Raw genomic sequence first — 47748 nt, 5'->3', positions numbered from 1 at the left:
CGCGCAAAAGTGCGCGGCGGTTTTCCGATAACGACATGGGTAAAACAAAGACCTAAAGCGCGCGAAGCAATCCGAAAGATCGCGACGCGCTTTAAGTCGCATCACTTTTTGGCGAATTACCGTGAAAAGCCAGTATTACTGGCCGCTCGCCCTCGCCTTCGCCACAAAGAGTGTTATCCTTTCGTTCATGAGCGTATTGCCCTGCAATCGCCGGAAGCGCCCTCTGTTCCAGAACGCCAGATCGCGGAGACCGGACCGATGACAAGCCCCTCGAGGCAGAAGAAAGGTGCATTTGCGTTCCGGCCCTCGCTTGCCCGGCTGGTGACGACGAAACGCCTGCTGGCGCGCATCGTGCTCTTTTTCGAGCAGCTGCTGCCGCCTCTGATGCCGGTACTATCCGTCATCGCCTTTTATCTCTCCGCCTCGTGGTTCGGTCTCTTCCGCAGCGTGCCGGACTGGCTGCGCATCCTGCTGCTCATCGCCTTTGCTGGCGCTTTTCTCGTCTCGCTCCTCCCCTTCCGCACCCTGCGCTGGCCGAGGATCGCGGAAGCCGACCGCATGCTGGAGGAGCGCAACGGCCTGCCTCACCAGCCGGTCACCGTCCAGGAAGACGAGCCGGCCTTTGATACGCCCTTTGGCCGAGCGCTCTGGCGCGAGCACCAGACGCGCATGGCCGAAAAGATCGCAGCACTCGATGCCGGACTGCCGCGGCCTGACATCGCCGCGCATGACCGTTTTGCGCTGCGCGCCGTCCCGGCGCTGCTGCTCGTCACGGCCTTCGGTTATTCGCTGTCGATCAACGGCGGCTCGATCCGCGACGCGTTGCAGGCAGCACCCGAGCAGGTGGTCAGCGATCCGGCGGTGCGCATCGACGCCTGGGTGACGCCGCCTTCCTATACCGGCCGCGCCCCGATCTATCTGACGGCTGACGGCAGCGAGCAGGCGCCGATCGGCATTCCGCAGTTTTCGGGCCTTACCGTACGGGTCAGCGGCGGAAAGACGGCTGAAAAAGTCGTGTTCCGCAAGGCGAACGGCGAGGCGCAGGATATATCCGTACAGGCGGATACCAAACCGCAGCAGACGGCGGCATCCGGAAGCGAGCAGCCGACGGCGGCACCTGCCAGCCAGGCTCTCGTCGCGCAGACGCATATGATGAAGCTCCAGGAAAACGGTGCACTCGAGGTCAACGGCCGGSGCTGGAGCTTCGAAGTGCTCCCCGACAAGGCGCCGGAGATTGCCTTCGACGGCCTGCCGAAGCGCAGCGTCAACGGCGCGCTTGAAATCGCCTTCACGGTCAAGGACGATTACGGGGTCCAGGAGGCGCATGCGGAGATCGTTCCCGTCGAAACCGACCCGACGGCAACGCCGCTCTATCCGCTGCCGGAATACCGGCTGGATATTCCCCGCCGCAACGCCCGCGACGCCAAGGGTGTGACCAGCCGGAACCTGACCGAACATCCGCTTGCCGGCAAGCGCGTGCGCATCACGCTCGTTGCCAAGGATGCCGCCGGCCAGACCGGCCGCAGCCCGCCGTATGAGATGGCGCTGCCGTCGCGGCCCTTCAACGAGCCGCTTGCCGCGGCTGTCGCCGAAGAACGGCAGGTTTTCGCGCTCGATACGCGCAAGATGCCGCAGGCGATCGCACTGAACGAGGCACTGACCATTCGTCCCGAGGAGACGATCCCCAAGCTCACCAACTATCTGCTCTTGGAATCCGCCCTGGCGCGCATGAAGCTCGCAAGGGGCGAAGATGCGCTGAAGGATACGGCCCAGTATCTGTGGGAGATCGCCCTCGGCATGGAAGACGGCGATCTTTCGCTGGCTGAGCGCAAGCTGCGTGAGGCCCAGCAGAACCTTGCCGACGCGTTGGATCGCAACGCTCCGGACGCGGAGATCAAGAAGCTGATGGACGAACTGCGCAAGGCGATGCAGGACTATATGACCGAGCTCGCCCAACGCATGCAGAACGCGCCGATGCAGCCGAACCAGAACGCGCAGAATATCCTGCGTCAGCAGGATCTGGAACGGATGATGGACCAGATCGAGAATCTCGCCCGCTCCGGCAATCGTGACGCCGCCCAGCAGATGCTGTCGGAATTGCAGCGGATGATGAACAACCTGCAGGCGGGCCGTCCGCAGCGCGGCCAGCAGAGTCAGGAAAATAGCGAGGCCCGCAAGCAGATCGACAAGCTCGGCGAGATCCTGCGCGACCAACAGAAGCTGATGGAACAGACCTTCCGGCTCGACCAGCAGCTCAGGGACCGCATGCAGCGCGGTGAGTCTGATATGGGGGAGAACGATCCGCTGCTCGACGAGATGAACCCCGGAGAGAACGGCGAGCCTCAGGATCAGCAGCAGGGCCAGCAAGGCAAGGAAGGCCAGCAGCCCTCCGACCAGATGACGGCCGAGCAGCTGCGTGAGGCGCTAAAACAGCTGCGCGCCCAGCAGGATGCGCTCGGCAAGCAGCTCGGCGAATTGCAGAAGAGTCTCGGCGAGATGGGCATGAAGCCTGGCCCGGGCTTTGGCCAGGCGCAGCGTGAAATGGAGGGCGCCGGCCGTGAACTCGGCCAGGGCCGCGGCCAACCGGCCGTCGAGGGCCAGGGCCGCGCGCTGGAAGCACTTCGCCAGGGCGCCCGCGACATGATGAACCAAATGATGCAGGCGCAGCAGGGCCAACAGGGTCAAGGTCCGAACGGCCAGGTTGGCCAGGGCGACCAGAACGGCCGCGACCCACTCGGCCGGCCACGCCGGCCCCAAGGGCCGGATTTCGGCGACAACAGCGTGAAGGTGCCCGACGAAATCGACGTTCAGCGGGCGCGAGAAATCCTTGACGCGATCCGGGAAAAGCTCGGCAACAATCCGCCGCAGGAAATGGAACGGCGCTATCTCGAGCGGCTGCTGGACATCCAGTAGCACCGCAACGCGATGGACAGCAGGCGCGTTAGAACAAGATCATTCCAGGCCGAATCGGCCTAAAGCATGTCGCGCAAAAGTGTGCAGCGGTTTTGCGATAACGACTTGCGTAAAAACAAAGACCTAAAGCGCAAGGCGCGAATCTGAAAGATGGCGACGCGCTTTAGAATCTGAATCGTGATCTCAATCAAAGAAATGGAGCATGATTTCGCCCGAAATCACGCTTTCAGCATCCTGTCTCTAAGCGACAAGCGCTCGGGCGACTGCCTTGCGGATATCGGGAAGCGCGAATGGCTTGGCGACGACGTCGATGATCTTTTCGGCAAGATCGTCGGCCCGTTCGCGCTGTTCGGCATAGCCGGTCATCAGCAGGATTTTCAAGCCTGGAAAAGCGTCTTTTGCCTGATGGGCGAGTTCAATGCCGTCCATCACGGGCATGCGGATATCTGAAAGCAGTAGATCGTAGACCCCGTCTTTGAGCTTCTCCAAGCCCTCGGCCCCATCGGCCGCCTCATCGGTCTCGTGGCCGTCAAGCCTARGGGCCCGGGCTACGAAGGACCGCAGGGAGTCCTCGTCTTCCGTAATCAGAATTCTTGCCATATGTGCATCGCTCCGTATCAGCCCCGCGACGGAAATCACCAGACTTTCCTTTTCGATCGGTAAAGATGACGAAGCGATGGACGAGATGGTTAACAACCCGTCTTGAAGGCAACAGTTCAGGCGTCCCCGGTAACCACGCCGACGAAGGGCAGTTCGCGAAAGGCATAGGCGACATCCATGCCGTAGCCCACGACAAAATAGTCGGGGCATTCGAAGCCGACATAGTCAGCCTCCAGCTTTTCCTTGCGCTTGACGCGCTTGTCGAGCAGCACGGCGATCGTGACGTTGCGCGCGCCACGCTCGAAGAGCAGTTCCTTGGCAAAGAGCAGCGTTCGGCCGGATTCGAGGATATCGTCGATCAGCAGAACGTCGCGGCCATGGACGTCGCTGTCGATATCCTTGACGATGCGCACGCCCTGCGAAACCGTGCCGATGCCGTAACTCGACAAGGTGATGAACTCGACCTCCGGGGCAAGCCCGCTATCATGCAGGGCGCGGATCAGGTCGGCGGCGAAGATGAAGGAGCCCTTCAGCACGGCGATGACGAGCAGGTCCTTGGTCGGGCCATTGGCGATCTCCCGCGCCATCGAATGATTGCGCTCGGCGATCTGCTCGGCGGTGAAGAGCGGCTCGATGTTTTTTCCGCGCACGACAGGCATAAGGGCTTGCTCCATGAAAAGAAGGGTAAGCCGTTAGCACATATGCGAGCCTGAAACAGCCTCGTCGGCTATGAAATTAACGCGATTGGCGCGACCTGTGGCGGGAAAGTCGGCCATTCCATGTCCTGTTACATCTATGGCAGGAAGGAAAGCCGGACCTCCGGCATTTTTCCGCCGGCATGCTGGACGCGAGCCGAGAAGCCCCGGCTCTGGCCGCTATAGATCACATCCGCCGGCGGGTTGATGACGATGCTTGCGGTCAGCCGCTCGTCGGTCACGAGATCGGCACGGATCGGATGCACCGTCTGCGTCGTGCCACTCTCATTTTCGATGATGCCGTTGATGACGAGAACGCGCATGCCGTTCGCATCACGCGGCGTCACCGTGACATGGGTGAAATGCAGCGGCGCTCCGGAAGTGGCTCGCTCGCCGGAAAAGCCGGAAAAACCACCTGCAAGCCCGAAGACGAGCACGACGAGCGCGAACACCAGCGCTGCGAAGCTCCGCATCGACGCGCGCTGCAGCCAGGATTCCACTGTCCTCAGAACGGAAGCAGCCATCGCCGGCATCAGCGCCGGCTGTGCGGCCTGTGCGGCAGCCATGCGCTTGCGGTTGTCGTTATAACTCCTTGCATTGAATTCCCTGGGCCGCACATTGCCGAGGGTAACGAATTCGGCGTCGGAGATATCGGCAGGTCGCGCCGAGCGGTACTGGCGGTTGGCGGGTTCCGGCGGCAGGAAATCATAGGCCTGGCCCGGCGTCCGGCGACTGAAGGAGGATGCTTCCATGGTGGCTGCCTCGCAGATGTCCACATGGTTTCGTTGCCAGGAGAAATCTGGCATTGAAACGAATCCTGCTCAGTCGTAAATTTTAATGGTTAATGCTTCGCAAAGATCGCCATCAAACGGGCGTCTTTCCAGCAAAATTTACCGGCTGTTAACGGTGTTGGTTAACAAGTCGTGCGGTGAAACCCACAACAGACTGAGCTGCCCGTTGATCCACTTCGAGAATGTCGGTTTGCGTTATGGCATGGGCCCGGAAATCCTCCGGGACCTGACCTTCGACATTCCGAAGAAATCCTTTCAGTTCCTGACCGGCCCATCGGGCGCCGGCAAAACGTCGCTGCTGCGGATGCTTTTCATGTCGCTGCAGCCGACACGCGGCCTGATCCGCATGTTCGGGCGCGATATTTCCGAAATCCCCCGCCCCGAACTGCCGCTTCTGCGCCGCCGCGTCGGCATCGTCTTCCAGGATTTCCGCCTCCTCGACCATCTCACAACCTATGAGAATGTCGCTTTGCCCTTACGGGTACGTGGCAAGGATGAGAGCTCCTACAAGACCGATGTCCTGGAACTGTTGAAATGGGTCGGCCTTGGCGAACGCATCAATGTGTTGCCGCCCGTGCTCTCCGGCGGCGAGAAGCAGCGCGCCGCAATCGCCCGGGCGCTGATGGACCGGCCGGAAGTGCTGCTGGCCGACGAACCCACAGGCAATGTCGATCCACCGATGGCCAAGCGCCTGCTCAATCTTTTCCTCGAGCTGAACCGCCTCGGCACGGCGGTCGTGATCGCCACCCATGACCTGGCGCTGATGGAACAGGTGGAAGCCCGCCGCATGATCCTCTCAGAGGGGCATCTCGATATCTATGACTGAGCCCCCGTCCAGAAACCCCGAGAAGGCGTCGGCCAAGATCCAGCAGAAGCGGCCGGAACTGCGCGTGCGTCCGACGGCGCCGATCCTGCCGCCTTCCAACATCCAGGGCAGTGCGTTGATGGTGGTGATATCAATCATGGCCTTTCTCGCCTGCCTGACGCTCGGCGGCGTCAGCATGGTGCGCTCGACGGCGGCAAGTTGGGAGAGCCAGATCTCCCGCGAGATCACCATTCAGATCAAGCCGGACGACAATCTCGACATGGAGAAGGCGCTGACCCAGGCGCGCGACCTGGCGCTGACCTTCGTCGGCACCAAGAGCGGCCAGATCGTCGACGAGGCGGCGACCGCTCGCCTGCTCGAACCCTGGCTCGGCCCCGGTCTCGATCTCAAGGATCTGCCCGTTCCCCGTCTCGTCATCATTACCATCGACGAGAGCAATCCGCCGGATTTCGATTCGATGCGAGCGCTGCTCAAGGACAGTATCCCGCAGGCCAGCCTCGACGATCACCGCACCTGGGTCGACCGGCTGGTGTCCATGGCGCACACGACTGTGATGATCGGCACCGGCATCCTGCTCCTGGTTTTCACGGCGATGGTGCTTACCGTCGTCTTCGCTACGCGCGGCGCGTTGTCGGGCAATCGTCACGTCGTTGAAGTGCTGCATTTCGTCGGCGCCGAAAGCTCCTTCGTCGCCACCGAATTCCAGAAGCATTTTCTGAAGATCAGCCTGAAGGGCTCGGCGATCGGCAGCGCGCTTGCCGCTCTCTTCTTCGCCACCGCCGGTTTCTGGCAGAGCCGCACCCTCGCCACCCCGGAAACGGACCAGGCGACCGCGCTTTTCGGCACCTTCTCCGTCGGCGTGCTCGGTTATGCCGGCATCTTCGCGACGATGATTGTCATCGCGCTCCTCACAACCTTCACCGCGCGGCTGACCGTCATGCGGACGATCTACGAAATCGATACACTCCGCTCGGACCCGACACGCACCGACGGCATCGGAAGTTGATCGTGACCGGGCCGCTTTGCCATGAAAGCGTCTGTTCTGCGCCGCAATCAGCGTATAATCACGATTCATGACCATGGGACATACGACACCCAACCCGATTCATCAGGGCCCGGAGCTTGATCGCCCGGTGGGTCTGCCGCCGCGGCGCGGGCCGATCCGCCGCCTGCTGCGCTGGGGTGGCTTTGCCTGCCTGCTGGCAATCGCCCTGGTGTTCGGCGGTTTTCTGCGTTTTGCTGATTCGGTGACGACGCTCCGGCCGCCGGCCGAGCCGAAGGCGGATGCGATTGTGGTACTGACGGGTGGCTACCAGCGCATCGACCAGGCCGTGGAGCTGTTGCAGAAGGGTGCCGGCAAACGCTTGCTCATTTCCGGCGTCCACCCGACGACGACGCCGGCACAGATCCGCAAGATGACGCAAGGTTCAGCCGATCTCTTCTCCTGCTGTGTCGATATCGGCTACGATGCGATCGACACGATCGGCAACGCCGAGGAAGCTTCGAACTGGATCCACGCCAAGGGGTACCGGAGCGTTCTGATCGTCACCAACAACTATCACATGCCACGAAGCCTCGCCGAACTCTCCTATGTCGATCCCGACATCGAATTCATCGCTTATCCCGTGGTCAATTCGGATTTGAAGAGCAGCAACTGGTTCACCGACCCGAATGCGATGCGCGTCATGCTTGCCGAATATGCGAAAGTGCTGCTGGCGGGCGCCCGCAACATCACCGGCTTCGGCCGTCACACCGGGCTGCGCTCGGCAAATGCGTCCGGTCAGCAATAGAGCCGCGCGTCCGATAGGACGCTCCATCGATTTAAAAGTTGCGCATAATCCTTTCGGAAAATCGATTCCGATATTTGGAAGGGATTATGCGCGAGGCTTTTACATCAAGGCGTCATCAAATGCTTTTTATGACCGGCAATATCGTGTAGGCCGGTCGCGTGAGCATGCCTCGGGAAAGTTTCATGATCGCCCTGCGTTCCGTTCTCTTCAACACGATCTTCTATGCCAACCTGATCATCCGGATGATCGTGCTCTCACCCTACTATTTCGTGGTGCCGCGCAAGATCGCGTATGCGATCCCGAAGAACTGGGCGCGCTCCAACCACTGGCTGATGCGAGTGATCGTCGGCACCACCTTCGAGATCGAGGGCCTGGAGAACCTGCCGGATGGCAGTTACATCCTGGCGCCGAAGCACCAGTCTTTCTGGGATACCTACGCGCTGCTGCCCTGGTTGAAGGATCCGGTCTATATCCTGAAGCGCGAACTGATGTGGATTCCCCTCTTCGGCTGGTATGCGAAGAAGCAGCGCATGATCCCGGTCGATCGCGGCGCTCGCGGCAAGGTGATGGTGGAAGTGCTGAAACGCACGAAGCAGGAGCTTTCGACCGGCCGCCAGCTCATCATCTATCCCGAGGGGACCCGCCGCGCGCCGGGCGCGGAGCCGGTCTATAAATACGGCATCGCCCGCATGTACCGCGACCTTAACCTCCCCGTCGTGCCGGTCGCCATGCATCCCGGTCTCTTCTGGCCGAGGCGGAGCATTCGTCGTTATCCCGGTCATTTCAAAGTGAGAATCCTGCCGCCGATCATGCCGGGAATGGATCCGGACGCCTTCTTCGCCCATTTGATCGAGGTATCGGAGCGGGCAAGCGACGAGCTTCTGCTCGAAACCGTCGAGCGAAATCCGCATCTGCCGCTCCCGCCGACGGCGATAGAAAGGCTGGCGGAGCTGCGGAAATTGAACGCTGCGACGGCCTGAGATTGCAGCGCCACGCGTCTCTTCGAGAGCCGCAAAGGATCCTGCAGCATTTTGAATGGCTGCATAACTCCTCAAATCGATACCGATTTAAGGAGTTATGCAGACGGCGCGCAGCCGCTCCACTTCGTTGACGACCTGCTCCAGCCAATGGTCGCGAATGCCCATCTCTTTCAGATGCGTCAGCGTATTGAAGACATAGGCATCATTCGGACCTGACTGGCCTTCTGCTTCGTTCACCACCCGTGCCGCCGCAACCGCATCCAGCGCGCCGGCATATTGCTCATGATCACGATCGATGATGTAGGCGACCGCTTCCACTCGGCGCCGGCCGGCAAGCTGCAGCCGCACCCGGCGTTCCAGGTAGACATTGGTGACCAGCTCGCGGGCGCGAAGATAATCGATCACCTCATCCCATTTTTCCGCAGAAATGCGGAAAGCCATGCCGCGGCAGGCGCCCCCCCTGTCGAGGCCGAGAACCAGGCCCGGATTGTCGCGGGTGCCGCGATGGACAAAGGAGCGGACACAGAGCGAACGCCTGTAGCCGTAGACCAGGGCCTCTGCCCGCTCCATGAACTCGAAGCCCGGATTCCACATCAGCGAACCGTAGCCAAACACCCAAAATTCGTCCATATCGCACGCCAGACCGGGAATCACATTTGCGATTCACCATTGGAGAACATCATGGCAGCGTCAAGCCAATCCGGCAGCAGCCAATCCGGCAGCGGTAAGAAATTCTGGTTGCTGGGTGGAGGCGTCCTCCTGGTGATCGCGCTTTATACCGGCGGCTGGTTCTATGCGGCGTCAGCATTGAAGACCACGGTGCTGAAGGCGATCGCGCCGCGCGATCAGGCAGGCGTCAGCGGCGAATGCTCCGATATCGAATTCCGCGGCTATCCCTTCCGCATCGGCCTGTTCTGCTCCAAGATCGACGTCGACGACAATGTCAACGGCGTCTCCGCCACCTTCGGCGCGCTGCGCTCGGCAGCACAGGTCTATGCGCCCGGCAATATCGTCTGGGAGCTCGATTCGCCGGCAGAAATCCGCACCGGCAACGGGCTTTCGATCTCGGCCCAATGGACGAACCTGCAGGCGAGTCTTGCAACCAGGCTGCAGGGCGTCGACCGAAGCTCGACCGTCATCGAGGGTCTGAAGGCGATGGCCGTCTCCTCCTACACCGGCCAGACCATCAGCTTCGATGCCGCCCGCACCGAAATCCATCTGCGCCAGAACGGCGCCGATCTCGATGGCGCGATCTCCGTGCAGGATGCCAACACGGCGATCAAGGACTGGCCGCAGATCTTTCCGAAAATGTCTGCCAGCATCGATCTGACCGTCGCCGGCAAGGCCGGCCTGATCGACGGCAGCGACCGAAGCGGCCTCAATGGCGCCACCGGTGAACTGCGCCGCATCGTCGCCGACATCGGTGACGGCAAGGTGATGACGCTCACCGGCCCCTTCTCCTTCGACGAACAGGGCTTCCTCTCGGGAAAATTCAAACTGGAGATCGAACAGCTCGGCCCCTGGGGCGACAGCCTGAAACAGGCCTTTCCGGATATCACCTCGACCGTCAACACGGCAACGAAGCTCTTGAAGGCGCTCGCCGGCGGCGGCGACAAGGTCTCTGTCGATCTCGTCGTCGATCGTGGCAATGCCACCGTCAGTGGTTTTATCCCGCTCGGCCGGATTCCGCCGATCTGATGCATCTCGCCCAAAAGTGTCCAGCGGTTTTGGGATATCGGGATGCATAGGAAATAGGAAAAAGCCTGAAGCGCATCGCATGATTCCGGTTCGACGCGATGCGTTTCAGGCTATTCGCTTGATGAAGAAGACTTCCGGCACCGATTGCAGGCCGGGCAGCTCGATGGCGCCAGTTTCGCAAAATCCGTTGCGGCGATGCCAGTCCTGAGGTCGGCTTTCGTCGCATTCACTCGACGTCATCAGCAGGCGGGCGCCGTCGCCGCGCATGGCTTCTTCCCAGGCGAGAAACAGCGCCGTTCCAACGCCCGACCGGCGATGCTCGGGCAGGACGCGGATCATTTCCATATAGGGAACCCTGCCCCAGAAGCGGGAAAAGCGCAGGAAGCCGACGATCTCGCCGGCCTGCCAGGCAAGGAGATATTCGCCGAGCGCGACGCAGCGCGATACCCATGCCTCACCGGAGCTGGCGTCCTCGCGAACCAGCCAGTCAATATCCGCCCGGCCGGCACGTGCCACCTCCACCATCGCGGCGGCTACTTCTTGTCCAGCGCATGACGACCGAAATCAGGCGCGTCGACATCCTGGCCGGCCTGGACGATCGAACGGCGGATGGCGCGTGTGCGGGTGAAGAGTTCGAAGATCTTGTCGCCCTCGCCCCAGCGGATGGCGCGCTGCAGATAGGCGAGATCCTCCGAGAAGCGCGCCAGCATTTCGAGGATCGCATCGCGGTTGTGCAGGCAGACGTCGCGCCACATGGTCGGGTCGGAGGCAGCGAGGCGAGTGAAATCACGAAAGCCAGAGGCGGAATATTTGATGACCTCAGACTCCGTCACCGTCTCCAGATCGTCGGCTGTGCCGACGATATTGTAGGCGATGATATGCGGCAGGTGCGAGACGATGGCGAGCACCTTGTCGTGATGCTCCGCATCCATCTCGTCGACCTTAGAGCCCAGCGCTTCCCAGAAGCTGCGCAGCCGCTTAAGCGCCGTCTCGTCTGTGCCGGCGACCGGCGTGAAGATGCACCAGCGGCCTTCGAAGAGCCCTGGAAAGCCGGCATCCGGGCCGGATTTTTCGGTGCCGGCCAGCGGATGGCCGGGGATGAAATGCACATTATCAGGCATATGCGGCAGCATCTGCGCAATGACAGAAGCCTTGGTGGAGCCGACATCGGTGACAACAGCCCCGGGCTTCAGGCTTCCCGAGATCTCCTTCGCCACACTTTCCGAGGCGCCGACCGGCACCGAGACGATCACCAGATCAGCATCCTTGACGGCATCCTGCGAAGACGTCGTGTAGCGGTCGCCGAGGCCGAGTTCTTCCGCGCGCTTCAGCGTATCGGGGCTGCGTGTGGCGACAACGATCTCCCTTGCAAGACCAAGCCGTCTGATGTCGTAGGCAAGCGAAGAGCCGATCAGGCCGATGCCGATCAGCGCAATCCGATCGAACTGCACGCTCATGCCTGATGTCCCATGAATTCGGTGAGCGCGGCAATCACGCCGCGGTTGGCCTCCTCAGGACCGATGCTCATGCGCAGCGCATTGGCGAAACCATAGCCGCGCACGGCGCGCAGGATGTAGCCGCGGCTGGTCAGCAAATCGTCGGCATCCGCGGCCCGCTTGCCGTCGATCTCGGGGAAATGGATGAGGACGAAATTGGCGACAGACGGCGTCACCTTCAGCCCGATCGCTTCGAGCGCCTGGGTCAGCGTCTCCACCCACATCTGGTTGAAGGAGACGGCCTGCTGGATGAAGGCCTGGTCGCGGATGGCAGCGGCAGCGGCGGCAATTGCCGGCGCGTTCAAGTTGAACGGCGCACGCACACGGTTCAACGCATCGACGATCTCAACGGGCGCATACATCCAGCCGACGCGCAGCGCCGCGAGACCATAGGCCTTCGAGAAGGTGCGGGTCATCACCACGTTGGCATTGGAGGATACGACCTCGATGCCGGCTTCATAATCGTTGCGGCGCACATATTCGGCATAGGCGGCATCGAGCACGAGGACGACGTGTTTCGGCAGTCCGGCCTGCAGGCGGCGGATCTCGCTGACGGAAACATAGGTGCCTGTGGGATTGCCGGGATTGGCGATGAAGACGATTTTCGTCTTCTCGGTCACCGCGGCAAGGATCGCATCGACATCGACGGTATAGTCCTTCTCCTTGACGACGACAGGCGTGGCGCCCGCGCCCAGGATCTGGATCTTGTAGACGAGGAAACCGTGCTCGGTGATAATGCCCTCGTCGCCAGCACCGAGGTAGACATGGCAGAGCAGGCCGAGCAGCTCGTCGGAACCGTTGCCGCAGAGGATGTTTGCCGGATTGAGACCGTGCACGGCGGCGATCGCCTCGCGCAGTTCGATCGCCTGCCCGTCAGGATAACGCCCCAGATTGTCGGCAACCGTCTTGAAGGCCTCGATTGCCTTGGGGCTGGCGCCGAGCGGCGTTTCGTTGGACGAAAGCTTGTAGACGCGGGCAACACCCGGCGCATGTTCCTTGCCCGGCACATAGGCTGCGATATCGAGAATACCGGGACGCGGAACGGGCTTGCTCATCTCAACGCTCATGGGTTCGACCTTGGAATTGCCGGAAATCCGGGCTGAAAAACACCAAGTGGCATTAAAGCGGAATGCGATTGTTGTCGAGAGGTATGGGCGTGACACAAGCAGTTGGAGACCGCCGATAGCGACGTCATCTACTGCTTAATTCCTTAAAATCGGAATCGATTTAAGGATAAAATTATGCAGCAATTCAAAGTGCTACAGCGTCCTTTGCGCGTCTCAATAGACGCGCGGCGCTGTAGTGCGTGTGGTCGGCACGCCATGCGGTGCGAGAACCGGCACGAAGACGCGGCGGGAGGCCCGCGCCGCAACCGGCAGCCCCTGATAGAGCCGCTTCTGCGCTTCGACGATGATGACGCCCGAGAAGGCCGGCCACAATGTTCGGCCGATCCGCTCGAAGGCGCGGCGAAGCCGCAGGATGGTCCTGAGCTTCGAGGGCGGGAAGAACAGCGCTTCAGCCGTTGCGCCCGGTGTGAAGTTCGTCTCGCGCAGCAGATTTGTTAACTGACCGCGGGAATAGGGCCGGCCCGAACCGAAGGGCGTATGCTCCATGCGCGCCCAGACGCCGCGCCGGTTCGGCACGACGATGACCAGCCGTCCGCCCGGCGCCAGCACCCGCCAGAGCTCCTTCAGCGTCTCGCGCGGGCTTTCGGCGAATTCCAGCGAATGCACCATCAACACCCGGTCGATTGAAGAATCCGGCAACGGCAGTTCCTCGTCGAAAATCAGCGCCGTCGTCGAGAGCGAGCCCATCGGCCAGTTCACCGCGCCCTGCCCGGCCGGCATGAAAGCGAAGGTACGCTCGGTATCGGCCTGGAAACGGTCGAGGAAGGGCACCGCATAACCGAGCCCGACCAGACGCTCCTGCGGCAGCCGCACCCAGAGCGATGACAGCGCCATGGCGATCGACTGCTCGGCAAGACGTCCAAGCTCGGAGTGATAGAATTGGCGTAGGTCGACGATATCGGCGTGCATTGCGACAAATGTTATCAGGGGGCGGTTGGACTTCAAGGCCGGAACCTCTACATTTCCGCGAGACTCCTGGGATAAGGGATTATTGGACGATGAAACCTTTGGAATTAGACGTTTTTCTCTGCCGCACCGACAATTTCGGCGTTCTCGTGCACGATCCGGAGACAGGTTTTACCGCGGCGATCGATGCGCCGGAGGAGGCGCCGATCCTGGAAGCGGCGACACGTCGCGGCTGGAAAATCACCCATATCTTCACCACTCATCATCACACCGATCATGTCACCGCCAACCTGGCGTTGAAGGAGCAATTCGGCTGCGAGATCATCGGCCCGATCAACGAGGCTATCGCCATTCCCGGCCTCGATCGGACGATGGCCGATGGCGACAGCTTTCATTTCGGCGATCACACGGTCAACGTCATCGAGACGCCCGGCCACACCGCCGGCCACATCTGCTATCACTTTGTCGACGATAAGCTGCTGTTTGCCGCCGACACGCTGTTTGCGCTGGGCTGCGGCCGGCTGTTCGAACGCCCGGCTGCCGACATGTGGCATTCCCTGCAGAAGCTCGCCGTTCTGCCCGATGAGACCACCGTCTATTTCGGCCATGAATACACATTGTCCAATGCCCGTTTCGCGCTGACCGTCGATCCCGACAATGAGCGCCTCAAGAGCCGCGCCGCCGAGATCGAAGCCTTGCGCGCCGACGGCAAATTCACCATCCCGACGACATTGGGGCTGGAAAAGGAAACCAACCCGTTCTTGCGCGCCGCCGACCCGGCGATCCGCCGCAATCTGCTGATGGAAGGCAAGACGAACGAGGAAGTCTTTGCCGAGATCCRCAAGCGCAAGGACAATTTCTGATGTCGCCCGAGGACATCATCCGCGAACTCGGCATGCAGCCGCATCCCGAAGGTGGCTGGTACGTGCAGACATTCCGCGATCCGGCGGGCGGAGAACGCGGCCACTCGACGGCGATCTATTATCTGCTGACCAGGGGACAGCGTTCGCACTGGCATCGCGTCCACGATGCGGCCGAGGTCTGGCATTATTACGCCGGCGCGCCGCTCTCGCTGCACCGCTCGGAAGACGGAACGGCAAGCGAGACCCTGACGCTCGGAACGAATCTTCCTGCCGGCGAGCGGCCGCAGGCGATCATTCCCGCCAATTGGTGGCAATCGGCCGAAACTCTCGGCGATTTCACCCTGGTCGGCTGCACCGTCTCGCCCGGCTTCGAATTTACAAGCTTCGAGATGGCGCCGCCCGATTGGAAGCCCGGCAGCTGAAGCCTATTCTGCGGCCGCGGACTGCGCCGGAATTTTACGGCGAAACATCTCCTGGGCAGCCAACACCGCCCCGCCGGTCACCAGCAGGCAAGCCAAGGCAATGCGCCAGCTCGGCTCGGCAAATCCGAACAGCACCAGAATAAGCGTCGAAAGCAGCGGTGCTGCGTAACTTGCCGCGCCGAGGATCTGGATGTCGCCGTTCTTGACGCCATAATCCCAGACGTAGAAGGCCGACCCGACCGGAAAGAGGCCGAGCCCGATGACGGCGACCCATTCGAAGCCGGTTTCCGGCCAGACGGTCGTCTCCAGGCCGAGATGGCAGAAGAGCGACAGGATGGAGGTCGCAAGGCAGAAGCCGGTGACGACATCCGTGGAGACGGCGTCGAAACGGCGCGTCAGCAGCGAATAGCCGGACCACGTGAAAGCGCTGAGAAAGGCCGCCCCGTAACCGACGGCATAGGCGCCGTCGAAATCGATGCCGTTGCGGCCGACGATCAGGAAGGTGCCGCAAAGCCCGGCAAGCGCACCCGCCACATGATACCAGCGCAGCCGTTCGCCCGGCAGCAGCGCCGAACCGACGACGATCAACAGCGGCCAGAGATAGGCGACCAGCCCCGCCTCCACCGCCGGAGCGTTCCGGAGCGCAGTGAAGTAGAGGAAATGATACCCGAAAAGCCCTGAAATACCTGTCACCCAGACCTTGGCCGGCTGCTTCAGCAGCGCCAGCCGCGCGGGGTTGAGGATAAGCACGACGAGGCCGGGAATGCTGCCGATCGCAAAGCAGATGGTTGAAAGTTGAAACGGCGGCATCTTGCCGGAGGCAGCCGTCAACAGCGCCAGGAACGACCACATCAGGATGGCCGTAAAACCGATCAACGTCGCGCGAAGCTTCACCTGTCCCCCTTCACGGAGACAGAAGCCCCGTCAGCTGTTGCTGCCGTATTTGACGGCAGTGATCGTCACCATTCCATATTCGGTTGGAATGCGCACATAGACAGGAGCGTATACATTTGCCGCGTCCGACTTGGCAAACCAGATTTCCATGCGGTCGCTCTTGCTCAGATAGTCGATGTCCTTGCGGCCCTTCTTGTAGCCCGAGCGCGGCACGAAGCGCACGCCGCAGACAACAGCCTTGCCCTTGAAGCCATTGGTGGAAAAATCCTCGTCGCCCTTTGGCGACAGCACCAGATCCATGCGTGTCTCGCCGTCGAAGATCGGCAGCGTCTGCGAGCAGACCTTGGTATCGCCGGTGAAGACCAGGCCGGAGATCGGATCGAGCACCGAGCGCATGTCGCGCGGCGTGACGTCGATCCAGTTCTTCGGACGCTTCGGCATCGGTGTCGTCGTCGCCGAGATGATGTTGCCGTTGCGGTAGCTGACCTCGTAGACGCGGGCCTTCCTCTTGCCGCTCTTGTAGTAGAGTGAGTACTTCAGCGCCTGCAGCCTGTCATTGCGCACGACCCCGGTGACGCTGGTCTTCGCCGAAATCGTCGTGATGAGATCGGCAAGACCGGAGGAATTGATGTCGCCGGCGATCGTGTAGCTGTGATCGTCCTCGATCTGCGTCAGGAACGCCGCGCGCGCGATCGGCAGGCCGGCGAGCGCTACCCGGTATTCCGTCCGATGCTGGATTTCGGCCGCCGATGCCGGTATGGCAAGAAGTGCGGCGGTGGCCGAAATGAAAATCCGTCTGCCCGAATGAGCCATGGAAAAAAGCCTTGTCTTGCTGCGCGCTGGCAGGCCCTTGCTGAGCGCTCTATACTCCTGCCGTGAAGGGAAGAAAACAGCAGCTTTTTGACAGAATTGCGGGAAAGGCCAAGGTTTGGCTTGACGCGCGCGGCCTGTCTGACTATAGAACCGCAACTTTCCAATCATGCCCGTTGGATTGCGCGCCTGGCTTTGCCGGGAATGGCAATTCGATGGCCCGAGAAAAACAAGAATAGGTGTTCCATGTCCCGCGTGTGCGAATTGACCGGCAAGGCCGTCCTGACTGGTAACAATGTCAGCCATGCCAACAACAAGACCAAGCGCCGGTTCCTGCCGAACCTGTGCCAGGTAACGCTGATTTCCGACGCTCTCAACCAGCGTTATCGTCTTCGCGTTTCGGCTGCCGCTCTTCGCTCCGTCGAGCATCGTGGCGGCCTCGATGCCTTCCTGCTGAAGGCTAGCGAGAACGAATTGTCGATGCGCGCGCGCCTGCTGCGCCGTCAGATCGCCAAGAAGACCGCCGAAGCCGCTGCTGCGTAAGCTTCTGCCCTTCTTTCATACGGCTTCAAAAGGCTTGAACGGATAATACCGGACAAGCCTTTTGCTTTGCCGGTTTGCTCCTCCAACTGGTGGCATCACCCAGGATAAAAAAATGCTGAAGACCCGCTATACCATCGCCTATGTCGCGCTGATGACGCTCGTCGTCGTCGCCTCCAACTTCCTCGTCCAGTTTCCGCTGAACGCCGAAGTCGCAGGCATCAACCTTGCCGACATCCTGACCTGGGGCGCCTTCTCCTATCCGATCGCCTTCCTGATCACCGATCTGACCAACCGCCAGTTCGGCCCGCAGGCAGCCCGCAAGGTCGTGTTTGCCGGCTTCGTCGTCGGCGTAACGCTCTCCTTCTTCACCTCGGTGCCGCGCATTGCCATCGCTTCCGGCTCGGCCTATCTCGCCGGCCAGCTGCTCGATATCGCCGTCTTCAACCGCCTCCGCCGCCAGGCCTGGTGGCGCGCCCCGCTGGTCGGCTCGCTGATCGGCTCGGCGCTCGATACGGTGATGTTCTTCTCGTTGTCCTTCGCCGCGTTTTTCGTCCTCCTCGGCCCGAACGATCCCTTCGCGCTGGAAGCAGCCCCTATCCTCGGCGTCTTCGCCACGGAGGCACCACGCTGGATTTCCTGGGCGATCGGCGATTTCGCCGTAAAGATGATCGTCGGCCTCGTCATGCTGCTGCCCTATGGTGCGCTGATGAACGTGCTGCGGCCGATGCAGGCCGCTCGCGCCAGCTAATTTGGATTACGGACGCCGCCGGACTGCACCGGCGGCGATGGCAGGATGCAGCAGCACCTCCGCCGCCAGATCGTCGATACCAAGCGATGAATCGAGCCGCAGCACCGGCGCTGTCTGTGTTTCCAGCCATTGTTCATGTGCCGCAAGGCTGCGGCGCTCGGTACCGGCCGTGTCATAGCTGGCCGCCCATTCCAGGAATTCCCCGCTTTTTGCGGCCATGTCGCCGCCGGGCCCGATTCTGCTGCCGTAGCGGGCAAGCTCCCGCGCAAGAATGCGCGCCATTCTAAGCTCGGGGTCTATCCTGAGGAACACGATCAGATCGTAGAGCGGCTCAATCGGCCTTCCCCATTTCAGCGCCGATCCGGAGAGGACCCAGCCGTCGTGCCGCGCCGCTTCCTCGAGCAGCAGCCGGATGCGCTCGTCGGCATTCCTCGGCGTCGTGAACGGCGGATCGGTCGGCATCCAGAAGAAATCGTCGGTGTCGAGATGGGCGATATCGAGCCTTTCGGCAAGCGCGCGGCCAAGCGATGTCGTGCCGGAACCGGACGCGCCCAGGACGTGGATATGCACCATGAATCTCCCTCCAAAGACTGCTTCCCGATACGGCAGCCGGCCGATTGCGGCGGGATAGCCGAGGCATAGGACATCGGTCTGACGTGAATCTAGGCATCGTGCTTTCCGAAAATCGATTCCGATTTTCGGGCCGATGGCTTGGATCAATTCCGCTTCTGGGAACTCGGCGCTGCCCACGCGGCCTCTTCCGAAAGCCGGAATTCCAGCATCAGATTGCGCTGCAGGATCGAATGATTGTCGTCCGAGACCAGAATGATATGAGTCGTGCCGTCCGCAGCCTGGAAAGCATCGAGCCCTTCCATATTGTCGATCTGCGAGTTGAAATTGCCTTCCAGCAGCAATTCGCCCTCAACGACGGCGCCAGGCCTGATAGCGGCGCCCCGGATGCGCCGAAGACGCATGCCGATGCCTTCGGCCATGTTGAAGCGACGCTCCAGCAGCAGCAGGTCGCCGTTCGGCAGGAAGGCGCCGTCAGTGATGTCGAAGCTGCCGTCCCGCTTAACCGCGATACGCCCTTTCAGCGGCCCGCTGAGAATGGCCGCCAACCGGTTGCCGTCTTTGTCGAGACCACGTTCGGAGACGATGACCACGCCGCCCCTAAGTGGGCTCGATGCCGGCGCCACGGTGATGGTCTCGATGCCGCGATTGTCGCTCAGCATCTTCCGCGGGATGAGGATCGGCAAAGTGGCGATCGCGCCCGAATCGGCAAAGCCGGGATCGGGATAGACATCGACGCGATGATCCTGCTCGAAGGAAACCAGGATCCGGTCGCCGTCGAGCGCCAGGCCCTCGGCATCCATATGCCCCTTGCCCTCGAAGCTGCGCCCGGCGCTGTTCTTCATCGGCGTGATCTCGACATCCGAAAGACCGGAAAGCCTGCCCTTGACGTCACGTTCGATGCTGCCGGTCAGCCACTGGCCGGTATCGAGCACGACGACGAAATGTTTTTGGTCCTGCCGGAAACGGATGGAGGAGAGCGAGCCGAACAACGCTCTGCTGGAGACCATCTCCAGACCGCCGACAAATTCCAGCGATCCGAATTTCGTCTCCGAAGAGCCGATCCTGAAATCGGAGATTTGTCGGCTAATGACCGGCACGTCGTCGCCGGCCCACGACGGGAAAGCGCCTGACGCGATACAAAGAACAATCGACGCCGTATGGCAGAGGCGCTTGAGCGTCATGCCAGGCATTTCCTTTGAGCGGCGTCAGCCGGCACGGCGTAGCCGGCCGCCGCGCGGCTGGACGGATTGGTCTTCGAACAGCGAAGCAAGCTGCTCGGTCATCGCACCGGCAAGCTCATCCGCATCGACGATCGTCACGGCGCGGCGATAATAGCGCGTCACGTCGTGACCGATGCCGATCGCCAGCAACTCGACAGGCGAGCGCGTCTCGATCTGTTCGATGACGGCGCGCAGGTGCCGCTCCAGATAATTGCCCGGATTGACCGACAGCGTCGAATCGTCGACCGGCGCCCCGTCCGAGATCATCATCAGGATGCGGCGCTGCTCACGGCGCGCGAGCAGGCGATTATGCGCCCAGATCAGCGCCTCGCCGTCGATATTTTCCTTGAGTAGGCCCTCGCGCATCATCAGCCCGAGATTGGCGCGCGCGCGCCGCCACGGCGCGTCGGCCGACTTGTAGATGATGTGGCGCAGGTCGTTGAGGCGGCCCGGCGTCTGCGGCTTGCCGCCGGCAAGCCAGTTTTCACGCGCCTGCCCGCCCTTCCAGGCTTTGGTCGTAAAGCCCAGGATCTCGACCTTGACGCCGCAGCGCTCCAACGTACGGGCGAGAATGTCGGCGCAGGTGGCGGCAACCGTGATCGGCCGGCCACGCATCGAGCCGGAATTGTCGATGAGCAGGGTGACGACGGTATCGCGGAACTGGGTGTCGCGCTCCATCTTGAAGGAAAGCGCCTGCATCGGATCGATGATGATGCGCTGCAGCCGGGCCGGATCGAGATAACCCTCTTCCAGGTCGAAATCCCAGGAGCGGTTCTGCTGCGCCATCAGGCGGCGCTGCAGCCGGTTGGCGAGACGGCCGACCGCGCCCTGGAGATGCGCCAGCTGCTTGTCGAGAAAGGCGCGCAGGCGCTCCAGCTCGGCGGCGTCGCAGAGTTCCTCGGCGGTGATGATCTCGTCGAACTCTTCGGTAAAGACGTGATAGTCGACCTTTTCGTTGAAATCGGCGAAAGGCGTGTTTGGACGGCGGGTCTCGCCCGGCGTTTCCGAATCGTCCTCGCCTTCTTCCATCATGTCGTCGTCGGAGATTTCGGCGCCTTCGGTCTCGCCGTCCTCCATCTGCTCGTCGGCGACCTCGCTGTCCTCGACAGGGGCGGCATCCGTGCCGGCATCCTCGTCGACCTCGTCCTGGTCCTGCTCGTCGCCGCTCGACTGGTCTTCCTGCTCCGACTGATCGTCATTGTCGGCATCGCTGTCGTCGTCGCCGTATTCCTCGGCCATTTCCATGGCCGACAGCATATTGCGGATGACCTTGGCAAAGGCTTGCTGGTCGTTGATCGCGCTCGACAGGTTGTCGAGTTCAGGCCCTGCCTTGTCCTCGATAAAGTCGCGCCAGAGGTCCAGCACCTTGCCGGCGGAGCCCGGCGGGCGCTGGCCGGTCAGCTTCTCGCGCACCATCATCGCAACGGCTTCGCCGACCGGTGCGTCTTCCTGGCGCTCGATGCCGGTGAAATTCGCCTTGGAGTATTTCTCTTCCGTCATGGAGCGCAGGTTCGACGCCATGCCCTCCATGCGCAGCGCGCCGATCGATTCGACGCGCGCCTGCTCAACCACATCGAAGATCGCCCGGGCGTCCGAGCCCTGCGGCGCCATCGTCGCATGCACCTTCTCGTCATGGCAGGCAAGGCGCAGCGCCATCGAATCGCCGAGACCACGAGTGACCGCCAGCTCATGCGCCGTCGGCCGCTTGGAAAGTTCCGGCAACCGAATGCGCTCGCCGGTCATCCCCGGCCGTTCATTGGCGAAGGTCACCTCGACATCGCCGTCGCCGGCGATCGAGCGCACGCAGCCGGTTATCGCCCGGCGCAATGGCTCGACGTCGACAGGCGCGCCGGGTTTTGCTTTCGAATTGTCACCGCGAGCTGCCATGATCGGTCGGTCTCAAGCCCCGAGAACGATGTTGGCGGCACTTTCCTTCAGCTCGACGCCGAAAGCGCGCTGATAGTGCTCGGCGACCAACGGGCGTTCCAGCTCGTCGCACTTGTTGAGGAAGGTGACGCGGAAGGCGAAGGCAAGATCGCCGAAGATCTCGGCGTTTTCGGCCCAGGTGATGACCGTGCGCGGGCTCATGACTGTGGACAGATCACCGTTCATGAAGGCCGCGCGCGTCAAGTCGGCGACGCGCACCATCTTCGAAACCGTCTCGCGGCCGTTCTTGTCACTGCCGAAGCTCTTCACCTTGGCGGCGACGATATTCACTTCGTGATCATGCGGCAGGTAGTTCAGCGTGGTGACGATCGACCAGCGGTCCATCTGCGCCTGGTTGATCTGCTGCGTGCCGTGATAGAGGCCGGTCGTGTCGCCGAGGCCGATCGTGTTCGCAGTCGCAAACAGACGGAAGGCCGGGTGCGGCCGAATGACGCGGCTCTGGTCGAGCAGCGTCAGGCGGCCGGAGGATTCGAGCACGCGCTGGATGACGAACATCACATCGGGGCGGCCGGCATCATATTCGTCGAAAACGAGCGCCACATTGTGCTGGTAGGCCCAGGGCAGGATGCCATCCTTGAACTCAGTGATCTGCAGCCCGTCCTTGACGACGATTGCATCCTTGCCGACGAGATCGATACGGCTGACATGGCTGTCGAGGTTGATGCGCACGCAAGGCCAGTTGAGCCGCGCCGCCACCTGCTCGATATGCGAGGACTTGCCCGTGCCGTGATAGCCGGAGATCATCACGCGGCGGTTATGGGCGAAGCCGGCGAGAATGGCGAGCGTCGTGTCGCGGTCGAACAGGTAGTCGGTATCGAGGTCCGGCACATAGGCGTCGCCCTTGCTGTAGGCGGGAACGCGGATATCGGAATCGATGCCGAAGGTCTCGCGGACCGAAACGGTGGTATCGGGCAGTTCGGATATATCAAGGTCGATCTTGCTCATCATGTCTCCAAGGCGGGTGATGCCACCCGGCCATACTATCTCAGGCCATGTCGCAACCGTGACGCCGCGTTTTTTATTCCGCGCCCGTCCAGGTCGGAACGTCGGCGATGCTTCTCCGGGACTGAAACGAAACCTCGGCGGGATAATGACCGCGTGCGAGCATTCTTGAAAGAGTCCCGGACAAGAAACGCCGCGTCCGGAAGGTCGGCGGAGGCGATGTCGGGAAAACGCACAAATATGAGCCGCGTTTGCCTGCGGCCTCAGCCGATTTGGACCATACCCGATTGAAGCCCAAGAGCAAGGACGGGAATTAACAAAAACCGTTCTGCTTCAACAATTGATAGGCCTGGATGACGGCGCGGAAACGCTCCTCCGAGCCGCGGTCGCCGCCATTGGCATCCGGATGGTGTTTCTTCACCAGTTCCTTGTAGCGGCTCTTGATCTCCGCCGATGTCGCATTGGCGTCGAGGCCCATCGTTTCGAAGGCCTTGGTTTCGAGCGATTTCAGCTTGCGCGCCTGGGGGAAACGCGGCCCGCTGCCCTTGCCGCCTTCCTTGACGAAGCCGAAGGGATCGCGAACACGCGTATAGGCGCCGGAGCGCACCTCCGAATGCAGCGGACTGTCCTTCGCCGCCTTGTTGACGCCGACCGTCCATGTCGGCCGGTGGCCGGTGATCGCCTCTTTCTGGTAACGCGCGATCTCGCCRTCCGAAAGACCGGAGAAATAATTGTAGCCCTTGTTGTATTCCTTGACGTGCTCGAAGCAGAACAAAAAGAACTGGCCTTCGGCATTGCGGCCGACGGGAGCGCGATGCGCCCCCTTCTTGTCGCAGCCGTCCCACTGACAGGTAGGCGGCGCCTGCTCTGTCTCCTGCTCGCGTTTGCGGCGTGTTCGGATGCGATCGAAATATTTGGAATCAAGTCTCATGACGGCGCTAATTATGGGGCTGTCGCGAAGCGACAACAAGAATTGACAAACGGGAATGTTGCTGGCTTGGTAGGTACCCTTTTCGCGAACCAGCAAGACCGGATGATGACCCTGCGAACCCGCATCGAAGAAAAACTTGTCGAGGCCTTCGCGCCCGAACGCGTAAGCGTCATCGACGAAAGCCATCTGCATGCCGGCCACCAGCCTGATATCACCGGCACCGGCGAAACCCATATGCGGGTGAGGATCGTTTCCGGAAAATTCGCCGGCATGTCGCGGCTGGCGCGCCACCGGGCAATCACCGACCTGTTGAAACCGGAGCTCGATGCCGGCCTGCATGCGCTGGCCGTCGAACCGGCAGCACCCGGCGAACCGACCCGCTGGTAGCGGCGCCAAAGCCTATATAGGCATTGGCGGCCCGCAATCCTACAGTGCCGCGCGCCTTTTCAGACGCGCTACACGCTGTAGCAATTTGATGACTGGGATCAGGTGGGCTTTGTGCCGTCTTCCCCGGCGGGACGGATGCGCAGCTTGGTGATGCGGTTCTTCTCCCGTTTCATGACGATAAAACGCTTGCCGTAGAAGGTGAAGGCTTGGCGCTCTTCCGGGATGGTCATCGATTCATGGATGACGAGGCCGGCAATCGTCGTCGCCTCCTCGTCGGGCAGGCTCCAGTCGAGCGCGCGGTTCAGGTCGCGGATCGGCACGCCGCCGTCGACGACGACGGAACCATCGGCCTCCTGACGCACGCCCTGTATCTCGATATCGTGCTCGTCGGAAATGTCGCCGACGATTTCCTCGAGAATATCCTCCAGCGTGACGATGCCCTGCACTTCGCCATATTCATCGACGACGACGGCGAAATGCTGCTTGCGGCGCAGGAAGGCGTTGAGCTGATCCTCGAGGTTGGTGCTGTCGGGCACGAACCACGGCTTCTGCGCGATCTTCACGATATCGAGGTTCTGCGGCTCCATGTTCGGCTCGGCAAGCGCCCGCAGCAGATCCTTGGCATGAACGACACCGATGATGTTGTCGATCGTGCCACGCCACAACGGCATGCGCGTATAGGGACTTTCGAGAATGCCGCGTACCACCGCTTCCGGCGGATCGTCGGCGTTGATCGCCCGCATCGCGGTGCGGTGGACCATGATGTCGGACAGTTCGAGTTCGCTGAGATCGAGCACGCCGCCGAGGCGGTCGCGGTCGGCCTTCACCACCGATCCCTCGCGGTGCAGTAGGTCGACGGCGCCACGCAGCTCCTCATGCGCCGTCAGCATCGATGTCTCTCGTGACAGATTGATGCCGAACAGCGAAAGAATCTGCCGCACGATCGCATTGACGAAGGAGGAAACCGGGCCGACGACGGTGACGAAGAGCTTGGCCGGCAGCGCGATGGCGAGAGCGAAGCGCTCAGGCGCCGAAATCGCCCAGCTCTTCGGCAGCACTTCCGCGAAGATAACCAGGATGACGGTCATCGCGAGTGTCGCTAGCGCCACGCCGGAACTGCCGAACAGCCCGAGAAAGAGGCTGGTGGCGATCGAGGAGGACAGGATGTTGGCGAGATTGTTGCCGATGAGCAGCGCGCCGATCAGCCGGTCGCGCCGCTCGATCAACTGCCGGACGAGGCCGGCGCGTTCGTCGCCGTTGACCTCGAGCGTATGGATACGGCTGCGCGAAACGGCGGTCAGCGCGGTCTCGGAGCCGGAAAAGAAGGCGGACATGAGCACGAGCGCCGTGATCGAAAGGATCTCCGGCCAGTATGTCTCGAGAAATGCCAGAGCGCCTTCGATCGACATCAGGCGCGTTTTTCCCGGAGAAAGCTGATCACTTCGGACGCCGGAACATCGTCGGCGACGAAGGACTGACCGATGCCGCGTGTCAGGATGAAGGTGAGCTTGCCGCTCTTGACCTTCTTGTCCTGGGCGATCGCGTCCATCAGCGTTTCGGCCGGCGGCAAGTCGCCTGGAATATCGGACATGCGGGTCGGCAGGCCGACCTCCTTCAGATGCCGCTCGACGCGCCGGGCATCGTCGGGGCTTGCAAGGTTCATCCGTGCGGAGAATTCATGCGCCAGCACCATGCCGATCGAAACGCCCTCGCCATGCACGAGGCGGGAGCTGTCATAGGCGGTCGCCGCTTCCAGCGCATGCCCGAAAGTATGGCCGAGATTGAGCAGCGCCCGCTGACCGTTCTCGCGCTCGTCGGCAACGACGACATCGGCCTTCGCCTGGCAGCTCGCGGCAATCGCCTCGATGCGCGCGGAGCCGCCGGTAAAAACCGCCTTCCAGTCCGCTTCCAGCCAGGCAAAGAAATCCGGCTTGTCGATCAGCCCGTATTTCGCGACCTCGGCGTAACCTGCGCGGAATTCGCGCGCGCTCAGCGAATTCAGCACATCTGTATCGGCCAGAACCAGGTCCGGCTGATGGAAGACACCGATCAGATTCTTGCCATGGCGGGAATTGATGCCGGTCTTGCCGCCGACGGAGGAGTCGACCTGCGACAACAGCGAAGTCGGCACCTGGACGAAGCGCACGCCGCGGCGGACGATGCCGGCCGCAAATCCCGAAAGATCGCCGATGACGCCGCCGCCGAGCGCGATGACGTAATCGTTACGCTCGACGCGGGCTTCGAGCACCTTGTCGCAGGCTGTGATCAGATGTTCGAAGCTCTTGGTCTTCTCACCGGCCGGCAGGACGACCTCAGCCGAGGCGATACCCGCTTCACCCAGACTTGCGACGAGGGCCTTGAGATAGAGCGGCGCGACATTTTCGTCGGTGACAACAGCCGCCTTGCGGCCCTTGAGCCGGGTGGCGATCTCGGCGCCGGCTCGCGCAATCAACCCCGGCCCGATCAGGATGTCGTAGGCGCGCTCGCCGAGCGGCACATGCACCGTTCGGATGGCGGAGGCGGAGGTTATCGCATTCATGACGCTGCACTTTCCTTCTGAGCTTCGATCACGGCCTTTAAGACCTCGTCGGCCATGATTTCCTTGCGCACGTCGCGCGAAAGCACGGTGATATCGGCCTGCGCATAGATCGGATAGCGCGCATTCATCAGGCCCTCGAGCGTCTGCTTCGGATTTTCGGTCTTCAGCAGCGGCCGCGTGTCGCGTTTGTTGACTCGCTCCCACAACACGTCGAGATCGGCCTTCAGCCAGACGGAAAGGCCGCCCCTCTTAATATGCTTGCGCGTCCGGTCGTTGATGAAGGCGCCGCCGCCGGTGGAGACGACACGCGGCCCGCTCTTTAGCAGCCGCTTCACCACCCGCGCTTCCAACGCCCGGAACTCTTGCTCGCCATAGGCGGCGAAAAGCTCGGCGATCGTCATGCGCGACACCCGCTCGATCTCCAGATCGCTGTCGATGAAAGGAATGGCGAGCTGGCTGGCGACGATGCGGCCGACGGAGGATTTGCCGGCGCCCATCAGGCCGACAAGGATCAGATTGCGTGAACCGAGCGCGGCGCGAGCTCTGTCTTTCAAGCTGTCAGCAACGGTCAGCAGTTGTTCACTCATCGGTCCATTCACACTTTGTTTGCAAACGGTATCGACAAATGCAGGTGGAGCGTCAAGTCGCGGACAAGGGAATCATGGCTTGAATACCGCTTCTTGCACTTGCAGATAGGCTTCTTATAACAGAAGCAGAGCATGAAGGAGTTGCTGAATGCCGACCCTGTTCCGTTTCCTGTTCGTCTGCGCGATCCTCGCCGGGACGGTCTACGGAGCGATGCTGGCGCTTGTGACCTTCGTGGAGCCGCAGCAGCGCGACGTGACGATCCGCATTCCGTCCGAGCGGGTCAATCCGCCCGCCACGGGTGCGATCGACACGACCAGGAAGTGACCGGCATGGTGGATCTCGGTCGCGTCCATGTGGAATCCTTCCTGGAGATGATGAGCGCCGAGCGGGGTGCTGCCGCCAACACGCTGCAATCCTATGAACGCGATCTCGACGATGTCAGATCCTTCCTGAAGGAGCGCAGCATACGGCTTACCGAAGCCGCCTCCGCCGATCTTGCCGCCTATCTCTCCTCACTCGCCGGAAAGGGCTTCAAACCCTCCTCGCAGGCGCGCCGGCTTGCGGCCATGCGGCAGTTCTACAAGTTCCTCTATGCCGAGGGCCTAAGGACCGACGACCCTACAGGCATTCTCGATGCGCCGAAGAAGGGCCGTCCGCTGCCGAAGACGATGGGTGTCGAGGAGGTCGGCAGGTTACTTTCGCAGGCAGAGGCCGAGGCGGAGGATGCGGCTCCGGGCCAGTTGCACCGCCTGCGCATGCTGGCACTGCTGGAGCTGCTCTATGCCACCGGAATGCGTGTCAGCGAACTCGTTTCGCTTCCTGCCCGCGTGCTCGATCAGGAAGGCCGCTTTCTGATGATCCGCGGCAAGGGCAACAAGGAACGGCTGGTGCCGCTGTCGCAATCGGCGATATCAGCCCTCAAATCCTACGGGCGCCTGCTGGCGACCGAAAATGCAGCAATGAAGGAACCGCCGGAAAGCGCCTGGCTGTTTCCCTCCGCCTCGAAGGAGGGATATCTGCCGCGCCAGGTTTTTGCCCGCGACCTCAAGAACCTGGCGATCCGCGCCGGCCTGACGCCGTCGCTGATCTCGCCGCATGTCATGCGCCACGCCTTTGCCAGCCACCTGCTGGCCAACGGCGCCGATCTGCGCGTCGTACAGGAACTCCTCGGCCATTCGGACATTTCGACCACGCAGATCTACACACATGTCCTCGAAGAGAGGCTGCAGCAGCTTGTCCAGACGCATCACCCCCTTGCCAAACAGGCGAAAAAGCACGAATAGGACCGGCGACAAGGGGCGGAGCCAGGAAAACGCCCCGGGCACAAGGAACGGAAACGCACCTCATGCACAATTATCTCGACTTCGAAAAGCCGATCTCCGACCTCGAAGGCAAGATCATCGAGCTGAAGAAGCTCGCAACGGAAGACGAGAGCATCGACACCACCGATGAGATCGGCCGGCTGGAGGTTCGCGTCCGTGAGGCGATCGTCGAAATTTACTCCAAGCTCAATCCCTGGCAGAAGACGCAGGTCGCCCGCCATCCGCAGCGCCCGCATTTCGTCGATTACGCCAAGACGCTGTTCCAGGAATTCACGCCGCTCGCCGGTGACCGCAAGTTTTCCGAGGATGCTGCGATCCAGGCAGGCCTTGCCCGCTTTCGCGGCCAGCCGGTCGCCGTCATTGGCCAGGAAAAGGGCAACGACACCAAGAGCCGCATCAAGCACAATTTCGGCAGCCCACGTCCGGAAGGCTACCGAAAGGCGATCCGCATCCTTGAGATGGCCGATCGTTTCGGCCTGCCGGTGATTTCGCTGGTGGATACGGCAGGCGCCTATCCCGGCGTCGGCGCCGAAGAGCGCGGCCAGGCCGAGGCGATTGCCCGCTCGACGGAAATGTGTCTCGGCGTCAAGGTTCCCCTCGTCTCCGTCGTCATCGGCGAAGGCGGCTCGGGCGGCGCCATCGCCATCGCCACCGGCAATAGGGTCTATATGCTCGAGCATTCGATCTACAGCGTCATCTCGCCCGAAGGGGCAGCCTCCATCCTCTGGCGCGATTCCACCCGCGCCCGGGAAGCAGCGACCAACATGAAAATCACCGCTGAAGACCTGAAATCGCTCGGCATCATCGACGGCATCATTTCCGAGCCGCTCGGCGGCGCGCATCGCGATCCCGACAGCGTCATTGCCGCGACCGGCGATATGATCGCCAATGCGCTGGCCGAAATGGCGTCCCGTTCCGGCGAGCAGTTGCGCAACGACCGCCGGCAGAAATTCCTCGCAATGGGCCGCAATCTCTAACAGACATTCGGCTCTTCGCCGATTGGGGCCAAATCTTGGCCACATTGATGTTATCTGTAACACTCGCGCTTGCGGGGACGTTCGTGGCAAAGTCATAGGCTGGTAAGGGTTTATAAAGTATAAGCCGCCTATGATTCCTTCTGATGCCCGGACTCCATAGGCGGACCGGGTGGCACTATCTTTATGGGCTAGTTTGGATGCGCATACGTCATTTTGCCTATATTTCCCTCATGGCGCTGGCTCTGTCCGGCTGCAATGACGCGTTGGAAACCGCGCAGGTCGATCTTTCCAAGGTCAAGAACAAGGTCGAGCAGCCGCTTCCCGGCCACATCCTTGCTCAGATGTCCGCCAAGGGCATGGACCGCAATTCGCCGATTATGATCCGCATCTTCAAGGAGGAAGGTGCCATGGAGATCTGGAAGGCGAAGACCGACAACCGTTTTGACAAGATCGCCGATTACAAGATCTGCGCCTGGTCCGGCCGTCTCGGCCCGAAGGTAAAGACCGGCGACCGGCAGGCGCCGGAAGGTTTCTACGACCTGACGCGCGCCAACCTGAACCCCAATTCCAAATATTATCTGGCGATCAACACCGGCTTCCCGAACCGCTACGACGCGGCGAACGGCCGCACCGGTTCCGATCTGATGATCCATGGCGCCTGCTCCTCCTCCGGCTGCTATTCGATGACCGACCAGCAGGTGCTGGAGATCTACGCCTTCGCCCGCGACGCTTTCAAGGGCGGCCAGGCGACGGTGCAGCTGCAGGCTTTCCCCTTCCGCATGACGGCGGAAAACATGGTGAAGCATCGCCTCGACAGCAGTTACGACTTCTGGAAGATGCTGAAGGTCGGCTACGACAATTTCGAAGTGACGAAGCGCCCGCCCGAGGTGAACGTCTGCGAGAAGAAATACGTCTTCAATCAGCAGGCAACCGACGGCGGCGCCTTCAACGCCGCCGGCAAGTGCCCGGCTATGTCGACGCCGCCGGCGCTGACCGCAGCTCTCGCCTCCTACGGCAAGACCTACGATGCCGATTATGCCAAGGCGATGAGCAAATTTGACGGCATGGCCTGGTACGATCCCACCGAAGCCGAGCGCAAGGCCGTGGTCGCCAAGACGCGCAAGGGGCGCGAACTTGCTTACGCCCCGACCGGCACCTCGCTGGAAGCCGGCCGCATGGTCAAGGTCGCCGAACTCGAAGACCTGATGGCCAAACGCACCGCGCAGGGCCTCGCCGCCAAAAGCGCGCCTGGCGCCACGCCTGCAGCACCTGCCCAGCCGCAGCCAATGGCCGTCGCTGACGCGACACCTGCGGTCGTGCCGGTGCCGATGCAGAACCCGATGCAGAATCCGCTCGCCTACACGGCTCCCGAACCGCAGGAAACGGCAGAGGCCGCGGCAAAGAAGCCGTTCTGGAAATTCTGGGCGCGGAACTGAACGGCTTGACCCCCGTTCTCTACGATCTTCGCGGCCTGAAATGCCCCTTCCCGGTGATCAAGACACGCAAGAAGCTCGCCGCCATGGCGAGCGGCACGCTCATTCGCGTCGACACCACCGATCCGCTTGCTGTGATCGACATGCCGCATTTCTGCAATGAGGACGGCCACGAACTGGTCGAGACGGAAAAGACCGAAAGCGGCCATCGCTTCCTGATCCGCAAGCGCTAAAGCGCGTCGCGATCTTTCAGATTCGCTTCCTGCGCTTTAGCTCTTTGTTTTACGCATGTCGTTATCGCAAAACCGCTGCACACTTTTGCGCGACATGCTCTAAATTCTGAGGCCGGGAATGGCGAGCGGATTGTCGGAGAGCGCCGCACGATCCGGCATATCGATGCGCGGCTTGCCGAGGAAGGCGTCGAAGAGATCCTTCACGAAGGCTTCCGGCAGATCCCTGGTGATCAGCACCATGCGTGTGCGCCGGTCTTCCCCCGGCCAGGCGGGAAGCCGCACCGGCGGATGGAAGATGCTCTGCACCCCATGCAGCACCAGCGGCCGATCCGGCCGGTCGGAGACCGACACGATCGCCTTCATCCTCAACAGCTTCTCGCCATGGGCCGAACGCAGGAGATCGATGAACATCTCGAGCGCCATCGGATCGATCGGCTTCTGCTCAATGATCGAGAAAGAACGAATCGAGTCATCGTGACGATTGACGTCATGCGGATCCTGATCCGCATGAGCGTGATGATGGTGGTGGTGACCAGAATGATCATGGCCATGATCGCCATCACGATTATCATCGTGATTGTGATGTCCATCACGACCGTGGTCGTGATTGTGATGCGCCTCGTGTGCATCCTCGTCCTGCAGCCAGCGGCCGACATCGGCAATCTTCGTCGCCGGATCGTAGAGCCCGTTGACCAGTACTGCGGCACTGCCCGCATCAGTGCTGTCGGCATCCATCATCACCGCGCGCGGATTGAGCGCCCGCAGGCGCTTTTCCAGCCCGCCCGTTGCCTCGGCCATCGACTTTTTCGAGACGATCAACCGGTCGGCGACCGCCGCCTGCTTGCGCGCTTCCTCGTGATTATCGAGCGTCTGCAGCCCATTCACCGCGTCCACGACGGTAACGACGCCGTCGAGCTCGAAATTCGTGGCGATGACGGGATTGCCCATGATCGCCTGCATGACCGGCGAAGGATCGGCAAGGCCTGTCGTCTCGATGACGACGCGCTTGACCGGCTTGACGCGGCCCGTCTGCACCGCGTCCATCAGGTTCGCCAGCGTATCCACCAACTCGCCGCGCACGGTGCAGCAAAGGCACCCGTCGGAAAGCTCGATGATCGAATCGCCGGAACTTTCGACCAGGAGATGGTCGATGCCGACATCGCCGAATTCGTTGATGATGACGGCCGCATCCTTCATCACAGGGTCTTTGAGGATGCGGTTGAGCAGCGTCGATTTGCCGGCGCCGAGAAAGCCGGTCAGGATGGTGACCGGAATCCTGTCGTTGAGCGCGCTCATGTCATCTACCTTAAAAGCTTAAAAGGATGTCGGGCGCGGCATCGGCACCGGCACGTTGGCGAGCACTCCCGCGGTATCGCCCCGTGCCATTTTTTCCGGCTGCGCGGCCGGCTGCGGATCCTGGCCTGGAATGAGGCCGGCAAAGACGAATTGCGGATCGTGGTCCATCGGCTGGATATAGGGTGACTGCACCTTCATGCGGCCGACTTCGTCGCGCGTTTCGCTGCGCACCTTGGCGCCCTTGGCGCTGCAGATATCGGCGCTGATGTCGGTCACCTGGTCCTGTCCCGACCCGTAGGGTCTCAGCGAACCCAATGTGTCGTTGCTGGCAGGCTGGGTGGTGAAACCCTTCTGCAAAAGGTTCGCCGTCGCATCGGCGCGCGCTGCAAGGCTGTCGGTGCCAAGCACGACCGAGATCAGCGTGCGGCCATTGCGCGTCGCCGAACCGATCTGGTTGAAGCCCGAGGCGCAAATGAAGCCGGTCTTCATGCCATCGGCGCCGGCGAAGCGGCCGATCAGCATGTTGAGGCTCGGCACGTTCTGCTGGCCGGTGGTGAAGCCCTCCAGCGCGAAATAACCGGCATATTGCGGAAAGTCGCGGCGCAGCGCCACCGTCAGCACCGCAAGGTCACGCGCCGTCGTATACTGACCCTTGCCGGGCAGGCCGTTCGGATTGACGAAATGCGAATCCGTCATGCCGAGCTTCAGCGCCTCGCCGTTCATCCGCGTCACGAAGCCTTCCTGCGTGCCGCCGATGGCTTCGGCGACCGCGACCGCGATGTCGTTAGCCGATTTCACCATCAGGATCTTCAGCGCGCTGTCGAGCGTCAGCTTCTGGCCCGGCTTGAAATACATCTTGGCGGCAGGCTGCGCGGCGGCGCGCTTGCTCATGACGATCGGCGTATCGAGGCTGATCTGCCCGGCGCGGATCGCATCGAACACGGTATAGACGGTCATCAATTTGGTCAGCGAGGCCGGATACCATTTGCGGAAGGCCTCTTCATGCTCGAGCACGCGGCCGGTCTGCACGTCGACGAGAATATGCGGATTGGCCTGGGCAAGCGGAACGGAGCCCAGAAAAACGGCAGTCGCCGCTGATACGAAAGAAAGCGGCCGCAAGGCAGCAAACAAACGGAAGTGGCGCGTCGACACGGTTCGTCCTTCAGATATCAGGAAAATCTCGAAATCTTCCCCTATTTAGCCTATATGGCTATGACATGGCAAAGGTCATTGACTAAGTAATTTCCACAGCCTCACACCCTTGTGATGCGATGAAAGATTGTCGAGATTTCATAACAGGAACGCCGATATGCCGATTTTGAACAGAGCCGCGGAGTTGCAGGACGAGGTCGCCGAATGGCGCCGCCATATTCATGCCCGGCCCGAGCTCCTCTTCGCGGTGGAAAATACGGCCGCCTTCGTCGCCGAAAAACTCAAGGAATTCGGCGTCGACGAGATCGTCACCGGCATCGGCCGCACCGGTGTCGTCGGCCTGATAAAGGGCAAGGGCGAAGGCTCCCGCACGGTCGGCCTGCGCGCCGACATGGACGCCCTGCCGCTCACCGAGATCACTGGCAAACCCTGGGCTTCGAAGACGCCGGGCAAGATGCATGCCTGCGGCCATGACGGCCACACCGCCATGCTGCTCGGCGCCGCGAAATACCTCGCCGAAACCCGCAACTTCAACGGCAACGTCGCCGTCATCTTCCAACCCGCCGAAGAAGGCGGCGGCGGCGGCAATCTGATGGTCAAGGACGGCATGATGGAGCGCTTCGCTATCGAAGAGGTCTACGGCATGCACAATCTGCCGGGCCTGCCCGTCGGCCAGTTCGCCACCCGCAAGGGCGCGATCATGGCGGCGACCGACGAATTCACCGTCACCATCAAGGGCCGCGGCGGCCACGCCGCCCAGCCGCACCGGACGATCGACCCGATCGCCATCGGCGCCCAGATCGTCGCCAATCTGCAGATGATCGCCTCGCGCAGTGCCGATCCGCTGCGCTCGGTGGTCGTCTCGGTGACCAAGTTCAATGCCGGTTTCGCCCATAACGTCATTCCGAACGATGCGACCTTCGCCGGTACGGTTCGTACCCTCGACCCTGAGGTGCGCACGCTCGCCGAGACGCGGTTCCGGCAGATCGTCGAGGGATTGGTTGCGGCCCACGGTGCCGAGGCCGAAATCAGCTTCCACCGCAACTATCCCGTCACCGTCAACCACCCCGATGAGACCGAGCATGCGGTCGCCACCGCCAGCGCCATCGCCGGCGAGGCGAACGTCAACGCCGAGATCGATCCGATGATGGGCGGCGAGGATTTCTCCTACATGCTGAACGCCCGCCCCGGCGCCTTCATCTTCATCGGCAACGGCGACAGCRCCGGCCTCCACAACCCGGCCTACGACTTCAACGACGAAGCCATCGCCCACGGCATCTCCTATTGGGTCCGCCTCGCCGAACAGCGCCTCGGCCTCTAGCAACAATTAAGGCTTGGCTTCGCGCCAAGCCTTTTGTATGCATGGCACTCAAGTGGTCCCGTAGCTCAGCAGGATAGAGCACCAGATTCCTAATCTGGGGGTCGCGCGTTCGAATCGCGCCGGGATCACCATTTGTTTCGGGTACTTAGGCCGCAAACCGCCTCTCTCCATGTTGCGTTTATGTTGCGTTGGGATTTCACGCAATTCCGGGAGATTCCCTGTGCTTACGGCGACTCCACGCGACATGGAATGCAACATGGAACGCTCGAATCACGCCCCCATGTCCGGCGGCAGAAAGCCGCTGATCAGCTCGGCCCGAGTCCAGTCATCATTCGCTTCCTGGTCGACGAAGTCCTCGCAGCCGAAAATGTATTCGGCCTTAACGTGGACGCCCTCGATCGTGGTCGGCCGGTAGCAGCAGACAGCTCTGGCAGCGGCGTCCTTTTCAGCGCTTAACCTTTCCCACAAGGCCATTGAGACCTCGTCGGGCCATACCACTGGCAGATCGTCCCAACGGCCTACAGCGGCCTTGTGGGCGTCGATCAGCAGCCGGACCGTCATCCAAGCCTGCTGCAGCCTTTGGCAGGGCCAAAGGAAGGGATGCAGCGGCGGCGGCACCAAGAAGCCGGCGCCGGGTGATCATCATCATAGCGCGCCCTCCTGCTCGAGGTATGCGAGCGCTGCCCGTATCATCGGACCGACGAGGGGACTGTCGCCGGTTTCCTCCTCGTCGATGGCGAGGCGAAGCGCCGCCATGGCGCCGATGCGGGTGGTGGCGGGCGCCGTCCAGTTTGCCAGGACCGCATGCGGCGGCTTCCACGAGATCAAGCTGTAGGCATTCGCCCCACGATCATCTTGCGGAGGATGCCGAGGAGTATGTGCGCTCATTGGTCGGCAACATGACCGGTTGCCACAAGGAGTGCCAGGTACGCATCGCTCTCGACAGCTCGCCTCGGTTCCCTGACTATCTGGTTGAAATGCTGTTCTATGACGACGACAACGGCGAAGAGGTAGTCTACGCGCAGTCCTTGGCAGTGTTCTCGGGGAGGACGCACAAGGGCGATTTAGTCGACGATCGGAACATTTCCCGCCTATGGTCATCTCAAGCCATGACCTATCTTGAGGTCCAGACTCTGTTGGGAGAGTTACGCGGCCTCTTGCCTTCCCCTTGACTTCCACAACTGCTCTGGCACGTTGCGCTCATACCGCGAGTGAGTGGCGCGTGCGGGGCTTTGCCCGCTCATCGGTGAGGCTTTTGTGGATAAGGTGCCTAGTGACTGCTGGAAAGAAATCCATGAGTTTAGGACTGTCCAAAAACGATCTTCTCGAACTCAATCCGGACATGAGGGCCTTCGCGCTCGTTGGGGCGTTCATGGGATACTTCGCCTTAATGGAAGCGGGCATCAATGCTGCGCTCGGCGAAGTGCTTGAGGCGAAAGGCGCCCGTGCAGCAATCATCACTCGAAACATGACGTTCGACGACAAGATCAAGACGCTCAGAACGCTCGTAGACTTCTTCATCCTAGACAAACAGAAGGCGGCCGAATTCGATGAGCTCGCGAGGCGCGCCAGGAAGTTCGGGGAGATGCGGAATATTGTTGCTCACACTGCATTTCGTGGCAGTTCGAAATCTAACGGAGTCGAATTCTTCACGATGGAAGCGAACAGCAAATTAAAGTTTCCCGAAACTGATTGGTCGATAGACGACTTCCTCAAGCACATTGATACCATCAACGGGATCGAAGCAGGTCTTGGCTCGATCGAAAGCAGAATGTCATTGCAGCGCGTCGCCAGGGCTCTCATGGAAAAGCCGAAGGGCTCGCTCGGTGGTCTCTTCGGACTAGGGGCGGAATTCATGGCGGAAGATGATGGCGTCCCAACCGGCATCCTGTAGCGCCGGCCTTTTTTGTTGGAGCTGTATCGATCCGCAAATTTGCGGTTTGATCCTGCGGGAGGGACCATGACAAAGAGATTCGAGATTTCAGGGACGCAGTATTTCAGCTCGATAGGCTTGCTGGGTGTGTCGCTGTTCATTTTCAGCCCGATCGTCGATGCCGCTTGCTATTGGTGGCTGACCAACGAATTGCTGGACACCTATGATCGCAACCTGTGGCCGCCGCTGATCGGATTGATGGTGTGCAGCGTCGCCTTCCTTGCCGGGCTGGTCTTGATCATCATCGGGCGAGAGCAGACATATATGGTGCGGGAGGTAGATCCGGCCCCCAACTTCACTCGCACTTCAAAGAGGCTATGGGAGCTCTGACGGAGGTACGTCGCAAATGGCTGATGCTTCAGCCGATGTCGAAGCCGCTCGTCGGCGTTACAATGAGCTCTATCCGGATCGCCCGATAATGCAGATCGGCGATACTCCGGACGTCTATTATTTCCTTTTCGGGTTCAGGGATTGGGAGAACGGTCAGCCGTTATCCGAGCAGGAAATCCGGGCCGTGGAGATGATCACCCCGCCCGGATGTTTCTCTGAGCCTCGCCCATAAGAGCCCCTACACGCGCATTAGAGCTTGGCGAGATTGCTTCGCTGGGCGTCCTTAGCCCGCGTCCGTTCAGGCCGTGTCGGGGTCAATGAAGTGTACGCCGTATTGGCGATCTTCCTACTCCTTGACTGCAACCTGCCCTGTGCGACCATACGACCTCTCGGTTGTGATGCGTAGGGGGAAACTATGAAGTCTTTATCGTCGACGGCATGCATTGCGGCGAGCTGTATCGTTGCACTGGTGACACCAGCCAAGGCCGAAGACAAATGCAAAGCAATTGGCGAATTGGCCCGAGTTATCATGACAAAACGTCAGGCAGATACGCCGATGTCCGCGATGATGCAGGTTATTGATGCGGTCACGGATAAAGCAATGGGAAATCTCGCCCGCCAGCTGGCCATATTGGCCTATCAGCAACCGGATTTTTCAGTCGAGGAAAACCAGAATGACGCGATAGCCGAATTCGGCAATCAGGCGGAATTGGTTTGTTACCAGCGCGGCTAGAGGAGGGCCGCGCGGTGACAAGCGGCTGACAGCGAGTACGCGTCGCTCGGCTCCGCATTTGGAATAACTTGACCCCTGGGTGTGCTCTGCCACGCTTAGGAGCGTTTATGGGGTTCATGGGGGTAAAGATGGAGCCAATTCTCTCAGCTGGCGATATTGTCATCACGCGATCAATCGCAAAATTCGGGGAGGCTTCCTATCAGATCGCGAATATCGGAAGCGTGTCTTTGGAGACTAAGTTAGGTGACACGCCAATGCATTCACTTTTGGGGTTTCTTTGCGTCATCTCATTGCTGGGATGTCTATTCAGCGTCCCGCTAGGGATAGCGGGATTTGGCCTAGCCTTTGGCGCCATGTTCTTCTTGGAGAACCCGAAGGTGATGACAGTGACACTGAAAACATCATCGGGAGATATTCAAGCTCTCACTACTCCCGACAGCGAACTTGCCCAGAGAATAAAAATCGCGCTCGAGGAGGCTTTCGCCACGCGCTCTTAGCCGTTCACGGCAGCTGATCGCTCGGGGCTGCTATGGCCGCGCGCATGAAGCGCTGCGCTTGGCTAATGGACAGCCCGCTCTGCTCCAGGACCCACGAGCCGAAATGACCTTGGGGCAGCTGGTGTTTGATCCTGATCAGCTCCCGGCCAATCTGGATCATCTTCTCTTCGGGAACCCGTTCGAAGGGCCGCGGCAGTCGTGGGCGGTCCGGTTGCGCTCCACGCTCTGGGGCGAGGGCGGCAGGGCTGCAGAGCCGGCTGTGTGCATCCCACGCGGCGCGGCGCTGTTCTTCGGGCAACGCTTTGAACTGCTGGACCGTCATGCCAAGGCCAAAGGCGGCGAAAGCGATCTCGCGATTATCGCGATTGGCAATGTTCTTGATCCGCGCCATCTGGAAATTGTTGACCGGGCGCATGACACCGAGGGCCTGTGGGATGAGTATCGCACCCGACGTGGCGAAGAGGAGATCGAAAACTACCAGTCCGAGTATGATGAGGCAGAAGAGGAGGCGATAGCTCTGATCGGGCGCCCGGAAAAATACGCAATACCGCCAGTCGAGCGGAAGGCGTTGGGCAAGCTCTCGGATGCCGAGTTCGAAATTTATATGCTGGGTTACAGAGCTGGGAAGGATTCTGAAGTCAACCGCCTCCCAGATTTAGATGAAGATCCATTTGAAAAGAAGTGATCAGCGATGTCAGTCCGTAAGCGCGAATGGACCACTCCCAAGGGCGTCGAGAAATCGGCATGGGTCGTCGATTACGTCGATACCGCCGGCAAGCGCCGGCTGAAGACCTTTGCCAAGAAGAAGGAAGCTGACCAGTTCGCAGCGACGGCCGCCGTCGAGGTCAGGGAAGGCGTTCACGTGGCGGAGAGTGCCAGCGTCAGCGTCGAAGCGGCGGGCAAGCTATGGATCGCCAGCGCTAAGGCTGCCGGGCTGGAGCGTGCAACCATCGAAGATTATGAGCGCCATCTTCGCCTGCACATCAATCCCTTCATCGGCGCGCTCAAGCTGCCCACCCTGACGATCGCCAGGATACGAAAGTTCGAGGATGACCTGCGCGAGGGCGGCAGATCGCCGGCGATGATCAAGAAGGTGCTGGTTAGCCTCGGCACGATGCTTGCCGATGCGCAGGAACTGAGCCTGGTCGCAAGGAATGTCGTCAGGGAGCGGAAAAAGCGCCGCGGATTCAGCGAGAAAACACAGGAGAAGCGTCAGAAAGGCAAGCTGAAGATCGGGGTGGATATTCCAACCCGCGAGGACATCAAAGCGCTCCTCGGCATCCTGGCCGGGCGTTGGCGCCCGATCATTCTCATGGCGATCTTCTGCGGCTTACGGGCTTCCGAGCTGCGCGGGTTAAGGTGGCCGGATGTCGACCTCGATCGACGTGAGATCCACGTTCGCCAGCGGGCCGACCGGTTCAACGATATCGGCCGCCCGAAGTCAGAGACGAGCGAGCGCACAGTTCCGGCCCCGCCGATGGTCATCAACGCGCTGAAGGAATGGAAACTGGCCTGCCCGAAGCGGGACACCGGCAAGAAGGACGAAGCCGGCGAGCCGATCATGGTTCTCGATCTCGTCTTTCCGAACGGCGTCGGCAAGGTTGAGCAGTTGAACAATATCCTTCGGCGCGGCCTGCATCCGGCCTGGGTGGCCGCTGGCATCGCCGTGGATAGCGGCGACGTCGACGACAAGGGCAATCCGATCATGGCGCCGAAGTACACCGGCATGCACGCCCTGCGGCATTTCTTCGCCTCATGGTGCATCAACCGTAAGGAAGACGGCGGCCTCGGGCTAACCCCGAAAATGGTTCAGGAGCGCATGGGCCATTCGACGATCGCGCTCACGATGGACCGMTATTCCCACCTGTTTCCGAACGACGATGACGCCGACGAACTGGCGGCGGCCGAGCGCACCTTCCTAGCGTGAATGCAACATAGATGCGACATGCGCGGCGAGAACCCTTGCCACGCAGGAGCTCGGAGCGGATTCCTAATCTGGGGGTCGCGCGTTCGAATCGCGAGGTCTCGATGAGCAGAGGCTGCTGCCGACACAGCCACTCTTCTCTAAGACGCCGCAATCGGACTGCGGACATCTCGAGACCTGATCTGCAAATCTTGCTTCATCGAGGCGCGCTGCGTCTGCGCGACTCCGCGGCCCTCTCGTTGGACGCTGACGTAGGGGAAGCGTTGGGCGACCTTGCCGACGAATTTGGCGTGACGCGCAGCCACATTGACGCCGGCGGCGTCACGATGGACTGATAGGTCTTCTGGCGACGTACAAAGTGGGGACGAGTTTGAAAAATTTCTTATCGCTATGCGCGGGGGTTGGGTTTCTCGCCTCAGGAGTAATCGCTCAAGATGTAAGGCCGGGATCGGTCGAGGAGTTGATGAATGACCTCGCAAGCACCAACCCTTTTCTTCACGCGATTTTCTCAGATCATATGGATGAAGCGAAGGAGATAAACGCGAAGTTTCAGGCAAGAGACGAGGAGGCCGCGTTGAAAGCCGCGGACGACATGCTTCGAAAATACTGACACGCCGCACTCTCGCGTGCGAGCGACGCTTCTGCGATTGAGGTGCTGAAGACGGCAGGCGATGTCATTGATGCTCTGGGCGATCACTATCCGCGAGGATGCATCGAGTTCGTTCACAATGATATCTCTTCCGAAGCGCTGTCTGTTCGCAGCGTGAATGAGGCCTATCGGAAGTATCAAGAGGCTCAGCTTGATGCATATGAGGATGGAAAGTATCGCGAACCGATTCCGAGGATGGAAATCGGAGATATGTTCCAGGTAGTTACCGAGGATCTGAAAGTAAGCAGAGCCGAGATGCATACGTTGCTCAATCCAGAAAACGTGGCCGCCATCGAACTATGCGCAATCATAAGAAAGGACCTCAACATATCAGCCGTGCGGGAACCAATGTGCGGGCCATACGCGAGGGCCAATATTTCATCAAAGAAATAAGCGTCTTCGCATTATCAAATGGGGGAGCGCGATATGTCGGTGGTTCTCACTTGGGTTGGCCTGGAGACGCCGCGGCAGCGGAATCCGGATCGGGTTTTCCGAAGCACTCCTTGAACTTGGATATCGACTTAGCGGCGCCTCTAAGGCTGACGGCGATGCGCTCAGCCTTCGCCAGAAGCGCTGCCACGGCCCGCCCAGCTGCCGATAAAGCCAATTGGATCCGCACCCTCATGGCGGTTACGGTTCACGATCTTATAGCCGGTCTTCGCGAAACGCCCGAACTCTTGGGCAAGGGATTGGCGATCGACTGGACTCATTCAACTGGCTAGTTTTTCGACATCGGCGCCGATCAACGGTCAGTTCGCTCAAAATTGACGATCGCGTCTCAGCACAAAATGCCCCACCGAAAAAGCACCCCGGCCAGAACCACGGGATCGGGACGATCAACGAATATTTGCGCAATCAGTGTTGAGCCGGGCGCAAATGTGCGCATATCGGAGCATGTTATCGTAAAGTGGATACAACCACCCTAAATTGAAAACAGTCTCTGCGAGAGCCGAGCTGTGTAAGCGGTCATAGCCCGCCATCCGGAGCCTTTGGCACGGTTGCCTTGGTACGTTAGCCCATTAAATGGCACGCATCTTGCGTTGCTGGCTATGGGGCCGAGCAAAAACATGCTCGGCGGAAGCCCGCGATTGCCCACCAAAGAGGACGAGTTCTCGGGCATCGATAGGCTGATCGACGGCCAGGAGCAGATGACAACATATTCGATCGTTCTAGGACGCGAACGCCATGTCTTTCAGGATCTGAAATCGGTATTGGCTTGCGCTTCGCCGCTGAAATCAGGTGACGTGCTGGCCGGGATCGCAGCGTCGAGCAATGAGCGGCGCGTGGCCGCCCGTTACCTGCTCGCGGATATGCCTCTCAAGACTTTCCTGGAGGATCTCGTCATCCCATACGAGGTCGACGAGGTCAGTCGACTGATCGTCGACCGCCATGATTGGATGGCATTCGCGCCGGTATCTCACATGACGGTCGGTGAGTTTCGCGATTGGCTTCTCTCCTACGACGCTACCTCCGAAAAACTGCTCGCCATTGCACCAGGCCTCACCCCCGAAATGGTCGCGGCGGTCTCCAAGATCATGCGCAACCATGATCTGATCACCGTCGCCGGCAAATGTAAGGTGGTCACGGCCTTTCGCTCCACGATCGGTCTGCCCGGCCGACTATCGAGCCGCCTTCAGCCCAATCATCCCACCGATGATCCTGAAGGCGTTGCCGGCTCGACGCTCGACGGACTTCTTTATGGGATCGGCGATGCGGTCATCGGCATCAACCCGGCTACCGACAATCTTGAAGCCTGCACAAGATTGATGGTTCTTTTCGACCGGCTCCGCGAACGGTTCGATATCCCGACCCAATCCTGCGTGTTGACCCATGTCACCACGTCAATCAAGGCGATCGAGGCTGGAGCGCCGCTCGATCTGGTGTTCCAGTCAATCGCCGGCTCGGAAGCCGCTAACAAGGGTTTCGGCGTCGATCTCGCCATCCTCAGGGAAGGCCAGCAGGCAGCACTTTCCATGAAACGCGGCACGGTCGGTAACAATGTCATGTATCTGGAGACCGGCCAGGGCAGCGCTCTTTCGGCCGACGCCCATCATGGTGTCGACGAACAGACGGTCGAGACGCGGGCCTATGCCGTTGCACGTGAACTCAATCCATTGCTCGTCAATACGGTGGTTGGCTTCATTGGCCCCGAATACCTCTTCGACGCCAAACAAATTATCCGCGCCGGGCTCGAAGATCATTTCTGCGGCAAACTGCTTGGCGTGCCGATGGGGGTCGACGTTTGCTACACGAACCATGCGGAAGCCGACCAGGACGATATGGATAATCTGATGGTGTTGCTGACTGTCGCTGGCGTCAGCTTCCTTATCGCAGTGCCCGGCGCCGACGACGTCATGCTCAATTATCAGAGCCTTTCCTACCACGATATTGTCGGCCTCAGGCACCAGTTCAATCGTCCGCCCGCTCCGGAATTCGAAGCCTGGCTTCATCGCATGGGCATGCTTGATCACACGGGTCGTCTGGCGCCTGCCAGCGCCTCGGGCGCCTTCTCCCGCAATCTCTTGAGCTACAGGGCATCGGCATGAGTCCCTTCGAACGAGATCCGTTTGCGCGGTTCCGCAACGCCACACGCGCCCGGATTGGGCTCGGAAGGGCCGGCGACGCCTTGCCGACATCAGCAATTCTCGACTTCCAGCTTGCCCATGCCCGGGCGCGGGATGCCGTGCATGGGCACGTGGATTTTGTCGCCCTAGCTGAGCAGCTTGCGCCCGTGCCGACGATCCATATTCGGTCTCGCGCCAAAGACCGTACGATCTATCTGGCGCGCCCGGATCTCGGCCGCCAGACCAACACAGCCGATCTTCCAGGTCCAGGCGATCGTTATGATATCGCCTTCATCATTGCAGACGGGCTTTCGGCCTCGGCGGTCGAGCACCACGCGGTGCCGTTGTTTAAGGCATGCATGAAGCGCCTCGGAGGCTTCAGCCTCGCCCCGGTGATATTGGGCGAGCAAGCGCGGGTGGCATTTGGTGATGAGGCGGCGGCGGCGTTTGGTGCGGAAGTCGCCATCGTGCTGATCGGCGAGAGGCCGGGACTAAGCGTGCCTGACAGTCTCGGCGCCTACATCACGTTCCGACCGCAATCGGGACGGCGGGACAGCGAGCGCAACTGTATTTCAAATATTCATGCCGACGGGCTCAGCTACGAGATCGCAGCGGACAAGATCGTTTGGATCGTCCGGGAGGCGCTTCGCTTGCAGCTGACCGGTGTCGATCTCAAGGAAAATGCCGAAGGCGCCATAGAAGCGCTGCCACACCAAGAAACATAAAGTTCAATCTAAAAAAAAGGGGAACAATCATGTCAAATTCTCAACCGACGCTCGCCAAGAGCCTGACCGGGCTGCATTTATGGGGACTTGCAGTCGGCCTCGTCATCTCGGGCGAATATTTCGGCTGGAGCTATGGCTGGGCGGCCGCCGGCACACTCGGCTTTTTGATCACCACGATCCTGATTGCCGTCATGTACACCACCTTCATTTTCTCCTTCACCGAGTTGACGACAGCTATTCCCCATGCCGGCGGGCCGTTTGCCTATGCGCTCAGGGCTTTCGGCCCGCTCGGCGGCTTCGTTGCCGGTTTCGCAACACTGGTGGAATTCGTCTTCGCCCCTCCGGCCATCGCGCTTGCCATCGGCGCCTATCTGAATGTGCAGTTCCCGGGGCTTGATCCGAAAATGGCGGCCGTCGGCGCCTATATCGTCTTCATGGCGCTCAATATTGTCGGCGTCACCATCGCTGCGACATTCGAGCTCTTCATTACCATCCTCGCCATTATTGAACTCCTGGTCTTTATGGGTGTCGTTCTACCCGGCTTCTCCGTCGCCAACTTCGCGGCCAATGGCTGGGCTGGCGCCCCTGAATTCTCGGTCGGCGCCATTGGAGGCATCTTTGCCGCCATTCCATTTGCCATCTGGTTCTTCCTGGCGATCGAAGGCGCGGCAATGGCTGCCGAGGAAACCAAGAACCCCACCCGCACCGTGCCGATTGCCTATATCGCAGGTATTCTCACTCTCGTATTCCTGGCTTTCGGCACGATGATCTTCGCGGGAGGCGTGGGCGACTGGCGCACGCTGTCCAACATCAACGATCCGTTGCCGCAGGCGATGAAGGCTGTCGTCGGAGAATCCTCCGGCTGGCTGCATATGCTGGTCTGGATCGGTCTGTTCGGCCTGATCGCATCGTTCCACGGTATCATCATGGGCTATTCCAGGCAGATTTTCGCGTTGGGCCGCGCAGGCTACCTGCCGGAAGTTCTCGCGAAGATCCATCCGAAATTCCGCACGCCATATCTTGCTATCCTCGCGGGCGGCGTTGTCGGCATTGCCGCGATCTTCTCCGACAACCTGATCCAGATCGGCGGCCTGCCGCTGACTGCCAATATCGTCACGATGTCGGTGTTTGGCGCGATCATCATGTACATCGTCTCCATGGCATCGCTGTTCAAACTTCGTCGGACCGAGCCCGAGCTTGCCCGACCGTTCAAGGCATGGGGCTATCCCGTTGTCCCGGCCATTGCCCTTGGGCTGGCACTCGTCGCGCTGGCGGCGATGATCTACTACAACTTCCTGATCTTTTTGATCTTCCTCGCGATGGGCGCGGTGGCGTTCGGTATCTGGCGCTTGCTGTCAGGCGGCGTCGCCAAGGAAGCGGCAGCTTCCGCGTAACAAGGCTCTCTGGCTCGATCATCAAGCAGGCAATCGGACGAACTGGTTCCGATCGATATCAACGACCCTCGCCGAGTTTGGCGGGGGTAACTTCAGCGCAAAGCTTGGCTAAGCTTACATCACGTTCCGGAGCCATTCGCTGCGCGCGGCCATTCAGGGGGCAGCCCCCTCGCAGAAGACCGTCGCTAGGCCCGCGTTCGCCACCGATCGGTTCACGACACCTGACGACGGGCCCGCCGCATCTTCACGGCCCGCCTTGCCCCCAATCCCACCAGTGCCGCCACCATCCAGCCGCCGACAAAACCGATCGCGCCCCAGACGAGACCCGCAAAGCTGACGGGAACGCCGGGCACGAAATCGCGCCAGGTATTGGCAAAAACGACGTCATCCGCGTCTTGCAGCAGCACGAAAGGCTTGGCGACGGGTGCGGCGGTGCCAAGGTGGAGCTGCTGCGACAGCAGCGTTTCGTAACGTGTGATCGTGCTTCGCATGGAAACGCCGCGGTCGCGCAGGAAATCGTCGGATGATTGCGCATAGGCGTTCAGCGCCTGCTGGCGATCGAGATGGTGTTCGGCCGCCTGGACATTGAAATCCTCGACGATGACTCGCAATTCGTCGATCGCCCCGCCGATCCGCTGGCGGTATTGCTGCGCAAATTCCGGCGCCTGCGAAAAGACCGTGCCGCCGGCAAGCCCGGCGACGACGGCGATGATCCTTGCAATCGGTCCCATGAATGATGCCTCCGGCTATCCCCCTGCGCTAACGATCCGGCGCGTCAAAGGTTTCTGCCTCCGTCACAATCGGTAACTCTATGTGATTGAACCGACTGCGCTTCCAGCGAGTTGATGCCGTGACCAACTCAGAAAGAGAGGCTTGTCATGAAACAGATTATCCTTGCCTGCACGCTCGCTGCTGCATCCATCTTTTCCGCAATGCCGTCCCAGGCGGCAAGTGTGACCATCACCACGGATGATGCCAGTCCCACTTACCGTCATGCGGAACGGCCCTATTATCGCCATCACATGCGGCCGCGCCACGTCTCCCAGGACTGCTTCACCAAGACGGAAAAAATCCGCCGTCACGGCCATACGGTCGTCAAGGAAACCCGAATCTGCCGATAAGGCAAATCCATGCAGAAAAAGCCCGGCTGATACTTCAGTCGGGCTTTTCTCATCTGATCTCGCCGATGAGGAACTTCGCAATATCAGCCGCGTTTATTGTGAAACGGGAGTATTCATCATGCGTATCAAGATGATTCTTTTGGCCATCTCTTATGTCGCCGTCAGCGTCGTGCTGCTTGCCATCGCCTATCAGCCGCAGAGTTCGGGCGCCATGCAGAAAACCGATCGTCTGGCCGGCTCGTCCTTCCTTGTCGAACGCTTCGCCGGTTGATCAGCTGAGCGCCGGCTTATAGGCGAAGACGTGCTATTCCTCGTCCGGCAGGTCTGCACCCGGAGCAGCCCGCCGTCTGGTCAATGCGTACCGTCAAGCGAAGATCCGCCAAGCAGAATCCGGTTCTGCACCGCATGCACGCCCTCGACGGCCTTGGCGACCGCGGTTGCCCGTTCGATTTCGCCCACCGTGCCGACTGTGCCGCTCAACACGATCTGGTCGTTCTCCATCGTCACTTCGACATCAGACGCATCGATGCCACCGGCGATCGCCAGCGCATTGGCAACGGCCGCCTCGACCGATGCGCGATTGGCGATTTCGGCTTCCATCTCGGGTTCGAGCCCGTGAAATGTCTGCTCCTTGAAAACCATGATCCATTCCTCCGTGAAACCTGCGGAGGAAACGCCCTTCGACAGAGTTTGGTTTCAGCACCGCTACCAGTTAACGCGATAGCGGAGATTGACGCTGCCAGCCTCACCCCCCGAAAATGGATTGTTCATCGACGCATCGAAGTTGAGGTTCGGCAGGATGGTCTGGCTGACCGCCACCGTACTCGAGAAGTCGCCGCTGGCATTGCTGACGCCTGTGCCTGCCGAAAGCGAGGTTCCCGTCCAGGGATGGATCAGTTTCAGCGCTTGGGATGC

General features: G+C 60.8%; 57 protein-coding genes and 1 tRNA gene (1 of these 58 cut by a window edge). 33 read left to right on the top strand and 25 right to left on the bottom strand.

Features of this window, described 5'->3' with window-relative positions; all coding sequences use genetic code 11:
• Positions 1-258 precede the first annotated feature (258 nt).
• Positions 259-2913, top strand: coding sequence for a TIGR02302 family protein (locus tag AC1D1Z_RS05785; protein WP_477849788.1), 2655 nt, complete (start codon positions 259-261; stop codon positions 2911-2913).
• A gap of 240 nt (positions 2914-3153) precedes the next feature.
• Here AC1D1Z_RS05785 and AC1D1Z_RS05780 read toward each other — a convergent pair whose 3' ends face one another.
• The 3 genes from AC1D1Z_RS05780 to AC1D1Z_RS05770 all read right to left on the bottom strand — a co-directional run bounded on the left by AC1D1Z_RS05780 (position 3154) and on the right by AC1D1Z_RS05770 (position 4960).
• A complete protein-coding gene (locus tag AC1D1Z_RS05780) occupies positions 3154-3513 on the bottom strand; it encodes a response regulator (protein ID WP_477849786.1) in 360 nt (119 codons plus the stop codon).
• Positions 3514-3629: 116 nt separating this feature from the next.
• A complete protein-coding gene (gene hpt / locus AC1D1Z_RS05775; RefSeq protein ID WP_003567049.1) occupies positions 3630-4172 on the bottom strand; it encodes a hypoxanthine phosphoribosyltransferase in 543 nt (180 codons plus the stop codon).
• Positions 4173-4306: 134 nt separating this feature from the next.
• Positions 4307-4960 carry a membrane protein gene (locus AC1D1Z_RS05770; RefSeq protein WP_026188539.1) on the bottom strand — a complete coding sequence of 218 codons (654 nt, stop codon included), beginning with the start codon at positions 4958-4960 and terminating at the stop codon, positions 4307-4309.
• Positions 4961-5165: 205 nt separating this feature from the next.
• Between AC1D1Z_RS05770 and ftsE the strand changes: the two genes are divergently transcribed.
• The 4 genes from ftsE to AC1D1Z_RS05750 all read left to right on the top strand — a co-directional run bounded on the left by ftsE (position 5166) and on the right by AC1D1Z_RS05750 (position 8595).
• Positions 5166-5825 carry a cell division ATP-binding protein FtsE gene (gene ftsE, locus AC1D1Z_RS05765; protein ID WP_003543317.1) on the top strand — a complete coding sequence of 220 codons (660 nt, stop codon included), beginning with the start codon at positions 5166-5168 and terminating at the stop codon, positions 5823-5825.
• Positions 5818-6831, top strand: coding sequence for a cell division protein FtsX (locus tag AC1D1Z_RS05760; RefSeq protein ID WP_018243786.1), 1014 nt, complete (start codon positions 5818-5820; stop codon positions 6829-6831). Before ftsE ends, AC1D1Z_RS05760 begins: the two co-directional genes overlap by 8 nt.
• A 73-nt stretch (positions 6832-6904) precedes the next feature.
• On the top strand, positions 6905-7615 hold the full coding sequence (locus AC1D1Z_RS05755; RefSeq protein ID WP_018243787.1) for a YdcF family protein: 711 nt from the start codon (positions 6905-6907) through the stop codon (positions 7613-7615).
• A gap of 182 nt (positions 7616-7797) precedes the next feature.
• Positions 7798-8595, top strand: a complete 798-nt coding sequence (locus tag AC1D1Z_RS05750) for a lysophospholipid acyltransferase family protein (protein ID WP_131647605.1) — start codon at positions 7798-7800, stop codon at positions 8593-8595.
• Between the two features lie 87 nt (positions 8596-8682).
• Here AC1D1Z_RS05750 and AC1D1Z_RS05745 read toward each other — a convergent pair whose 3' ends face one another.
• Complete coding sequence (locus tag AC1D1Z_RS05745) at positions 8683-9225, bottom strand: gamma-glutamylcyclotransferase (RefSeq protein ID WP_131647604.1); 543 nt, start codon at positions 9223-9225, stop codon at positions 8683-8685.
• A gap of 51 nt (positions 9226-9276) precedes the next feature.
• On the opposite strand from AC1D1Z_RS05745, the gene AC1D1Z_RS05740 reads away from it, so the two are divergent.
• Positions 9277-10293 carry a DUF2125 domain-containing protein gene (locus AC1D1Z_RS05740; protein ID WP_131647603.1) on the top strand — a complete coding sequence of 339 codons (1017 nt, stop codon included), beginning with the start codon at positions 9277-9279 and terminating at the stop codon, positions 10291-10293.
• A 105-nt stretch (positions 10294-10398) separates the two neighbouring features.
• Here AC1D1Z_RS05740 and AC1D1Z_RS05735 read toward each other — a convergent pair whose 3' ends face one another.
• The 4 genes from AC1D1Z_RS05735 to AC1D1Z_RS05720 form a co-directional block, all read right to left on the bottom strand.
• A complete protein-coding gene (locus tag AC1D1Z_RS05735) occupies positions 10399-10818 on the bottom strand; it encodes a GNAT family N-acetyltransferase (protein WP_112905392.1) in 420 nt (139 codons plus the stop codon).
• An 8-nt stretch (positions 10819-10826) separates the two neighbouring features.
• Complete coding sequence (locus AC1D1Z_RS05730; protein ID WP_018243792.1) at positions 10827-11750, bottom strand: prephenate/arogenate dehydrogenase family protein; 924 nt, start codon at positions 11748-11750, stop codon at positions 10827-10829.
• Positions 11747-12844, bottom strand: a complete 1098-nt coding sequence (gene hisC / locus AC1D1Z_RS05725; protein WP_018243793.1) for a histidinol-phosphate transaminase — start codon at positions 12842-12844, stop codon at positions 11747-11749. Before hisC ends, AC1D1Z_RS05730 begins: the two co-directional genes overlap by 4 nt.
• 225 nt (positions 12845-13069) lie before the next feature.
• Positions 13070-13861, bottom strand: a complete 792-nt coding sequence (locus AC1D1Z_RS05720) for a class I SAM-dependent methyltransferase (protein WP_131647602.1) — start codon at positions 13859-13861, stop codon at positions 13070-13072.
• Between the two features lie 53 nt (positions 13862-13914).
• Here AC1D1Z_RS05720 and gloB point away from each other — a divergent pair, with 53 nt between their 5' ends.
• Together gloB and AC1D1Z_RS05710 are read left to right on the top strand one after the other, a co-directional pair.
• Positions 13915-14685, top strand: a complete 771-nt coding sequence (gloB, locus tag AC1D1Z_RS05715; RefSeq protein WP_477849778.1) for a hydroxyacylglutathione hydrolase — start codon at positions 13915-13917, stop codon at positions 14683-14685.
• A complete protein-coding gene (locus tag AC1D1Z_RS05710; RefSeq protein ID WP_131647600.1) occupies positions 14685-15107 on the top strand; it encodes a cupin domain-containing protein in 423 nt (140 codons plus the stop codon). Before gloB ends, AC1D1Z_RS05710 begins: the two co-directional genes overlap by 1 nt.
• Before the next feature lie 3 nt (positions 15108-15110).
• Here the strand turns inward: AC1D1Z_RS05710 and yddG are convergent, their stop codons facing one another.
• Both yddG and AC1D1Z_RS05700 read right to left on the bottom strand, forming a co-directional pair.
• The gene (gene yddG / locus AC1D1Z_RS05705) at positions 15111-16001 is read right to left on the bottom strand and encodes an aromatic amino acid exporter YddG (RefSeq protein WP_113543683.1); all 891 of its coding nucleotides are present in this window, start codon (positions 15999-16001) and stop codon (positions 15111-15113) included.
• 30 nt (positions 16002-16031) lie between these two features.
• Complete coding sequence (locus AC1D1Z_RS05700) at positions 16032-16814, bottom strand: DUF3108 domain-containing protein (RefSeq protein WP_131647599.1); 783 nt, start codon at positions 16812-16814, stop codon at positions 16032-16034.
• Between the two features lie 243 nt (positions 16815-17057).
• Here AC1D1Z_RS05700 and rpmB point away from each other — a divergent pair, with 243 nt between their 5' ends.
• Positions 17058-17354 (top strand): 50S ribosomal protein L28, encoded by a 297-nt coding sequence (gene rpmB / locus AC1D1Z_RS05695; protein WP_018243798.1) that lies wholly within the window; start codon positions 17058-17060, stop codon positions 17352-17354.
• A 112-nt stretch (positions 17355-17466) separates the two neighbouring features.
• Entirely contained in the window at positions 17467-18102 is a 636-nt protein-coding gene (locus AC1D1Z_RS05690) for a VUT family protein (protein WP_047620355.1), read from the top strand.
• Positions 18103-18108: 6 nt separating this feature from the next.
• Here AC1D1Z_RS05690 and AC1D1Z_RS05685 read toward each other — a convergent pair whose 3' ends face one another.
• The 5 genes from AC1D1Z_RS05685 to AC1D1Z_RS05665 all read right to left on the bottom strand — a co-directional run bounded on the left by AC1D1Z_RS05685 (position 18109) and on the right by AC1D1Z_RS05665 (position 23715).
• A complete protein-coding gene (locus AC1D1Z_RS05685) occupies positions 18109-18675 on the bottom strand; it encodes an ATP-binding protein (protein WP_028734278.1) in 567 nt (188 codons plus the stop codon).
• A gap of 143 nt (positions 18676-18818) precedes the next feature.
• Positions 18819-19856 carry an esterase-like activity of phytase family protein gene (locus AC1D1Z_RS05680; RefSeq protein ID WP_131647598.1) on the bottom strand — a complete coding sequence of 346 codons (1038 nt, stop codon included), beginning with the start codon at positions 19854-19856 and terminating at the stop codon, positions 18819-18821.
• A gap of 24 nt (positions 19857-19880) precedes the next feature.
• Entirely contained in the window at positions 19881-21782 is a 1902-nt protein-coding gene (gene cobT, locus AC1D1Z_RS05675; RefSeq protein WP_018243802.1) for a cobaltochelatase subunit CobT, read from the bottom strand.
• Between the two features lie 12 nt (positions 21783-21794).
• A complete protein-coding gene (gene cobS, locus AC1D1Z_RS05670) occupies positions 21795-22787 on the bottom strand; it encodes a cobaltochelatase subunit CobS (RefSeq protein WP_018243803.1) in 993 nt (330 codons plus the stop codon).
• A gap of 310 nt (positions 22788-23097) precedes the next feature.
• Entirely contained in the window at positions 23098-23715 is a 618-nt protein-coding gene (locus tag AC1D1Z_RS05665) for a J domain-containing protein (protein ID WP_018243804.1), read from the bottom strand.
• Between the two features lie 102 nt (positions 23716-23817).
• Here AC1D1Z_RS05665 and AC1D1Z_RS05660 point away from each other — a divergent pair, with 102 nt between their 5' ends.
• Positions 23818-24102 (top strand): BolA family protein, encoded by a 285-nt coding sequence (locus AC1D1Z_RS05660; protein WP_018243805.1) that lies wholly within the window; start codon positions 23818-23820, stop codon positions 24100-24102.
• Positions 24103-24200: 98 nt separating this feature from the next.
• Here the strand turns inward: AC1D1Z_RS05660 and AC1D1Z_RS05655 are convergent, their stop codons facing one another.
• The 3 genes from AC1D1Z_RS05655 to AC1D1Z_RS05645 are packed head-to-tail and all read right to left on the bottom strand — an operon-like array spanning position 24201 to position 27228.
• A complete protein-coding gene (locus tag AC1D1Z_RS05655) occupies positions 24201-25511 on the bottom strand; it encodes an HlyC/CorC family transporter (RefSeq protein WP_131647597.1) in 1311 nt (436 codons plus the stop codon).
• A complete protein-coding gene (aroB, locus tag AC1D1Z_RS05650; RefSeq protein ID WP_131647596.1) occupies positions 25511-26641 on the bottom strand; it encodes a 3-dehydroquinate synthase in 1131 nt (376 codons plus the stop codon). Before aroB ends, AC1D1Z_RS05655 begins: the two co-directional genes overlap by 1 nt.
• Positions 26638-27228: a shikimate kinase gene (locus AC1D1Z_RS05645; protein WP_130769066.1), complete on the bottom strand. Its 591-nt coding sequence runs from the start codon at positions 27226-27228 to the stop codon at positions 26638-26640. The genes aroB and AC1D1Z_RS05645 overlap by 4 nt, the downstream gene beginning before the upstream one ends.
• A 148-nt stretch (positions 27229-27376) precedes the next feature.
• On the opposite strand from AC1D1Z_RS05645, the gene AC1D1Z_RS05640 reads away from it, so the two are divergent.
• From AC1D1Z_RS05640 to AC1D1Z_RS05620, 5 genes are all read left to right on the top strand, one after another.
• Positions 27377-27553, top strand: coding sequence for a hypothetical protein (locus AC1D1Z_RS05640; protein WP_012759201.1), 177 nt, complete (start codon positions 27377-27379; stop codon positions 27551-27553).
• A gap of 5 nt (positions 27554-27558) precedes the next feature.
• On the top strand, positions 27559-28512 hold the full coding sequence (gene xerD, locus AC1D1Z_RS05635) for a site-specific tyrosine recombinase XerD (protein ID WP_028734273.1): 954 nt from the start codon (positions 27559-27561) through the stop codon (positions 28510-28512).
• Positions 28513-28574: 62 nt separating this feature from the next.
• Entirely contained in the window at positions 28575-29528 is a 954-nt protein-coding gene (locus AC1D1Z_RS05630; RefSeq protein WP_018448126.1) for an acetyl-CoA carboxylase carboxyltransferase subunit alpha, read from the top strand.
• A 197-nt stretch (positions 29529-29725) separates the two neighbouring features.
• Positions 29726-30964 (top strand): L,D-transpeptidase family protein, encoded by a 1239-nt coding sequence (locus AC1D1Z_RS05625; RefSeq protein WP_131647595.1) that lies wholly within the window; start codon positions 29726-29728, stop codon positions 30962-30964.
• A 5-nt stretch (positions 30965-30969) separates the two neighbouring features.
• Positions 30970-31194: a sulfurtransferase TusA family protein gene (locus tag AC1D1Z_RS05620; RefSeq protein WP_018448128.1), complete on the top strand. Its 225-nt coding sequence runs from the start codon at positions 30970-30972 to the stop codon at positions 31192-31194.
• 99 nt (positions 31195-31293) lie between these two features.
• Here the strand turns inward: AC1D1Z_RS05620 and AC1D1Z_RS05615 are convergent, their stop codons facing one another.
• Together AC1D1Z_RS05615 and AC1D1Z_RS05610 are read right to left on the bottom strand one after the other, a co-directional pair.
• Positions 31294-32490: a CobW family GTP-binding protein gene (locus AC1D1Z_RS05615; RefSeq protein WP_131647594.1), complete on the bottom strand. Its 1197-nt coding sequence runs from the start codon at positions 32488-32490 to the stop codon at positions 31294-31296.
• A gap of 18 nt (positions 32491-32508) precedes the next feature.
• Positions 32509-33642 carry a D-alanyl-D-alanine carboxypeptidase family protein gene (locus AC1D1Z_RS05610; RefSeq protein WP_131647593.1) on the bottom strand — a complete coding sequence of 378 codons (1134 nt, stop codon included), beginning with the start codon at positions 33640-33642 and terminating at the stop codon, positions 32509-32511.
• A 157-nt stretch (positions 33643-33799) separates the two neighbouring features.
• Between AC1D1Z_RS05610 and AC1D1Z_RS05605 the strand changes: the two genes are divergently transcribed.
• Both AC1D1Z_RS05605 and AC1D1Z_RS05600 read left to right on the top strand, forming a co-directional pair.
• Positions 33800-34963 (top strand): M20 aminoacylase family protein, encoded by a 1164-nt coding sequence (locus AC1D1Z_RS05605; protein WP_477849767.1) that lies wholly within the window; start codon positions 33800-33802, stop codon positions 34961-34963.
• Positions 34964-35017: 54 nt separating this feature from the next.
• Positions 35018-35094, top strand: a tRNA-Arg gene (locus tag AC1D1Z_RS05600).
• Positions 35095-35233: 139 nt separating this feature from the next.
• Here AC1D1Z_RS05600 and AC1D1Z_RS05595 read toward each other — a convergent pair.
• Both AC1D1Z_RS05595 and AC1D1Z_RS05590 read right to left on the bottom strand, forming a co-directional pair.
• Positions 35234-35524, bottom strand: coding sequence for a hypothetical protein (locus AC1D1Z_RS05595; protein WP_131647592.1), 291 nt, complete (start codon positions 35522-35524; stop codon positions 35234-35236).
• An 84-nt stretch (positions 35525-35608) separates the two neighbouring features.
• A complete protein-coding gene (locus tag AC1D1Z_RS05590; protein ID WP_131647591.1) occupies positions 35609-35791 on the bottom strand; it encodes a hypothetical protein in 183 nt (60 codons plus the stop codon).
• A gap of 59 nt (positions 35792-35850) precedes the next feature.
• On the opposite strand from AC1D1Z_RS05590, the gene AC1D1Z_RS05585 reads away from it, so the two are divergent.
• The 13 genes from AC1D1Z_RS05585 (at position 35851) to eat (ending at position 45712) form a co-directional block, all read left to right on the top strand.
• Positions 35851-36135, top strand: a complete 285-nt coding sequence (locus tag AC1D1Z_RS05585) for a hypothetical protein (RefSeq protein WP_131647590.1) — start codon at positions 35851-35853, stop codon at positions 36133-36135.
• Positions 36136-36257: 122 nt separating this feature from the next.
• Entirely contained in the window at positions 36258-36857 is a 600-nt protein-coding gene (locus AC1D1Z_RS05580; protein WP_131647589.1) for a hypothetical protein, read from the top strand.
• Positions 36858-36923: 66 nt separating this feature from the next.
• A complete protein-coding gene (locus AC1D1Z_RS05575; protein ID WP_131647588.1) occupies positions 36924-37226 on the top strand; it encodes a hypothetical protein in 303 nt (100 codons plus the stop codon).
• A gap of 16 nt (positions 37227-37242) precedes the next feature.
• Positions 37243-37458, top strand: coding sequence for a hypothetical protein (locus AC1D1Z_RS05570; RefSeq protein WP_131647587.1), 216 nt, complete (start codon positions 37243-37245; stop codon positions 37456-37458).
• A gap of 183 nt (positions 37459-37641) precedes the next feature.
• Positions 37642-37959 (top strand): hypothetical protein, encoded by a 318-nt coding sequence (locus AC1D1Z_RS05565; RefSeq protein ID WP_131647586.1) that lies wholly within the window; start codon positions 37642-37644, stop codon positions 37957-37959.
• A 128-nt stretch (positions 37960-38087) separates the two neighbouring features.
• Positions 38088-38456 (top strand): DUF6232 family protein, encoded by a 369-nt coding sequence (locus tag AC1D1Z_RS05560; protein WP_131647585.1) that lies wholly within the window; start codon positions 38088-38090, stop codon positions 38454-38456.
• A gap of 103 nt (positions 38457-38559) precedes the next feature.
• Positions 38560-39141, top strand: a complete 582-nt coding sequence (locus tag AC1D1Z_RS05555) for a hypothetical protein (protein WP_165505498.1) — start codon at positions 38560-38562, stop codon at positions 39139-39141.
• A 6-nt stretch (positions 39142-39147) separates the two neighbouring features.
• Positions 39148-40383, top strand: coding sequence for a site-specific integrase (locus AC1D1Z_RS05550; protein WP_447011018.1), 1236 nt, complete (start codon positions 39148-39150; stop codon positions 40381-40383).
• A 460-nt stretch (positions 40384-40843) separates the two neighbouring features.
• Positions 40844-40990 (top strand): hypothetical protein, encoded by a 147-nt coding sequence (locus AC1D1Z_RS05545; protein WP_165505497.1) that lies wholly within the window; start codon positions 40844-40846, stop codon positions 40988-40990.
• Positions 40991-41032: 42 nt separating this feature from the next.
• The gene (locus AC1D1Z_RS05540; protein ID WP_131647583.1) at positions 41033-41422 is read left to right on the top strand and encodes a hypothetical protein; all 390 of its coding nucleotides are present in this window, start codon (positions 41033-41035) and stop codon (positions 41420-41422) included.
• A 755-nt stretch (positions 41423-42177) separates the two neighbouring features.
• Positions 42178-43575 (top strand): ethanolamine ammonia-lyase subunit EutB, encoded by a 1398-nt coding sequence (locus tag AC1D1Z_RS05535; protein ID WP_205929484.1) that lies wholly within the window; start codon positions 42178-42180, stop codon positions 43573-43575.
• Positions 43572-44318, top strand: coding sequence for an ethanolamine ammonia-lyase subunit EutC (eutC, locus tag AC1D1Z_RS05530; RefSeq protein WP_018448132.1), 747 nt, complete (start codon positions 43572-43574; stop codon positions 44316-44318). Before AC1D1Z_RS05535 ends, eutC begins: the two co-directional genes overlap by 4 nt.
• A gap of 29 nt (positions 44319-44347) precedes the next feature.
• Positions 44348-45712, top strand: coding sequence for an ethanolamine permease (gene eat, locus AC1D1Z_RS05525; RefSeq protein ID WP_018243818.1), 1365 nt, complete (start codon positions 44348-44350; stop codon positions 45710-45712).
• A gap of 212 nt (positions 45713-45924) precedes the next feature.
• Here eat and AC1D1Z_RS05520 read toward each other — a convergent pair whose 3' ends face one another.
• On the bottom strand, positions 45925-46443 hold the full coding sequence (locus AC1D1Z_RS05520) for a DUF2937 family protein (RefSeq protein WP_018448133.1): 519 nt from the start codon (positions 46441-46443) through the stop codon (positions 45925-45927).
• Positions 46444-46590: 147 nt separating this feature from the next.
• On the opposite strand from AC1D1Z_RS05520, the gene AC1D1Z_RS05515 reads away from it, so the two are divergent.
• Positions 46591-46833 (top strand): hypothetical protein, encoded by a 243-nt coding sequence (locus tag AC1D1Z_RS05515; protein WP_018448134.1) that lies wholly within the window; start codon positions 46591-46593, stop codon positions 46831-46833.
• A gap of 118 nt (positions 46834-46951) precedes the next feature.
• Positions 46952-47104, top strand: a complete 153-nt coding sequence (locus AC1D1Z_RS05510; protein WP_018448135.1) for a hypothetical protein — start codon at positions 46952-46954, stop codon at positions 47102-47104.
• Positions 47105-47184: 80 nt separating this feature from the next.
• Here AC1D1Z_RS05510 and AC1D1Z_RS05505 read toward each other — a convergent pair whose 3' ends face one another.
• Together AC1D1Z_RS05505 and AC1D1Z_RS05500 are read right to left on the bottom strand one after the other, a co-directional pair.
• Positions 47185-47475: a BON domain-containing protein gene (locus AC1D1Z_RS05505; RefSeq protein ID WP_018448136.1), complete on the bottom strand. Its 291-nt coding sequence runs from the start codon at positions 47473-47475 to the stop codon at positions 47185-47187.
• A gap of 63 nt (positions 47476-47538) precedes the next feature.
• Positions 47539-47748, bottom strand: the final stretch of a protein-coding gene (locus AC1D1Z_RS05500; RefSeq protein WP_131647581.1) for a hypothetical protein. It continues 441 nt past the right edge of the window; 210 of the gene's 651 nt are visible here — the last part of the coding sequence; its start codon lies beyond the right edge, outside the window — the gene reads right to left on this strand; its stop codon occupies positions 47539-47541.

The organism is Rhizobium sp. P1_E1 (genome assembly GCF_056406015.1).
The sequence above is the reverse complement of the archived record's forward strand: the minus strand, read 5'-3'. Positions and strand labels throughout refer to the sequence as shown.

Bases quoted from the DNA above. Each gene is read 5' to 3' on its own strand.
- hpt (WP_003567049.1), bottom strand. From the start codon at position 4,172: ATGCCTGTCGTGCGCGGAAAAAACATCGAGCCGCTCTTCACCGCCGAG.
- AC1D1Z_RS05770 (WP_026188539.1), bottom strand. From the start codon at position 4,960: ATGGAAGCATCCTCCTTCAGTCGCCGGACGCCGGGCCAGGCCTATGAT.
- AC1D1Z_RS05760 (WP_018243786.1), top strand. From the start codon at position 5,818: ATGACTGAGCCCCCGTCCAGAAACCCCGAGAAGGCGTCGGCCAAGATC.
- AC1D1Z_RS05755 (WP_018243787.1), top strand. From the start codon at position 6,905: ATGGGACATACGACACCCAACCCGATTCATCAGGGCCCGGAGCTTGAT.
- AC1D1Z_RS05750 (WP_131647605.1), top strand. From the start codon at position 7,798: ATGATCGCCCTGCGTTCCGTTCTCTTCAACACGATCTTCTATGCCAAC.
- AC1D1Z_RS05745 (WP_131647604.1), bottom strand. From the start codon at position 9,225: ATGGACGAATTTTGGGTGTTTGGCTACGGTTCGCTGATGTGGAATCCG.
- AC1D1Z_RS05740 (WP_131647603.1), top strand. From the start codon at position 9,277: ATGGCAGCGTCAAGCCAATCCGGCAGCAGCCAATCCGGCAGCGGTAAG.
- AC1D1Z_RS05735 (WP_112905392.1), bottom strand. From the start codon at position 10,818: ATGGTGGAGGTGGCACGTGCCGGCCGGGCGGATATTGACTGGCTGGTT.
- AC1D1Z_RS05730 (WP_018243792.1), bottom strand. From the start codon at position 11,750: ATGAGCGTGCAGTTCGATCGGATTGCGCTGATCGGCATCGGCCTGATC.
- hisC (WP_018243793.1), bottom strand. From the start codon at position 12,844: ATGAGCAAGCCCGTTCCGCGTCCCGGTATTCTCGATATCGCAGCCTAT.
- AC1D1Z_RS05710 (WP_131647600.1), top strand. From the start codon at position 14,685: ATGTCGCCCGAGGACATCATCCGCGAACTCGGCATGCAGCCGCATCCC.
- AC1D1Z_RS05700 (WP_131647599.1), bottom strand. From the start codon at position 16,814: ATGGCTCATTCGGGCAGACGGATTTTCATTTCGGCCACCGCCGCACTT.
- rpmB (WP_018243798.1), top strand. From the start codon at position 17,058: ATGTCCCGCGTGTGCGAATTGACCGGCAAGGCCGTCCTGACTGGTAAC.
- AC1D1Z_RS05690 (WP_047620355.1), top strand. From the start codon at position 17,467: ATGCTGAAGACCCGCTATACCATCGCCTATGTCGCGCTGATGACGCTC.
- AC1D1Z_RS05685 (WP_028734278.1), bottom strand. From the start codon at position 18,675: ATGGTGCATATCCACGTCCTGGGCGCGTCCGGTTCCGGCACGACATCG.
- AC1D1Z_RS05680 (WP_131647598.1), bottom strand. From the start codon at position 19,856: ATGACGCTCAAGCGCCTCTGCCATACGGCGTCGATTGTTCTTTGTATC.
- cobT (WP_018243802.1), bottom strand. From the start codon at position 21,782: ATGGCAGCTCGCGGTGACAATTCGAAAGCAAAACCCGGCGCGCCTGTC.
- cobS (WP_018243803.1), bottom strand. From the start codon at position 22,787: ATGAGCAAGATCGACCTTGATATATCCGAACTGCCCGATACCACCGTT.
- AC1D1Z_RS05660 (WP_018243805.1), top strand. From the start codon at position 23,818: ATGATGACCCTGCGAACCCGCATCGAAGAAAAACTTGTCGAGGCCTTC.
- AC1D1Z_RS05655 (WP_131647597.1), bottom strand. From the start codon at position 25,511: ATGTCGATCGAAGGCGCTCTGGCATTTCTCGAGACATACTGGCCGGAG.
- aroB (WP_131647596.1), bottom strand. From the start codon at position 26,641: ATGAATGCGATAACCTCCGCCTCCGCCATCCGAACGGTGCATGTGCCG.
- AC1D1Z_RS05645 (WP_130769066.1), bottom strand. From the start codon at position 27,228: ATGAGTGAACAACTGCTGACCGTTGCTGACAGCTTGAAAGACAGAGCT.
- AC1D1Z_RS05640 (WP_012759201.1), top strand. From the start codon at position 27,377: ATGCCGACCCTGTTCCGTTTCCTGTTCGTCTGCGCGATCCTCGCCGGG.
- xerD (WP_028734273.1), top strand. From the start codon at position 27,559: ATGGTGGATCTCGGTCGCGTCCATGTGGAATCCTTCCTGGAGATGATG.
- AC1D1Z_RS05630 (WP_018448126.1), top strand. From the start codon at position 28,575: ATGCACAATTATCTCGACTTCGAAAAGCCGATCTCCGACCTCGAAGGC.
- AC1D1Z_RS05625 (WP_131647595.1), top strand. From the start codon at position 29,726: ATGCGCATACGTCATTTTGCCTATATTTCCCTCATGGCGCTGGCTCTG.
- AC1D1Z_RS05615 (WP_131647594.1), bottom strand. From the start codon at position 32,490: ATGAGCGCGCTCAACGACAGGATTCCGGTCACCATCCTGACCGGCTTT.
- AC1D1Z_RS05595 (WP_131647592.1), bottom strand. From the start codon at position 35,524: ATGACGGTCCGGCTGCTGATCGACGCCCACAAGGCCGCTGTAGGCCGT.
- AC1D1Z_RS05580 (WP_131647589.1), top strand. From the start codon at position 36,258: ATGAGTTTAGGACTGTCCAAAAACGATCTTCTCGAACTCAATCCGGAC.
- AC1D1Z_RS05575 (WP_131647588.1), top strand. From the start codon at position 36,924: ATGACAAAGAGATTCGAGATTTCAGGGACGCAGTATTTCAGCTCGATA.
- AC1D1Z_RS05570 (WP_131647587.1), top strand. From the start codon at position 37,243: ATGGCTGATGCTTCAGCCGATGTCGAAGCCGCTCGTCGGCGTTACAAT.
- AC1D1Z_RS05565 (WP_131647586.1), top strand. From the start codon at position 37,642: ATGAAGTCTTTATCGTCGACGGCATGCATTGCGGCGAGCTGTATCGTT.
- AC1D1Z_RS05560 (WP_131647585.1), top strand. From the start codon at position 38,088: ATGGAGCCAATTCTCTCAGCTGGCGATATTGTCATCACGCGATCAATC.
- AC1D1Z_RS05555 (WP_165505498.1), top strand. From the start codon at position 38,560: ATGACCTTGGGGCAGCTGGTGTTTGATCCTGATCAGCTCCCGGCCAAT.
- AC1D1Z_RS05545 (WP_165505497.1), top strand. From the start codon at position 40,844: ATGAATGACCTCGCAAGCACCAACCCTTTTCTTCACGCGATTTTCTCA.
- AC1D1Z_RS05535 (WP_205929484.1), top strand. From the start codon at position 42,178: ATGACAACATATTCGATCGTTCTAGGACGCGAACGCCATGTCTTTCAG.
- eutC (WP_018448132.1), top strand. From the start codon at position 43,572: ATGAGTCCCTTCGAACGAGATCCGTTTGCGCGGTTCCGCAACGCCACA.
- eat (WP_018243818.1), top strand. From the start codon at position 44,348: ATGTCAAATTCTCAACCGACGCTCGCCAAGAGCCTGACCGGGCTGCAT.
- AC1D1Z_RS05520 (WP_018448133.1), bottom strand. From the start codon at position 46,443: ATGGGACCGATTGCAAGGATCATCGCCGTCGTCGCCGGGCTTGCCGGC.
- AC1D1Z_RS05515 (WP_018448134.1), top strand. From the start codon at position 46,591: ATGAAACAGATTATCCTTGCCTGCACGCTCGCTGCTGCATCCATCTTT.
- AC1D1Z_RS05510 (WP_018448135.1), top strand. From the start codon at position 46,952: ATGCGTATCAAGATGATTCTTTTGGCCATCTCTTATGTCGCCGTCAGC.
- AC1D1Z_RS05505 (WP_018448136.1), bottom strand. From the start codon at position 47,475: ATGGTTTTCAAGGAGCAGACATTTCACGGGCTCGAACCCGAGATGGAA.